The 48,049-nt window shown below is 61.0% G+C and carries 43 protein-coding genes and 2 tRNA genes (1 of these 45 running past the window's edge); 25 read left to right on the forward strand and 20 right to left on the reverse strand.

The window, feature by feature from the left end; all coding sequences use genetic code 11:
* The 4 genes from queG to rpsT all read right to left on the reverse strand — a co-directional run.
* Positions 1–634, reverse strand: the 5' portion of a protein-coding gene (queG, locus tag RIE53_13915) for a tRNA epoxyqueuosine(34) reductase QueG (protein ID MEQ9105781.1). The gene continues 398 nt to the left of window position 1, outside the view; the window shows 634 of its 1,032 coding nt (coding positions 1–634); its start codon is at positions 632–634; its stop codon lies off the left edge, out of view.
* A 43-nt stretch (positions 635–677) separates the two neighbouring features.
* A complete protein-coding gene (locus tag RIE53_13920; protein ID MEQ9105782.1) occupies positions 678–1,817 on the reverse strand; it encodes an OmpA family protein in 1,140 nt (379 codons plus the stop codon).
* Positions 1,818–1,981: 164 nt separating this feature from the next.
* Positions 1,982–2,917 carry a PKD domain-containing protein gene (locus tag RIE53_13925; GenBank protein ID MEQ9105783.1) on the reverse strand — a complete coding sequence of 312 codons (936 nt, stop codon included), beginning with the start codon at positions 2,915–2,917 and terminating at the stop codon, positions 1,982–1,984.
* 120 nt (positions 2,918–3,037) lie between these two features.
* The gene (gene rpsT / locus RIE53_13930) at positions 3,038–3,292 is read right to left on the reverse strand and encodes a 30S ribosomal protein S20 (GenBank protein ID MEQ9105784.1); all 255 of its coding nucleotides are present in this window, start codon (positions 3,290–3,292) and stop codon (positions 3,038–3,040) included.
* Between the two features lie 138 nt (positions 3,293–3,430).
* Between rpsT and RIE53_13935 the strand changes: the two genes are divergently transcribed.
* The 12 genes from RIE53_13935 (at position 3,431) to RIE53_13990 (ending at position 12,234) form a co-directional block, all read left to right on the forward strand.
* Positions 3,431–4,330 carry a M23 family metallopeptidase gene (locus RIE53_13935; GenBank protein MEQ9105785.1) on the forward strand — a complete coding sequence of 300 codons (900 nt, stop codon included), beginning with the start codon at positions 3,431–3,433 and terminating at the stop codon, positions 4,328–4,330.
* Between the two features lie 41 nt (positions 4,331–4,371).
* On the forward strand, positions 4,372–4,809 hold the full coding sequence (locus RIE53_13940; protein ID MEQ9105786.1) for a polymer-forming cytoskeletal protein: 438 nt from the start codon (positions 4,372–4,374) through the stop codon (positions 4,807–4,809).
* A gap of 3 nt (positions 4,810–4,812) precedes the next feature.
* Positions 4,813–5,067: an AtpZ/AtpI family protein gene (locus RIE53_13945; protein MEQ9105787.1), complete on the forward strand. Its 255-nt coding sequence runs from the start codon at positions 4,813–4,815 to the stop codon at positions 5,065–5,067.
* A 262-nt stretch (positions 5,068–5,329) separates the two neighbouring features.
* A complete protein-coding gene (locus RIE53_13950) occupies positions 5,330–5,521 on the forward strand; it encodes a hypothetical protein (GenBank protein ID MEQ9105788.1) in 192 nt (63 codons plus the stop codon).
* Positions 5,518–6,621, forward strand: a complete 1,104-nt coding sequence (gene atpB / locus RIE53_13955; GenBank protein ID MEQ9105789.1) for a F0F1 ATP synthase subunit A — start codon at positions 5,518–5,520, stop codon at positions 6,619–6,621. Before RIE53_13950 ends, atpB begins: the two co-directional genes overlap by 4 nt.
* A gap of 18 nt (positions 6,622–6,639) precedes the next feature.
* Positions 6,640–6,867 (forward strand): ATP synthase F0 subunit C, encoded by a 228-nt coding sequence (gene atpE, locus RIE53_13960; GenBank protein MEQ9105790.1) that lies wholly within the window; start codon positions 6,640–6,642, stop codon positions 6,865–6,867.
* Between the two features lie 10 nt (positions 6,868–6,877).
* Entirely contained in the window at positions 6,878–7,381 is a 504-nt protein-coding gene (gene atpF / locus RIE53_13965; protein ID MEQ9105791.1) for a F0F1 ATP synthase subunit B, read from the forward strand.
* Between the two features lie 3 nt (positions 7,382–7,384).
* Entirely contained in the window at positions 7,385–7,924 is a 540-nt protein-coding gene (gene atpH, locus RIE53_13970) for an ATP synthase F1 subunit delta (GenBank protein ID MEQ9105792.1), read from the forward strand.
* Between the two features lie 20 nt (positions 7,925–7,944).
* On the forward strand, positions 7,945–9,537 hold the full coding sequence (gene atpA, locus RIE53_13975) for a F0F1 ATP synthase subunit alpha (GenBank protein ID MEQ9105793.1): 1,593 nt from the start codon (positions 7,945–7,947) through the stop codon (positions 9,535–9,537).
* Positions 9,538–9,539: 2 nt separating this feature from the next.
* On the forward strand, positions 9,540–10,466 hold the full coding sequence (gene atpG, locus RIE53_13980; protein ID MEQ9105794.1) for an ATP synthase F1 subunit gamma: 927 nt from the start codon (positions 9,540–9,542) through the stop codon (positions 10,464–10,466).
* Positions 10,467–10,543: 77 nt separating this feature from the next.
* Positions 10,544–12,043 (forward strand): sodium-dependent transporter, encoded by a 1,500-nt coding sequence (locus RIE53_13985; protein ID MEQ9105795.1) that lies wholly within the window; start codon positions 10,544–10,546, stop codon positions 12,041–12,043.
* Between the two features lie 102 nt (positions 12,044–12,145).
* Positions 12,146–12,234, forward strand: a tRNA-Ser gene (locus tag RIE53_13990).
* A 201-nt stretch (positions 12,235–12,435) separates the two neighbouring features.
* Here RIE53_13990 and RIE53_13995 read toward each other — a convergent pair.
* A complete protein-coding gene (locus RIE53_13995; protein ID MEQ9105796.1) occupies positions 12,436–13,656 on the reverse strand; it encodes an ATP-binding protein in 1,221 nt (406 codons plus the stop codon).
* A 42-nt stretch (positions 13,657–13,698) separates the two neighbouring features.
* The gene (locus RIE53_14000; protein MEQ9105797.1) at positions 13,699–14,403 is read right to left on the reverse strand and encodes an MBL fold metallo-hydrolase; all 705 of its coding nucleotides are present in this window, start codon (positions 14,401–14,403) and stop codon (positions 13,699–13,701) included.
* A gap of 243 nt (positions 14,404–14,646) precedes the next feature.
* On the opposite strand from RIE53_14000, the gene RIE53_14005 reads away from it, so the two are divergent.
* The 5 genes from RIE53_14005 to RIE53_14025 are packed head-to-tail and all read left to right on the forward strand — an operon-like array spanning position 14,647 to position 20,047.
* A complete protein-coding gene (locus RIE53_14005) occupies positions 14,647–16,932 on the forward strand; it encodes a TonB-dependent receptor (GenBank protein MEQ9105798.1) in 2,286 nt (761 codons plus the stop codon).
* Between the two features lies 1 nt (position 16,933).
* The gene (locus RIE53_14010; protein MEQ9105799.1) at positions 16,934–17,875 is read left to right on the forward strand and encodes a DUF4249 family protein; all 942 of its coding nucleotides are present in this window, start codon (positions 16,934–16,936) and stop codon (positions 17,873–17,875) included.
* 27 nt (positions 17,876–17,902) lie between these two features.
* A complete protein-coding gene (gene hisF / locus RIE53_14015) occupies positions 17,903–18,658 on the forward strand; it encodes an imidazole glycerol phosphate synthase subunit HisF (protein MEQ9105800.1) in 756 nt (251 codons plus the stop codon).
* Complete coding sequence (gene hisIE / locus RIE53_14020; GenBank protein MEQ9105801.1) at positions 18,630–19,283, forward strand: bifunctional phosphoribosyl-AMP cyclohydrolase/phosphoribosyl-ATP diphosphatase HisIE; 654 nt, start codon at positions 18,630–18,632, stop codon at positions 19,281–19,283. The genes hisF and hisIE overlap by 29 nt, the downstream gene beginning before the upstream one ends.
* A gap of 35 nt (positions 19,284–19,318) precedes the next feature.
* Positions 19,319–20,047: a sulfite exporter TauE/SafE family protein gene (locus RIE53_14025; GenBank protein MEQ9105802.1), complete on the forward strand. Its 729-nt coding sequence runs from the start codon at positions 19,319–19,321 to the stop codon at positions 20,045–20,047.
* Between the two features lie 7 nt (positions 20,048–20,054).
* Here the strand turns inward: RIE53_14025 and RIE53_14030 are convergent, their stop codons facing one another.
* A complete protein-coding gene (locus RIE53_14030) occupies positions 20,055–21,170 on the reverse strand; it encodes an amidohydrolase family protein (GenBank protein MEQ9105803.1) in 1,116 nt (371 codons plus the stop codon).
* A 57-nt stretch (positions 21,171–21,227) separates the two neighbouring features.
* Between RIE53_14030 and uvrB the strand changes: the two genes are divergently transcribed.
* The 5 genes from uvrB (at position 21,228) to RIE53_14055 (ending at position 30,712) form a co-directional block, all read left to right on the forward strand.
* Entirely contained in the window at positions 21,228–23,270 is a 2,043-nt protein-coding gene (gene uvrB, locus RIE53_14035; protein MEQ9105804.1) for an excinuclease ABC subunit UvrB, read from the forward strand.
* 83 nt (positions 23,271–23,353) lie between these two features.
* On the forward strand, positions 23,354–24,616 hold the full coding sequence (locus tag RIE53_14040; GenBank protein MEQ9105805.1) for a T9SS type A sorting domain-containing protein: 1,263 nt from the start codon (positions 23,354–23,356) through the stop codon (positions 24,614–24,616).
* Positions 24,613–26,877 carry a T9SS type A sorting domain-containing protein gene (locus tag RIE53_14045; GenBank protein MEQ9105806.1) on the forward strand — a complete coding sequence of 755 codons (2,265 nt, stop codon included), beginning with the start codon at positions 24,613–24,615 and terminating at the stop codon, positions 26,875–26,877. The genes RIE53_14040 and RIE53_14045 overlap by 4 nt, the downstream gene beginning before the upstream one ends.
* A gap of 192 nt (positions 26,878–27,069) precedes the next feature.
* Entirely contained in the window at positions 27,070–29,253 is a 2,184-nt protein-coding gene (locus tag RIE53_14050) for a multicopper oxidase domain-containing protein (GenBank protein MEQ9105807.1), read from the forward strand.
* A 37-nt stretch (positions 29,254–29,290) separates the two neighbouring features.
* Positions 29,291–30,712 carry an amidohydrolase family protein gene (locus tag RIE53_14055; protein MEQ9105808.1) on the forward strand — a complete coding sequence of 474 codons (1,422 nt, stop codon included), beginning with the start codon at positions 29,291–29,293 and terminating at the stop codon, positions 30,710–30,712.
* Positions 30,713–30,743: 31 nt separating this feature from the next.
* On the opposite strand, the gene RIE53_14060 is transcribed toward RIE53_14055, so the two are convergent.
* Positions 30,744–31,340 (reverse strand): MarC family protein, encoded by a 597-nt coding sequence (locus tag RIE53_14060; GenBank protein MEQ9105809.1) that lies wholly within the window; start codon positions 31,338–31,340, stop codon positions 30,744–30,746.
* A gap of 35 nt (positions 31,341–31,375) precedes the next feature.
* Between RIE53_14060 and RIE53_14065 the strand changes: the two genes are divergently transcribed.
* The gene (locus RIE53_14065) at positions 31,376–31,831 is read left to right on the forward strand and encodes a hypothetical protein (protein ID MEQ9105810.1); all 456 of its coding nucleotides are present in this window, start codon (positions 31,376–31,378) and stop codon (positions 31,829–31,831) included.
* A 15-nt stretch (positions 31,832–31,846) separates the two neighbouring features.
* Here RIE53_14065 and RIE53_14070 read toward each other — a convergent pair whose 3' ends face one another.
* From RIE53_14070 to RIE53_14090, 5 genes are all read right to left on the reverse strand, one after another.
* Positions 31,847–33,472 (reverse strand): DUF1501 domain-containing protein, encoded by a 1,626-nt coding sequence (locus tag RIE53_14070; GenBank protein ID MEQ9105811.1) that lies wholly within the window; start codon positions 33,470–33,472, stop codon positions 31,847–31,849.
* A 1-nt stretch (position 33,473) separates the two neighbouring features.
* Positions 33,474–34,979 (reverse strand): DUF1800 family protein, encoded by a 1,506-nt coding sequence (locus tag RIE53_14075; GenBank protein ID MEQ9105812.1) that lies wholly within the window; start codon positions 34,977–34,979, stop codon positions 33,474–33,476.
* A gap of 91 nt (positions 34,980–35,070) precedes the next feature.
* Positions 35,071–35,772: an ABC transporter ATP-binding protein gene (locus RIE53_14080; GenBank protein MEQ9105813.1), complete on the reverse strand. Its 702-nt coding sequence runs from the start codon at positions 35,770–35,772 to the stop codon at positions 35,071–35,073.
* 11 nt (positions 35,773–35,783) lie between these two features.
* Entirely contained in the window at positions 35,784–37,196 is a 1,413-nt protein-coding gene (locus tag RIE53_14085) for an efflux RND transporter periplasmic adaptor subunit (protein ID MEQ9105814.1), read from the reverse strand.
* Between the two features lie 48 nt (positions 37,197–37,244).
* Complete coding sequence (locus RIE53_14090; protein MEQ9105815.1) at positions 37,245–38,609, reverse strand: TolC family protein; 1,365 nt, start codon at positions 38,607–38,609, stop codon at positions 37,245–37,247.
* A 171-nt stretch (positions 38,610–38,780) separates the two neighbouring features.
* Here RIE53_14090 and RIE53_14095 point away from each other — a divergent pair, with 171 nt between their 5' ends.
* Positions 38,781–39,338, forward strand: coding sequence for a phosphoglycerate mutase family protein (locus RIE53_14095; GenBank protein MEQ9105816.1), 558 nt, complete (start codon positions 38,781–38,783; stop codon positions 39,336–39,338).
* On the opposite strand, the gene RIE53_14100 is transcribed toward RIE53_14095, so the two are convergent.
* From RIE53_14100 to hisG, 7 genes are all read right to left on the reverse strand, one after another.
* A complete protein-coding gene (locus tag RIE53_14100) occupies positions 39,299–40,006 on the reverse strand; it encodes a hypothetical protein (GenBank protein ID MEQ9105817.1) in 708 nt (235 codons plus the stop codon). The two genes, RIE53_14095 and RIE53_14100, sit on opposite strands and share 40 nt — an antisense overlap.
* 210 nt (positions 40,007–40,216) lie before the next feature.
* A tRNA-Ser gene (locus tag RIE53_14105) sits at positions 40,217–40,303 on the reverse strand.
* 59 nt (positions 40,304–40,362) lie between these two features.
* Positions 40,363–41,640, reverse strand: a complete 1,278-nt coding sequence (locus RIE53_14110) for a T9SS type A sorting domain-containing protein (GenBank protein MEQ9105818.1) — start codon at positions 41,638–41,640, stop codon at positions 40,363–40,365.
* A 232-nt stretch (positions 41,641–41,872) separates the two neighbouring features.
* Positions 41,873–42,979: a helix-turn-helix transcriptional regulator gene (locus RIE53_14115; GenBank protein MEQ9105819.1), complete on the reverse strand. Its 1,107-nt coding sequence runs from the start codon at positions 42,977–42,979 to the stop codon at positions 41,873–41,875.
* Positions 42,980–43,015: 36 nt separating this feature from the next.
* The gene (gene hisH, locus RIE53_14120; protein MEQ9105820.1) at positions 43,016–43,633 is read right to left on the reverse strand and encodes an imidazole glycerol phosphate synthase subunit HisH; all 618 of its coding nucleotides are present in this window, start codon (positions 43,631–43,633) and stop codon (positions 43,016–43,018) included.
* The gene (gene hisD, locus RIE53_14125; GenBank protein ID MEQ9105821.1) at positions 43,633–45,567 is read right to left on the reverse strand and encodes a histidinol dehydrogenase; all 1,935 of its coding nucleotides are present in this window, start codon (positions 45,565–45,567) and stop codon (positions 43,633–43,635) included. Before hisD ends, hisH begins: the two co-directional genes overlap by 1 nt.
* Position 45,568: 1 nt before the next feature.
* Entirely contained in the window at positions 45,569–46,456 is an 888-nt protein-coding gene (gene hisG / locus RIE53_14130) for an ATP phosphoribosyltransferase (GenBank protein ID MEQ9105822.1), read from the reverse strand.
* Positions 46,457–46,653: 197 nt separating this feature from the next.
* Between hisG and RIE53_14135 the strand changes: the two genes are divergently transcribed.
* A complete protein-coding gene (locus RIE53_14135) occupies positions 46,654–47,835 on the forward strand; it encodes an aspartate aminotransferase family protein (GenBank protein MEQ9105823.1) in 1,182 nt (393 codons plus the stop codon).
* The last annotated feature ends 214 nt before the right edge of the window (positions 47,836–48,049 follow it).

Genomic DNA, 48,049 nt, shown 5'->3' on the forward strand with positions numbered 1-48,049 from the left:
GGTAGATGGCCTGCGTCGGACAGGCATCCAGGCAGCGCGTACAGGATCCGCAATAGTCTGTGGCCGGGTCGTCAGGGGGAAGGTCCAGATCCACGATCAGTTCGCCTATGAAGAACCAGGAGCCGCTCTCCCGGCGCAGCAGATTCGTGTGCTTGCCAATCCATCCCAGTCCCGACCGTTGCGCCCAGGCCTTGTCCATGACCGGTGCCGAGTCGGTGAAGGCCCGGCCTTCTACCGGTCCCGCCTCTTCACGCAGGCACTCGAACAGTTCGTAGAGCCTGTCCTTGACCACGATGTGATAGTCCTCTCCGACGGCATACCGGCTTATCCGTCCCAGGGCCGGGTCAGAGGGAGGTGAGGCCTCTTCCTGGTAATACGTATGCAGGACCGAGATGACGGATCGTGCGCCGTGGACGAGACGCCGGGGGTCAATCCGTTTTTCGTAGTGTCCCGTCATCCAGTTCATGCTGGCATGGCGTCCCTCCAGGAGCCACGCATCGAGCCTGCGTGCCTCGTCGTCCAGACGGACCGCACGCGACACGCCACATGCCTCGAATCCGAGGCGTGCGGCGTGTTGTTTGAGAGCGGATTTTATGGCAGCCGGATTGGCGGGTGGCATTGCAGGGTAGCACACGTTGAGAAGGTGTACGCCCTTAACCCGGGACCGTGGACGGGGTTCAGAACAGGAGTCGCGAACAATCGAAGGGCGAGCTGTCCACGCGTCGGTTGTCCCGGCAACCCTGGCCATCCTTGCCCTTGGGGCAGGTGATGGTGTCCCTGGAGGCGTTAACGGTAAACCGCTCGGCGCTCAGTCCGGCATTCAGGTAGTACGTGTAGACGACCTCGGCGCGTTGGCGGGCAATCCGGAGCGCATATACATCGGCCGCATCGGAGTCGGTGTATCCGGTGATGGTCACACAGCACGTGGGATTCAGCCGGAGTGCCTCGACGTTCTCGTCCAGCAGGCGACGGGCCTCCTCGTCCAGTTCCGTGGACTGGTACGCGAAATAAATGCTGTTCAGGTCCACCAGCGTACACACCTTCACGGTTCTGGGCAGCGGTGGCGTATAGGCCGGGACATCCAGCGGCGGAGGCACGGCGGGCGGCGGCGGGGCCCCTTTCTTGAACGGATTGTTCACGCACACGCGCAGTCCGCCCATGACCAGCGATGTGTTGTGTGGATGATACGTGCTCTCGTTGCGGAAGACGTAGTTCATGTCCCAGCGATAACTCGCCTCGGCGAAGGCCGATACGCAGCCGTTGAAGGCGACGTCTATACCGATGCCGACCGGCATGTGATACACCGAACGTTCCGGGCCGGGGACGCCGATGCCCGGAAGGTCAACAGCGTTCTTTGTCGAACCGAACGTATCGGCCAGCGTGCCGCCGAACCCGGTGAAGATGTACGGAAGGACGCGGCTTTTGGAGCCTTTCCGGAGCGTCATCACGATTTCCGATTCAAACAGCAGAATGTCCTGTGTCAGGAATTCGTTCAGGCCGTCTTCTCCGACCAGCTTCTTGCCATCCCGGGTGTCAAAATTGGTGAACAGGACCATGCCCCGGAAAAAGAACCGGTCCGTGGTAATGGGGAAGGAGCCCAGGAAAACGAGGGCGGGGTCGTGCTCCCGGACGAAATTGCTGCGGCTGCGGGGCCGGCGAAGATCGATGGGACCATGGAACGTGAACAGGCCGGCGGCCACACCGAGGTGGGCCCGCGAATCGCGGAATTGGTTGCTCTGCGCGCGTACGGGTTCCGTGGGCGCGAGTGCCAAGAGGGCGATCAAGCCTGCCAGGCCTATGGTCCAGAGGTGTTTCATGCTTCGGATATCGTCCGCTTTTGCCATTACTCAAGTCGGCTGCGCGGTTTCTGTCCACGGAGGTCGATGACCGCCTCGCTTCTGAGGGCAAAAAAAAGAGGGGGCGGCCGCAGGCCGCCCCCTCCAAAGAATCAAGGGAATCGTTCTGGGTCCCTCGGCACGTCTTACCGAACGATGATCGTGTCCACGCGACGGTACTGCGCGAGGCCTTCCTTCTTGCTCGTCACGCCTTCTGCGCGGCCCTGGCCGATGGTGACCATGCGGTTGGCGGAGACACCGTTTCCGGCGTAGAACTGCTCAACGGCACGGGCACGGTCTTCGGAGAGTTCCTGTGCACGACGCTCACCAGGGGCGGCGACGCCCTCCAGGCGAACGTTCATGTTCGGGCACTCGTTCAGGATTTCCAGGTTGTCGGACAGCGCGGCGCGTGCCTCATCCGTAAGGACGCTCGAGTTGCTGGCGAACAGCGCCGGGCTGAGCTCCGTGACTTCACGGCAGATGGCGGCCTCGTACATGGCGACAGACAGGGACATGGTGCGGGAATCCGTGCCGTAGGCATTCGAAACTTCCAGCGATACCGTGTAGGTGCCCGGGCTGCGGAACGTGTGGCTCGGGGACATGGCCGTGCTGGTCGTGCCATCGCCCATGGACCAGCTGTAGCTGACCGGGGCATCGCCCGTGGTGGTGGCCGAGAACGTTACGCTCGTTTCCGTGTCGGGGCTCATGTTGCTGGCACGCATGCCGGTGATGGCGGCCGGATTCATGTCGGCAACCACGACGCGGGCCGTAGCGACATCACTCGATTTGCCCTTGCGATTCGTGGCCGTGGCAGACACATTGTACGTGCCGGCCGCATTGAACGCATGCTGCGTGCTGGCTCCGGCAGCCGTTGCATTGTCACCGAAGGCCCAGCTGACCGTGACCGGCTGCTTGGCATCTTCGTTCGTGGTTACACTGAACGTACCGGCGGTACCCGTCTTCAGGGTATCGGGTGCAGAGAGTGCCGAGATTTCAACCGGTACGCTCTTGCAGCCGGTCATGAAAACGCCGACGACCAGTGCTGCCAGAAGGAGCGTGGAAGAGGAAAATTTGTTGGCCATGACAGAAATCCGATGAATGGGATCGATGGGAGGTAAACCGATGCCGCGGAAGGCATCAGGCGCGTGCACGCGACAAGATACCGGAAAAAAGGAATTCCGGTTCCTGCGCATGCACTGAATTCAGGCGAGGCTCTTGACGAACTTGTCCAGGCTGCTCTTCTTGTTCGCGGCGGCATTCTTGTGGATGATCCCTTTGCGGGCCATCCGGTCCAGATAGGACTTCACAGAAACCAACAGCGTCGTCGCCTCGGCCGGGCTCTCCGTTTCGCGAAGCTTCTTGATCATGGTACGCATGCGACTGCGGTGGATTCGGTTGCGCTCGCGGCGGACTTCGCTCTGGCGGACGCGCTTGATGGCGGACTTGTGCTGGGGCATGACAGTGACGTGGGACTGTGGGAATCGGGTTGATATTCAATCAGCCCAATAAAATACGACTTCTTGACCTTGGGGTCAATTGTGGCGGAACCGCCCGAAGGTCATTCCGTTCGCCGAAAAACCCTTGTTTCGAGCGGCATGTTCTCCCTTCTACGCGAATTCATACGTCGGATTGGCCGTCCCTTGACGGTCATTGTCATGGACAGCGACGATTTGGAGCCGCCGACGCAGTTCGGCATGAATCCCGCCCACTTGCTCGGAGCCATCGGGGCTTCCGTCCTTGCATGCTCCGTAATCCTCGTGGCCCTCATCACACTGACGCCCGTGCGGGGGCTGCTGCCGGGCTACGCATCCGTGGACATCCACCGGGATGCCGTGCAGAATGACATGCGCCTGCAGGCGATGGCCGATTCCCTGGCCCGTCAGCAGGAATACGTCAACCGGCTCCGGGACATGATCCTGGGCCGGGTCGATACCACCATGGCTCGTCGGGCTACGGTCTACGAGGAAACGCCTCCTCCCAATGATTTCGGTTTCTCCGAGCCGCTCGCCACGGACAATTGGGCCGATCATGAGCAACCTGCGGTCGCGTTCCAGGCCTTGCGGACACGCCGTGTAGCGGACAGCCCGGACCCCGGAAGTCGGCCGTCCATGCTTTCCGCACTCTCCCTGCCGGCACTGCCACCGGTCACGGGAGTCCTGACACGCGGGTACGATGCCCGGACCGGACACTTCGCCATTGACCTGGCCGTGGAGGAGGGCAGTATGGTGCGCAGTATTGGCGAGGGGTATGTCGTGCTGGTGGATTGGACCCACGATGGCGGTCAGGTTATTGCGGTCCAGCACGCGGATGGCTTTCTTTCTGTCTACAAACACAACAGTGCGGTGCTCAAGCGGGTGGGCGACCGGGTAAGCGATCGCGAAGCCATTGCACGGAGCGGCAATTCGGGCGAGATCACGACCGGTCCGCACCTCCACTTTGAACTGTGGCACAACGGGCTGGCCCAGGACCCCAGTTATTATTTACTGGGGGTCTGACTCCCGGTGCACCCTGCACGATTCCCAAACCATTCAAGACCATGGCACGAAACGCTGAACCCGCCAACGCGCCCCAGGTGAACCTGATCACCGCGGGGACGACGTTCGAAGGGACCATCCATACCAAGAGCGACATCCGTATTTCCGGAACCATCAAGGGGGCCCTGCACGCGAGCGGCAAGGCCATCGTGGCGTCGGAAGGCCTGGTGGACGGCAACCTGCATGCGGACGACGCGGACGTAGCCGGATCCGTGAAGGGGGATCTACGCATCAAGGGGCGGTTGGTCCTGAAGTCCTCTGCGAAGGTGGAAGGAACCATCCATGTCTCGCGCTTGATTGTCGAAGAAGGCGCCTCGTTCGATGGCCAGTGCGTCATGGGGCAGCTCGATGAGAAGCGGGCGGCTTCGCTCCAGTCCAAGGCGCCCAACGGTGCAGGTGCCACCTCACCGGAACGCATTGCTGCGTCCCGGCTGGGCTGACCCGTGCCGTCCTGGCAATCCAGCATGAAGGATGCCGGCCCTTATCTGGGTCTGGGCGTCCAATTGGCCGGCACCATGGTAGTATGGGTGCTGGCAGGGTGGCTCTTGGACCGATGGCTGGACACCACGCCCTGGCTGACCATTGCCGGCGGCGGCATCGGCATGGTGGCGTTCTTCTTCCAGATGATGCGCCTCCTGGCGAAGATGAATCAGCTCAACGACGAACCTGATTCGCCGGACGACCACTCAGCCCACTGATGCGTCGCGTGCGTTCACGTTCTTTTCACCCCTTCCCGGGGCCCATTCACGTTCTTTTCACCCCTGCCGGGCGATCCGAGGGGGGTGTTCGCCGTAGATTGCTGGCCTGAAAAAACGTGCGTCCCCCGCCCACCACAGGAATAGTGTCCTCATGACGGGATTCTGGGTCAGTATCATACTCGGAACGGCAATTGCCGGTCTGTACGGAATATCCAGCTGGGCCACACTCCGGTTTGCCTTGGGTCGGCCGTCCCAGCAGTTCATGCTGCTGGTGTTCGGCGGGATGACCGCGCGACTCTTTGTAGCCGCCGCCATCCTGACGTTACTCATGGTGTTCGTGCCGGTGCATATGGCGGCGTTCCTGGGCAGCTTTGCTGTCGGATTCATTATTGGCCTCGCCGCGGAAGTGATCGTGCTTCACAACCGGCAAAAAAATCTTCACCCAGCATCATGATCCTGCGGAGACTCCTGGCCCTCCTCCTGCCGATGATGGTTGCCCTGCCCGCGTTCGCCGCGGGCGAAGGGGAAACCCTCGATCCCGTATCCCACAGTGTGGACGGATACTACCTGGATTTCTCGCCGATCGGAAAAGTCGAACTGCCGCGCATCTTCATAACGAAGACGGCCGACGGAGCATGGGGTCTGGAGCTTTTCGGATCGTCCACCTCGGCGGTCGAGAATGGCGGATACATTCCGCACTGGGAAGACGACGCGCACGCATCGGCCGACTCCACGGAGCATGCGGCCGCCGAACCGCGCTACGACTACTATTACGCGAAGCTGGAAGCCGCGGGTGGCGCGAGCATCTTCCTGGACATGTCCATCACGAAACATCTCGTGTTCGCCTGGCTGGGCATGCTCATCGTGTGGCTCATCTTCTCGCGCATGGCCCGGATGTACAAAGCCGGCATCGGACGGGAAACCGCACCGCGTGGCACGTTCCAGAACCTGTTCGAGACGCTCATCCTGGTGGTCCGGGATGACATCGCGCGTCCCAGCCTCGGGAAGAACACGGACAAGTACCTTCCGTACCTGCTGACCGCCTTCTTTTTCATCCTGACCTGTAATCTCCTGGGCCTCGTGCCCTTCGGTGCCACGGCCACGTCGAACCTCATGGTGACGACCGTACTGGCGACCGTGACCTTCGTGATCACCCAGTTCGGGGCATCGAAGGACTACTGGAAACACATTTTCTGGCCGCCGGGCGTGCCCGCGTTCGTGAAGCCCATTCTCATTCCCGTTGAGATCCTGGGCATGTTCACGAAGCCGTTCGCGCTGGCCATCCGTCTTTTCGCGAACCTGACGGCGGGTCACCTCGTGATCCTGAGCCTCATCGGGCTCATCTTTTCGTTTGCGAACATGTTCGGAGATGGAGCCGGGTACGGCGTTGCTCCCGTGAGCATTGCCTTTTCCCTCTTCATCTACCTGCTCGAACTCCTGGTGTCGTTCATCCAGGCGTACGTCTTCACCATGCTCTCCGCGCTCTTCATCGGCATGGCCGCCGAGGAGCACGATCACGGGCATCATCATGAACCCATCCCGACTACACACTAAACCACGATAGGTAAATCAATGGAACCCACAGCTCTGGCATATCTCGGCGCAGGACTCGGTGCCGGCCTCGTTGCACTCGGTGCAGGTCTCGGCATCGGCCGCCTTGCAGGTCCCGCCATGGAAGGCTCCGCCCGTCAGCCCGAGGCTGCAGGAGACATCCGGACCTCCATGATCATTGCAGCCGCCCTCATTGAAGGTGTCGCGCTCTTCGGTCTGGTTATCTGCATCATCTTGGCAACCAAGTAAGGTGTCCACCATGGTGTTGGCAGCGAACCTGCTTGCTCCGAACGTCGGACTCATCGTCTGGATCGGCATTACGTTTGTCCTCCTGATGATCATCCTGCGCAAGTTTGCGTGGGGTCCTATCACGTCGTCCCTCGCCGAGCGGGAGACACGGATCCAGGATTCGATCGATCAGGCGGAAAAGGCGCTTGCCGAAGCCCGGGCGGTCCAGGCCGACAACACCCGTGCCCGTCGCGAGGCGGAAGCAGAAGGGCAGCGCATCCTCCGGGAAGCGCGCGAGGAGGCGGATCGTCTCCGTTCGGAAGAAGTGGAAAAGACGCGTGCCCAGATCCAGCACTTGCAGGAGCAAGCGCAGGTCGAAATCGAGCGTGAAAAGCAATCTGCGCTCAACGCCCTGCGCCAGGAAGTGGCCGACCTTGCGGTCGGTGCTGCCAGCAAGATCCTGCACGCCAATCTGGACGCGGACCGTCAGAAGAAACTCGTCGACGATTTCCTCGGCGATCTACCCCGTAACTGATTCATGAGCGATCTGACCATTGCCCGGCGATACGCCCAGGCGCTGGCCGAAACGGCGAGCGCGGAAGGGAAGGTGGATGCGGTGGATGCCGATGTCGAGGCCATCCGCGGCCTGATGGCGTCCTCCCGCGACCTCATGTTGTTCCTGGACAGCCCCATCATTTCGCGTGAGCAGAAAGCGGAAGTCATGGAAGGCGTGTTCAAGGACAAGGTGGAGCCGGTAACGCTCCGCTTCATGGGCATGATGGTTTCCAAGCGCCGCGAAGGCCTCATCCCCATGGTCATGGATGCGTTCCATGCCCACCGGAATGAAGTACGTGGCATTGTGGATGTCGAGGCCCGCGTCGCGTTTCCGCTGTCGGATGCCGACCAGCAGGCGCTTTCGGCATCGCTCGATCGCATGACCGGGAAATCGGTCCGCCTGACCACGCGCGTGGATGCCGACCTCATGGGGGGCATTGTCGTGCAGGTGGGGGATACCGTGTATGACGGCAGCGTCAAGAATCAGTTGGCCACTCTGCAGGAGCGGCTCGCAGTCAGCTAATCATCAGTAAACAAGAAGCCATGTCTACGGCAATCCGACCGGATGAAGTCACCGCAGTCCTGAAGAAGGAGCTCGGTGGATTCCAAGCAGAAACCGACATCTACGAAGTCGGCACCGTGCTCCAGGTGGGCGACGGTATTGCACGCATCTACGGCCTTTTGAAGGTCCAGGCGGGTGAGCTCCTCGAATTCCCCCGCTCCGGCGTGTCCGGGATGGTGCTCAACCTGGAAGAAGACAACGTGGGAGCGGTGCTCTTCGGCGAGGTCCACGAAGTGAAGGAGGGCGATGAAGTCCGCCGGACCAACCGGATTGCCTCCGTATCGGTTACGGAAGACATGCTGGGTCGTGTCGTGGACGGACTCGGTATTCCGATCGACGGCCAGGGCCCGCTGACGGGCGAGAAGTTCGAAATGCCCATCGAGCGCAAGGCGCCGTCGGTCATTTACCGCGAGCCGGTCACCGAACCGTTGCAGACGGGTATCAAGGCCATCGACTCCATGATTCCGATCGGTCGGGGTCAGCGTGAGTTGGTCATTGGCGACCGCCAGACCGGCAAGACGGCGGTCTTGATTGACACCATCATCAACCAGAAGTCCACGCACGAGACCGACAAGCCGGTTTACTGTATTTACGTGGCCATCGGCCAGAAGAACTCCACCATTGCCCAGGTCAAGCGCGCGCTCGAGACCCATGGGGCCATGGACTATACGGTCATCGTGAACGCGGGCGCTGCTGCCCCCGCTCCCATGCAGTTCCTGGCCCCGTTCACGGGCGCCTGCATTGGCGAATACTTCCGTGACACCGGCCGTCATGCCCTGGTCATTTACGATGACCTCTCCAAGCAGGCCGTGGCCTACCGCCAGGTGTCGCTGCTGCTCCGCCGTCCTCCGGGACGCGAAGCGTACCCCGGCGATGTGTTCTACCTCCACTCACGCCTCCTGGAGCGCGCGGCCAAGATCAACGCCAACGATTCCGTTGCGACGCTCATGAACGACGCGCCGGACAGCCTGAAGGGCAAGATCAAGGGCGGCGGGTCGCTGACGGCCCTCCCGGTCATCGAGACCCAGGCCGGTGACGTTTCGGCTTACATTCCGACGAACGTGATTTCCATCACGGACGGTCAGATCTACCTTGAGTCGGGTCTGTTCAACGCCGGTGTGCGTCCCGCCATCAACGTGGGTATCTCGGTATCCCGTGTGGGTGGAAACGCCCAGATCAAATCCATGAAGAAGGTATCCGGAACGCTGCGTCTGGACCTGGCCCAGTTCCGTGAGCTGGAAGCCTTCTCGAAGTTCGGATCGGACCTGGATGCGAGCACGCAGCGCCAGCTCACCCGTGGTGCCAAGCTGGTCGAGGTCCTCAAGCAGGGCCAGTACGCTCCGGTTGCCGTGGAGAACCAGGTCGCCATCATTTTCGTGGCGGGTCAGGGTATGCTCGACAAATTGCCCACCGAGCGCATCAAACAATTCGAGAAAGAGTTCATTGAGCGTGTCTCGCTTCGCCACGGGGATCTGCTGAAGTCGATTTCCAAGGGAGCCATGTCGGACGAGGCCGCAGCCATGCTGCGCAAGGAAGCCGAAGAACTCGTTGACGTCTACACCTCAGCCAACTGACGATGGCCAGTCTCCGCGACATACGAAACCGGATAGGCTCCGTACAGAATACGCAGCAGGTCACCCGCGCCATGAAGATGGTGGCGGCGGCCAAGTTGCGCAAAGCCCAGGAGCGCATTTTCCGCACGCGTCCGTACGCCTACAAGATCGGGGAACTGATTACCCGGCTGAAGGGGCATGTGGATCCGGGTGCACATCCGCTTTTCGTGCAGCGTGAGGAGACGAAGGCCGTGTTGCTCGTCATCGTGACAGCCGATCGTGGACTGGCCGGCGGGTTCAACTCGAACATCATCAAGTTGGCCGAGCAGACCATCCGGGAACGGTTCGCGGAGTACCATGCCTCGGGCAATCTGTACCTGATGTGCGTCGGCCGGAAAGGACACGACCACTTCCGGAATCGTGGATACACACTCGTCGGCGATTTCCGGGGCGCATTCGACAACCTGGGCTTCCCGACGGCTACGGCCGTGGTGGACGCGGCGGTCGCGGGATTCGAATCCGGCAAGTGGGATGAGGCCTGGTTGGCCTACAACGAGTTCAAGAACACCATTTCCCAGAACCGGATCGTGGAGCCGCTGCTTCCGGTTCCGGCCGAACAATTCCTGACCCCGGTCATGGAAGATGCCATGGGCAACGACGTGGCCATCACGTCGGGTGGTCCTTCGGCGGTCGACTTCCTCTTCGAACCCAATGCGTCGCGGATCCTGGAAGCGTTGGTGCCCCGCTACCTCAAGTATGAGGTCTGGCGTGCGCTCCTGGAGTCGAATGCGTCGGAACAGGGCGCCCGTATGGTGGCCATGGACAGTGCCACGAACAACGCCGGCGACCTGTTGAAGGAGCTGAAGCTGAAGTACAATCGCGCCCGTCAGGACGCGATTACGAAGGAGCTCATTGAGATCACATCCGGCGCCGACGCACTCGGCGGGTAAAAAGGCGTTTCATGGGACTCGGCTGAGTTGTATTCTTGGGCTGCTTTGGCAGGCCCTTGAACCTCACCCAGGAATCCATGTCGTCCCTTTCCTCCGAATCCTCGTCCCCCCGCTTCTCGTCCAGGTGGGGGTTCTTCCTGAGCGTTCTCGGCATTGCCGTCGGAACCGGGAATATCTGGCGCTTTCCCCGCATTGCTGCGCAGAACGGAGGCGATGACGGCGCAGGCGCCTTCCTGGTAGCCTGGCTGGTGTTCCTGTTCGCATGGAGCATTCCGCTCATCATGATCGAATATGTGTGGGGCCGGAAGCATCGGTCGGGCGTGGTGGCCACCTTCGTGAAGGAAGGCGGAGAGCGGTTCGCCTGGATGGGCGCCTTCGTGGCCTTCGTGGCCACCGCCATTACCTTCTTCTACTCGGTCGTCGTGGGATGGTGCATTTATTATCTCATCCAGTCCATCACGTCACCCCTGCCACAGACCACCGACGCGGCCATGCAGGTCTGGAATGATTATCAGAGCGGCGGATGGCCCCTGGTCTTCCACGCGATCGCCATGGGGTTGGGCGCACTCGCCATCTGGAAAGGGGTGTCGTCCATCGAGCGGGTGAATAAAGTGCTCGTGCCAACGCTCCTGGTCATCGTGGTCATCTGTGTGGTGCGGGCATTGACGCTCCCTGGCGCCTGGGATGGTGTGGCCTACCTGTTCACCCCGGAATGGAGTCAGCTGACCCGCCCACGGATCTGGATTGAGGCCCTCACGCAGAATGCCTGGGATACGGGCGCCGGTTGGGGGCTCTTCCTGACGTATGCGGCCTACATGAGCACCAAACAGGGCATCGTCAAGAATGCCGTCGCGACCGCCGTGGGCAACAACACCGTGTCCCTGCTCGCGGCCCTCATGGTGTTCGGTACCGTGTTCGCCATCCTCCAGACCGAAATGGGCATGAACCGCGCCGAAATCCTTGAGGTCATGAAGACCAGCGGACCGGCCTCCACGGGGCTCACATTCATCTGGATGCCGCAGCTCTTCGAACGCATGTTCCTGGGAGCGCCACTGGCCATCCTGTTCTTCCTGGGTCTCACGTTTGCCGGGTTCTCATCGTTGATCGCCCAGTTGGAGTTGCCCACGCGGGTGTTCATCGATGCCGGCTTGTCCCGCCCGATGGCCATCGGCGCGGTCGTCGGTGTCAGCTACCTGCTTGGCATTCCCTCTGCCGTCAACCTGGACATTCTGAGCAACCAGGACTTTGTGTGGGGCGTCGCACTCATGGTATCGGGTGCATTCGTGGCGTTCATCGTCATCCGGAACGGGGTGTCTGCCATGCGGGATACCAATCTGACCGGGCAACCGGGCGACTGGAACGTGAGCAAGGGATGGGTCTTCGTGGTGAACTATTTCATTCCGGTCGCGGCCATCGCCCTGCTCGTCTGGTGGCTCTCGCAGTCGGTGACCCGGAACTGGTACGATCCCATTGCCACCGATACACTCATGACGGTGCTTCTGCAGTGGGCGGTCATGATGGGCCTGTTTTTCGTCGGAAATCGCTGGATTGCCGGAAAAATGGGTGGAAAGAACTGAATTGACGATCTCTTCGTTGACGAAGGGTCCTTCCCTCAGTAATTTTATAGTCTTGCCCTGTTTCAGACAGGTCGCAATTTGCCTCAGGCAGGCACCCTATCCGGAGAGGTGGGTGAGTGGCTGAAACCACAGGTTTGCTAAACCTGCGTACCTTTCAACGGGTACCGAGGGTTCGAATCCCTCCCTCTCCGCACAGCGCCCCGGCTGCCGAAAGGCAGTCGGGGTTTGTTGCTTGCGCCCGCCGTGCTTGCACGAGCGGGGGCAAGCAACAAACCCCGAAGCGCGCGTAGCGCGCCGGGGCGCTGTGCAGGAGCCCCATCTGGGCTGAACGCCCCCGGCGGCGACCAAAGGAAGCCAAGGCGGGGGCGTTAACCCCTCCTGAAATTGGTCACTCAAAGCATCCGCCACCATGGCACCGCAAGCACATCATCTGTCAACCATTCCGTCCGGTCTCCGTCATGTAACAGGAGCCCGGGCAATGCAACACCAGTGTGCTCTTGCCGAAACGAACGCAAATGCTTGGTATCGCTCAGCTTGACCTTTGCTCCGGACTTGATCTCGATGGGCATTACGCCGGCAGCGGTTTCTATCAAGAAGTCAATTTCTTCACCCGCCGTAGTCCTCCAATAGAAGACGTTCGTATGTACTGGCTCAGCAGATGCCCACGTCAGGATGTCCAGCAATATCACGTTCTCAAGATGTGCACCGGTCGGTTCGGTAACTCCGGCCAAGTGCATACCCAATCCGGTATCGCCCCAGTAGACCTTCGGCGATTTGATGAGTCGTTTCGTTCTGTTCACAGACCATGCCGGAAGGCGGACCAGCAAATGGGACAGTTCCAAAACGTTCAACCATCGATGTACCGTTGGTTGCGGGATGGCTACATCACGCCCCAATTCCGTTTGGTTGAGAATTTGCCCCGTTCGCAGACAGACCGCTCGCATAAGGCGCCGGAAATCCGGGATGGACGAAATATTGCTCACGAATTGAAGATCCCGTTCGAGGTATGTACGGGTGTATCCATCGAACCAGATAGCACGTTCCTTGTCGGTTTCCAGTTCTACTGCAGGGGTAGGGAAGCCACCCCGCCTGGCCAGTTGCCGCCAGTTGTCGTTGCTGAAGGCAGCCGATTCAATACTCGCAATCCATCGTTCGGGAGGCGTCTCGAACAATCGCCCCCACAGTCCGCACCGACCGGCGCCTGACTGTTCTCCGCGGGTCATTGGGCTCAGCGTGAGATAGACGGCTCGCCCTGCCAGAGTTTCAGATACTCCACCCATGAGCAGCAAATTGGCAGATCCCGTCAGAACGAATCGGCCAGGTGCTCTGTTCATGTCAATCGCGTGCTTTATCCCAGGCAACAGCTCCGGAGCACGCTGAATTTCGTCGATTGCTACGGGACGCATCCCGTCAAACACAAGCGACGGGTCCGATTCTATGGCTTGGAGCACATCCATGTCGTCAAGCGTCAACCACGCGCGGTTGTCGTCCAGGAGATCACGAACCAAGGTGGATTTCCCGGTTTGCCGTGCCCCCGTGACTACGACCGCGGGCATGACGGCCAAACGCTCCTGAAGCGCCGTGAGGAGGTATCTTGGAAGAGGATTATTCATGACATGAATGATAATCATTCACGACGTGAATAGAAATACCAATCAGGGCCGGATTTCCAGCGGCGTTTGCGGTACCCAGCCCTCGAAGCCGAGCGCATCCATCCGGGCCTGCACCCGGGCCCGATCCGCCGGAGGCGCATGGATGGCAATCAGGAAGGGCGAGCCCGCCTGGCGATACAGGGCCAGGAAATCATCATCACCCAGGTTCCAATACGGCGCGGCCAGAACATCAATGGGCGCGGCCACCAGGTCTTCCGACAGCGACGAATCCCCCAGGTGCACCACGCGGCGTCCGGCGTGCTCCAACACATAGGCCCGGTTGTCGACACCCGAGTGCGGGATGGCAATCGGGATGATGGTCAAGGAGTCAATGACCATCGGCTCGAACCCCGAATACATTCGTTCGCCGAGTCCCTCACACGAGGCCGCCTCCAGCACATCATCACGCGCATCTCCCGGCACGAAAGCGAACGCATGAGGTGCGTGGCACAGGTAAGAGGCCATCGCTTCCGGAACCATGTGGTCCAGATGGCGGTGCGTCGCCAGGATGACATCCAGGTCATCGAAGGGTGTACGTGCCTGCTCGAAGGCGGTGCGAAGCGGAAGGTCCAACGGGGGATAATCGTCGAACGCGTCCCGGAACAGCCCGTCTATCGCAAGCCGGACACCACCGATCTCATGGATGAGTCCATTGTTGGCGGTGAACGTCTGCGCAGCCGCTGTCTGCGTCATACCTCCGATGAACACGGGCAGAACGATCCATGCACACAATGGGGCAGACCGAACACCGTTACGGAAACGCCTGAAGAAGGAGCGAACAAAAAAGCAGGTCATGAGCAACGTCCAGGTTTACGTCACGATCGGGATTCTCATGACGTGGGTGGGCCCACGGAAGTTGCTGTTCGCGGACTCGCTGTGACCATTCAGGCGCGGTCCGTGCTTATCCCGACACGCATGGCATAGATTGGGCCGGTCAATCCCGGAGTGCCCATGCGCCTGTCGCTACTGATTGTTTGTCTGTTGATGCTGGTGGACCCCGTCACGGCGCGGCAGGCCTCGGTACGTGGATTCGTGACCGATGCGTTGACCGAGCAGCCTTTGCAGGGAGCCTCGGTAGTCCTTCTTGCGCCCCACAATCAGCAGCCGATGGGGGTCGCGACCGACGGTGACGGTTTCTTCCACGTGCGCCGAGTCCCGGCGGGCACGTATACCCTGCGGATTTCGTTCATCGGATTCGATGCGTACGAAGAACGGATAACGCTGGCGGCCACCGGCACGCTGGACCGGTCCGTGGTCCTCTCGCCGTCCTCCGGCGAAATTGATGAACTGGTGGTGGAAGCCGATGCCATGGGCGGTGTCGCAACCGTTGCAGCCGGGCTTGAAACCATCGTGCCGGCCTCCATCGATCGCGTCCCCGTTCCTGGCGTCTCCGGGGACCTGGCCGCCTATCTGCAGACCGTACCCGGCGTGGTGGTGTCCGGTGACCGGGGCGGTCAGTTCTTTGTCCGCGGAGGAGCCGTGGATCAGAACCTGGCTCTTCTGGACGGCCTTCCCGTGTACATGCCCTTCCACGTGCTCAGTTTCTATTCGGCGTTTCCGGAAGAACTGGTGGACCGGGCCGCATTCCATACCGGTGGATTCGGCGCCGCGTACGGCGGACGGACCTCGTCCATCCTGGACGTCCAGGCGCGCAACGGCAACAAGCAACACCTGGCCGGGGGCATCAGTCTGGCCCCGTTCCTGTCGACCGTCCGGCTGGAAGGGCCCATTGTGCCCGGTCGGGTTTCGGCTGTGGTATCGGCCCGACAGTCCCTCATTGAGGAATTCGTGCCCGAAATGTTCGGACAGTCCATGCCGTACCGGTTCGGTGACCGATTCGGCAAGATCCATGCGCTCCTGGGAACGTCCCATACCCTCTCGTTCACCGCCCTGGATACCGATGACAGGGGAGACATCGCCGGCACCCGGAAGGTGTTCACGGGGGATGCCTTGGCCGGCGAGGTGACCGACAGTACACAGATCCACTGGTCCAACCGCGTCTACGGCGGCCAATGGATTTTCCGACCCAACGGGGCGCCCATCGTGGCCCAGGTCACCGCGGGCCGGTCGGAGATGACGAACAGCTTCGGGCCGGAGGAAGCCCGTTCGCGCACCGGCTCCATCGCCAGCACGGACCTGGCACTGAAACTCGACTGGCTGCTCCGCTCCGGACGGCTCACCGTCGGCTCGTCGCTCCGACAAGCCGATCTCACCTACGTGCTGGACGACCAGTTCCAGGACCTCACGACCGGGTCCGACGTGCTCCGCGAACTCGGGTCGTTCGTGGAGTGGGAATACCGGTTGGCCGGGGATCGCATCGTGGCGACGAGCGGGCTCCACCTGTATTCCGGATCGGGCGACCAGCCTGGTGCCACATGGGAATCGTTCCTGGAGCCCCGGTTCCGGCTCACCTATCATCCGACGGGACCGGAAGGACGGCATACCGTGCACGCGTCGGCCGGAACGTATCATCAGAAACTGACCGGGCTCTCCGACAAGCGCGACCTGGGCAACCTGTTCACCGCATGGGTGGTTGCCGAAAATGCCGCCTCGGCGGTCCACGTCATCCTGGGCTACAATGTCCGGCTGACGCCGTTCGCATCGGCGGCCGTCGAAGCCTGGTACAAGGACTACACCGGATTGAGCGTACCCATCTTCAGCGCGTTTCCGCGGTTCACGACGATCCTCCAATCCGCGGACGGCCGCGCGTACGGAACGGATGTCCGCTTGGATTTCAACGGTCGACCGTTCATCAGCGACGCCACGCTGGACGGCTACCTGAGCTATTCCTTCTCGAGTGTGGAGTATGAAACGGCTACGCACACCTACAACCCGGGGCACGACCGGCCGCACCAATTGAATGCGCTGTTGCATGCGGAAAAAGGCGAGGTCGGGCTGACCCTGCAATGGCAGTACGGATCGGGCCTGCCGTTCACGCCGTCCGGCGGCTTTGACAAATGGTATGTCCTGACTCCGGGCGTGGACCTGACCCGGCAACAAGGCGAGGACCGGGTTCTGTACGCCGAACCCTACTCCGATCGGCTCCCGAGCTACTCGCGCGTGGACCTGTGGATTGAGCGCCGGGTGGAACGGGGGCGACACGTGGCCACCGTGCGGGCCGGCGCCCTGAACATCCTGAACCGCGCCAACCTGTTCTATTTCGACCTGTTCACGTTCCAACGCGTGGACCAGCTGCCGCTCATTCCCTCGGTGGGCCTGAAAGTGGAGTTACGCTGATATGAAACCTGCCCCCGCAAACACCCCTCGCCTTGCGGCCTCCGCGATCCTGTTATGCGCGGTTCTGGGATTGACCCTGACGGCATGTGACCAGACCGACATCGACCCGTTTCACAATGACGGACAGTATTTCACCGTCTGGGGCTACCTGGATGTCCTGGAACGGGAGCAGACCATCCGTGTGGTGCCAGTCACCCGATTCCCGGAGCGGATAGAAAGCCCGACCGAACCGCAGGCCTACATCGACGCCGACGTGTACACCACGGACCTGTCTACGGAAGAGCGCATCAAATGGACCCATTCCCTCATGCAATTGGATGACGGAACATACGGGCACATGTACACGGCCCGGTTCATCGTCCGTCCGGGGCGCACCTATCGACTGGAAGTGGTGCGCAGCGACGGGAAAATGGCCGTGGCCGAAACGACGGTGCCCCGGACCGTGGACCAGGGGCACATGCAACGCTCCGAAGTCATGTACAACGCCGATTCTACGGAAATCTGGCAGGACATTGAGGTGCGCGGCATTCCTTCCCCGTGGGACATGCGGGCGCTGTACACGGCGGGCGCATCCACCAACTTCCACGTCCAGGTGCCGTACGGCCGGACGGGAGAGCGCACGACCGATGGCGGATGGCGCACCAGGCTCCACATCTCCCGTGATCAACCCGCCGTCCAGGAGTACCTGCGCAGCTTTCCGGACGAGTCGGGAGCGACACTCGTTGCGGTCGGGCTCCAACTGCGCATATTGGACGAGAACTGGGATCCGCCGGAGGGCGTCTTCGACCCGGAGGTCCTGGCCCAACCCGGCGTCCTCACGAATGTGTCCGGCGGGCACGGGTTTTTCGGAAGCATGGGCTATCACGCGGAAGAATGGGAGATCGACGTTCCGCAGCGACTGCTGGGCTATCCACTGGTGGTGGAGCGTCCCCCGGCGAACTGACCCACGGGTACCGGAGTATGACGCTCCATGCTGACCAAACGCATCATACCCTGCCTGGACATCAAGGACGGCCGCACCGTGAAAGGGGTCAATTTCGTGGACCTGCGCGATGCCGGCGATCCGGTGGAATTGGCCCGGGCCTACGTGGAGCAGGGCGCGGACGAGTTGGTGTTCCTGGACATTTCGGCATCGCTGGAGAACCGCGGAACGCTGCTTGAACTCGTCACGCACATTGCCGAAGTCGTCAACATTCCGTTCACCGTGGGCGGCGGCGTGCGTTCGGTGGATGATGCGCGCGCCTTGCTCAACGCGGGCGCCGACAAGGTCGCCGTGAACAGCGCCGCCATTGCCAGGCCGGAGCTGGTCGCCGAGCTGGCCGATGCGTTCGGCAGCCAGTGTGTCGTGGTGGCGGTCGATATCCGCCTGACCGACGGCGAATGGCGCGTCCATTCCCATGGTGGCACCCGGCCGACATCGCTCGAAGCCGTATCCTGGATTCGCAGGATGGAATTGCTGGGGGCCGGGGAAATACTGCTGACCTCCATGGACCACGACGGCACGAAAGCCGGATTTGCCGTGGAGATTACGCGCAGGATCTCGGAAACCGTGTCCATTCCGGTCATTGCATCGGGCGGGGCGGGAACGGAATCCCATTTTGTGGATGTACTGGGAGCCGGATGTGCCGATGCAGCGCTTGCTGCCAGCGTATTCCACTTCGGCGAGATCCCCATACCCACCCTGAAGCGCGTTCTCCATGACCATGCCATCCCCGTCCGACGCTGAACAGCCCCTCGTGCCCCTGCTGCCCAAAGGCCGGGTGCCGGTTTTCGACGAACGCGGTCTCATTCCGGCCGTGGTCCAGGATTTCAAGACCAACCGCGTCCTCATGCTCGCCTGGATGAGCGAGGAGTCCCTGCAGGTCACGCGAACGAGCGGACATGTCACGTTCTTCAGCCGCTCGCGTCAGCAACTCTGGGAAAAGGGCGAGACCTCGGGCAACACCCTCTGCGTGGAGGAACTCCGTTTGGATTGTGATGGCGATACGCTCCTCGTGAAGGTGCACCCCATGGGCCCCACGTGTCACACCGGGGCCGATACGTGCTGGGAGGAAGACAACCACTCCATTGAGCACTTCATTCCGACGCTGGAACGGATCATCGACCTTCGCGCGGAAGTCGCGGATACCGAATCGTCCTACACGTCCCGCCTCCTGAAGGCCGGACCCAAGAAAATCGCCCAGAAAGTGGGCGAGGAAGGCGTGGAAGTCGCCCTCGAGGGCGCTACCGGAAACGAAGAGCGGCTCCTGGAGGAGTCGGCCGACCTCATGTACCACCTGCTCGTCCTGCTCAAGGCCAGCGGACTGTCGTTCAAGGACGTGGAGCAGGTGCTGGCGAGTCGTCACGGGTAATTCGTGACCCACCCTTCGGACAAACCGGGTTTGTTTTGACCGTTACCATCGGTGTCCTGCTGCTGGTCTGGTTCATCGTGGCGATCGGTGCCATGTTGCAGGGCGCCATCGGCTTCGGGCTCGGCACCTTCGCGGTGCCCCTCCTGCTTCTGGTGGAACCGGCGTTCGTTCCCGGTCCCGTGCTGTTGTCTGCGTTCTTGCTGACCCTCTTCCTGCTCCGGCGGGAACGGGCTTCGGTGGCCTTCCGGGAAGTCCGGTGGGGCATTGTCGGCCGGGGGCTGGGCAGCATCGCGGCTGCCGTGCTGCTGGTTCAGCTGCCCAAACACCTGGTGGCACCGCTCGTGGCGGCCATGGTACTCGTAGCCATCCTTTTCCTCGTCGCAGGTTGGCGGCTGCCCATCTCGCGAGGGAGCCTGCTGTTCGTAGGGACGATGTCCGGCCTGCTCGGGACGGCGGCATCCATCGGGGGACCCCCACTGGCCATGCTCTACGTGGACCAGAATGGCGGTCGCATTCGCGGTACACTGTCGGGCATCTTTGTGGCAGGAACACTCATGTCGGTGGCGGCGCTGGCCGTGGCCGGACGGTTCGGTCTGCAGGAAATCAAATTGACCGGCATGATGTTGCCGGGAATTGCGGTCGGATTCATGATGTCGCGCCGTGCGGCATCGCTCGCGGACAGCGGCTTCATCCGCCCGGCCATCATCGCGGTGTCGACGCTGGCGGCCATCCTTTCTATTGTCCGCTATACCCTCCTGGCGTGAACCGGCTTCATTCCGATGGGAAGAGGCTCGCGTCGAGTCCCGGTATGATGCGCAGCGCGTTCTTGTAGTAGATGTGCTGCAGGACGTCGTCCGGCAAGTCCAGGCCGTACAGTTTCCACTGGGCGTGGTACTTGCGGTAGTAATCGAAATACTCGTCCGACGTTTCGAACGTGCGGAAGTAGGCGTGGTACTCCTCCACGTTGTAGGCATCCTTCCCGAACAGGATGCGGTCCTTGTAGTCGGTCAGGAATTGCCTGGCGGTGACCGGTTGGCGTCCGAGTTCATACAGCACCGCACCGACTTCGGAATACACGTTCGGGTAGCGATCCAACAACGCTCCCAGCCCGCCCAGATCATGTCCCATCCACCCCAAATGGGCGTTGATGAACACCGTACCCGGGTGCCGGCCAAACACCCTGTGCTGCTCCGCAATGATCTCCTCGAACGTCGGGCCTTCTCCTGGCGGATGCCAGCGCTCCGGCCGCAACTTTAATTCCAGCCACTTCTCGTTGAATCGGTCCTTGGGCTGCCAGAAATTCGCCGGGTCGGCCGAATGGATGAGCACCGGAATGCCGAGTTCGCCTGCCAGTGCCCAGACCGGATCGATGGCCGGATGGTCCACCGGCACGCGGTTGCCGTCGGGATCTTCCACACGCATGCCCAGGCTCTTGTAGATCTTCAGCCCGCGCGCGCCGTGCACCTCCACGTCCTCACGAAGCTGGGCGACGGCGCGCGCGGTCCAGCCCGGCGTGCCGAATCCTTCGAAATCGATGTTGGCGAACGTCACGAAACGGGACGGGTGGCGCCCCTCCATGTTGTCGATGCCCTGGGCAAGCCGGTCATCCGACCAGCCTGAAAGGTTCACCATGACCGCCATGTTCATGCCGTCCATGTCGGCCACGAGCGAGTCAATCTGCCCCGGGCGCATGGTGGCGGCGGCGAACCAGTGGCTGTGGACATCCACAAACGGATACTTGGCCGACGTTACCTCATGGGCCGGTACGACCAGGGTCGTCCGGGGCTCGTAGTCCTCCACCGTGACATGATCCTGGGCAAAAAGCGGAAGCCCCGTCCCGAAAAGCAGGACCAGAACAGGAATGAAGCGGGCGGAAGAACGTATCATGGATCGAATCCGGTGGGTGCTGGGTTAACGACGCACCCGAATCTACGTATCCCGTCCATGTCCGACCTCATCCGCCCCGACGTTCCGTTCCGCATCCAATCCGAGTTCGAGCCGACGGGCGATCAGCCGCGCGCCATCGCCGAGCTGCTGCAAGGCATTGACCGGGGCGACCAGTTCCAGACGCTGCTCGGCGCCACCGGCACCGGCAAGACCTTCACCATGTCGCACGTGGCCGCCTCCGTCGGGAAGCCCACGCTCGTCATGAGCCACAACAAGACGCTCGCGGCCCAGCTCTACGCCGAGTTCAAGCACTTCTTCCCCGACAACGCCGTCGAGTTCTTCATTTCCTACTACGACTACTACCAGCCGGAGGCCTACATCGTCCACTCCGATACGTACATCGAGAAGGACATGTCCATCAACGAACGCATCGATCGGTTGCGGCTGAAAGCCACCAGTTCGCTGATTTCCGGGCGCAGCGATGTGATCGTCGTAGCGAGCGTATCGTGCATCTACGGACTCGGCTCGCCGGACACCTACCGCGAACAGGTCGTGCAGCTGAAGGTGGGGCAAACCGTGGTGCGCAAGGCGCTGCTCCACGAACTCATCTCCATCCACTACACGCGCAACGACGTGGACTTCAAGCCCGGTACGTTCCGGGTGCGGGGGGATGTCGTCGAAATCTTCCCCGCCTACGCCGAAGAAGAGGCCTTCCGGATTGAGTTCTGGGGCGATGACATCGAGAAATTGAGCGTGTTCGATCCGCTTACCGGCCAGGAGCGGACGCAGGACACGTACCTGACCATCTACCCGGCCAAGATCTTCGTGACGCCCAAGGAGCAGGTGGAGAAAGCCGTGGTGTCCATCGAAGAAGAACTGCGCTGGCGATTGGCCGTGCTGCGCGAAAACGGGGGCGTGCTGGAAGCCGCACGGCTGGAGCAGCGCACCATGTTCGACATCGAGATGCTCAAGGAAGTCGGCTATTGCAGCGGCGTGGAGAATTACTCGCGGCATCTCACGAGCAGGGCTCCCGGCGAGCGTCCCTACTGTCTGCTGGATTACTTCCCGGATGACTTCCTCATGGTGATCGACGAGAGCCACGCCACCATCCCGCAGATCCGGGCCATGTACAACGGCGACCGCGCGCGGAAACTGAACCTGGTGGAGCACGGATTCCGGCTGCCTTCGGCGCTCGACAACCGGCCCATGACGTTCGAGGAGTTCGAGGACAAGATGAACAACGTGGTCTTCGTATCGGCCACGCCCGGAGACTACGAGTTGGAGCAGTGTGGCGGCGTGTTCGTGGAGCAGATCATCCGGCCGACCGGCATTGCCGATCCCACGGTGCATATCCGCCCCACGACGAACCAGATTGACGATTTGCTTGAGGAAATCCGCCAGGTCCTGGAGCGGAAGGAACGCGTGCTCGTGACCACGCTCACCAAGCGGATGGCAGAGGATCTGTCCGATTATTTCGATGGATACGGGCTGCGCGTGCGCTACCTGCATTCGGACATCGATGCGCTCGAGCGGGTCGAAATCCTGCGCGGTTTGCGGCTCGGGGAGTTTGATGTGCTCATTGGCGTGAACCTGTTGCGCGAAGGGCTGGATTTGCCGGAAGTATCGCTCGTGGCCATCATGGATGCCGACAAGGAGGGCTTCCTGCGCTCGGACCGCTCGCTCATCCAGACGGCCGGCCGCGCCGCCCGGAACGTGAACAGCAAGATCCTGCTGTACGCCGACACCGTCACCGGCTCCATGCAACGGATGATGGACGAAACCACGCGTCGCCGCGAAATCCAGCTCGCCTACAACGAGGAGCACGGCATTACCCCGCGGACCGTGCTGAAGTCCCGCGAGCAGATCATGGAAGGCACGGTCATCGCCGAAGAAAAGAACATCGAGGGTGGGCCCCAGTCGCGGTATTACGACGGCCCCGACCAGCTCAAGAAAGTGGCCGATCCGGTGCTCCAGTACCTGACCGACGATCAGAAGCGCGACCTGAAGAAGCAGCTCAAGAAAGAGATGATGGAGGCGGCCTCCAACCTCGAATTCGAACGCGCCGCCGAACTCCGCGATACGATCGAGCAGTTGGAATGAGGGTGCATCGACAATTGCCCTTGCGCAACGTCATTTTCACAACTATAATGATTCCAGGTACTTGAATCAGAAATCGAACTATAGTGACCCAATATCGATTCTTTTTATACTTATCTGCAATAGCGTTACTCTGCTTAACGATTTCAGGTTTTGTCCGCCCTTGCAATGCTCAGTTCGAATTACTGGTTGAGCATGAGCGCAACACGGGAAATGTTCTTCTTAGGGAGGTAAATGGCATCACCATTTACACGTACGTGGGTGCTTCCCAGATTTCTCTGATTGACGCCTCTGGAACTGTGCGCTCCTATCAGATCATCGATCCGTCAGTCAGAGTCATAGGGTTCTCGGAGTCTTTTGAAGGATTCTTCCTGGAGATGGACGATTTGTCCGTGCAAGTGCTGAACGTGGGACAATCGGTCGATCAGTATTCAATAGATCCGTTTCCAATATCCTTGTGGTCAGCGCACGATCAAATCATATCAACATCCCTGGGCACCTTTATTCGTTCCGGAGGAGATATTTCTATTTACAACCTTGCGTCAGAATCATTCGACGTTGAATATTCGCTCCCACCGTCAGGCGTCGTTCGATCCGGATCTGACTTTCTGGACGCCGACTCTCTCCTGGTCTACGTCCAGAGCACTTACGGACCAGATAGCTGTTGTGCCCATGTGGCATTCCGAACTGGTGAAGGGGACTGGAGCATTGTGGATGGAGTTGAAAAGTCGCTCGCCCACGAGCTTGGTAAGGGTATTCTTTACCTCGGCCACGATACCGGTTTTCAAGTATTTGATTTGACCAAACGTGACCGGGGTGGTTCGTACATCGCGTACGATCGTCCAGCCGAACCTTCCGCAATTCGGGAGGGGCCATCTGGAAGCGTCTATTTCAGCACACTAGTAGGGGAAATCTGGAAGTATGATGAAGCGGTGGGGTGGAGTACCCCTGTGACAACAGACGAATCGATCCTCTCCCTTGTTCTAGAAGGCTCAGACGTACGTGCATACGCCTCCAACACCGGGCTTTGGTACAACACATCGATTCCCGTAAACACCGTTCATGAACCGAGAGACAGGAGCCAGGGCGTGGACGTATATCCCAACCCGGCCAATTCAGGGTCTCCCATCTTCGTACAACTGCCCCCAAACGGAACCCATCACGTGAGCAATACCGTCAACGTGTTTGACGTCTTGGGACGGGAAGTCTGGACGACACGATATATGGGAGACTCCATTCAGATAGGTACAAATGTGACAAGCAGACTCAGCCCAGGAGTGTATCTGATCATCTTGTCAACGGGCGATTTCTATCACCGCCAAACATCCACTATCCTCGTTATTGAATGAAATTCGCCACGCTACTTACGCTGTTCATGCTCTTTGGAGTTGTATTTATTAATCCTATGGGCGCATCTGCGCAGGAACTGCGTCCCTCCCTGCAAAGGCTCCTGCAATCGTCCTCCGCGGAAGCACCCGGAACGGAGGCACGAGTTCGCTGGGAGTCGCGGTCCAGCGCTCCCTCATATGTAGCACGCGTTCGGATATGTGAAGGCGATTCTGGTGTCGACAGTAAAACAAGAGCCGATGCCTTTATTCGACGCAACGCAGACGTATTTGGGACGAATTTCCATTCCGATTTCGAAGTTGAGCGCACCGTAACTCTTGGTGACTACCGTATTGTCAAGTTTCAGCAGATGTATAAGGGATATAAGATTCTTGAAGCAACATACCGTGTGAACCTAGATAAAGAAGGGTGTATTCTAGGGTTTGGAGGTACATATGCTACGATCGAACGTGACATGACAGTACCATCCACGGATGTGGCGAGCGTCGTATCTGCAATCAACGAAGTCATACCCATAACATTTGCATCTACCGAGACTCTTGCCGTCGAGTTATTCGTTTCAATCGCCGATCCTGCGGATCCAGTCTGGATTTACAGATTAAAGTCCCATGAAGGCGACATTTTCTATAGTGTCGCATCACGAAAGGTGCTCGAACATGACGGAAGCTCTGGAAGTACATTCGATAATGGCCCAGCAAGTCCGTTTTTAGATGGCGATATAGCAACGGAGATGCACATGTCAGATCGGGAGCAGGCGACAATTCGACCGTTCCGGATCGAACTGGATGACATACCCAGTAATCGTGCAAGTAAGGCCGGACATGCTTATAGTACGAATCCGAGCGACGGCACTTATGTAATAAAACAACTTGGTGCGCTTGATGGCACCGGCCAATATTTAGAATCAGGTTATTATGGACTAAAGATTTACAACGCGGCATTCAATCCCTTAAATCATTCGACTGGTGCCGGAACCACTACTGCCGAATTAGGAGGAGGGAATGAGTATAAATTTGAGCTCAACGAAATCACGGGGACTACTTGTAATGGCGTGAGTTTTCATGTGAATGTGGATTGCAGTCATTTAGACGACTCCAATGCATATTATCATATGGCTAATTATATGGGCTGGCACGATTTGCTATACTATCTGGGGACAACACCACATGTGGAAGTTGAATCTCTCCGCGAACAGGACAACGTTGGGAAAGTCAAAGAATATACCAGCGTTGCGGATCAGTGGTACATTAGATTAGGAGTTAAGTCTAGTAACTTATCGCCGGTATATGAAAGCGGTGGCAAAGACCGGTCGGTAATATTTCATGAATACAACCACGTTGTTTCTCGGGAAGCCCTGGGTTATGAACCAACTTTTGGAACGAACGAAGCGGGCGCGATAGATGAAGGGCTCGCTGACCTTCTATCAGCGCTTTATATCCAAAGTCCTCATATAATGGAAGGCGCTGTTTGGTGTCCTCCCAAGCACCTGGCTGAAGATGAGATTCTGTGCGACGGACCGGACGAGACCTACCTGAGAACTCTTGATACGGATTATTCCACCTGGGCATATGATTCTACAAAATCGATCAGTAACCAAGATCTTGAATTCAATACGTGTAGTTATCAACAATTCAAGAATGGCGTATATTCATGTGCCTCTATTATTTACACTGATAATACTGAACACGCGCTTGGGACCGTATTGGCTGGTGCTGTGTGGGACTATTACTTAGATGCCTCGCCGTATGTGATGGATTTGTTTTATTTAACGCACTTAACTTTGAGCAATCTTGACAATGATGCCGATCTTAAGGACTTTGCTGACGTGATTCGGGATCAGGCTGATCTTATCTCGGGTATTGATGGTCCTCTACTCAGTGGGCACCTTCGGAATCGGAATATCTACGAACACGGAACTCCGCGCACCTATACAGTTCCATCCAAGCAGGGTTTGATTCAACAGCCTATTGCCGAAATTGATAGTACAATAGCCCTCGGTGCCACAGATGTAGATGGTCTCGTCCGTGTATATCCAAATCCTGTTGGATCGATATTGACGATTTCCTTGAGCCCCGATTTGTCGTCGAGTCTCCTTCTCAACATTTGGGATTCCCTAGGGCGCAGGGTGCTGTCTATTTCAAGTGAAAGCAACTCAGTCGGTTCTACTCAGACACTCGATGTATCGAACTTATCTTCTGGTACGTATGTCGTCGACGTTCAAACGAGTGTTGGCAATTATCGAACAACATTTGTAAAGATATAGAATGACGTCTTCCAGTTATTCGAGGACGACTACGACCCGCTCAGATGACAATGACCTGTCTGTTTCAATGAAAATGACTGGTATCAACGTCAATCGGAATTGAGCAGACACGTGCCCCAAGTACTTGTGCGACGATGGATTCTTCTCCTCGCACTGTGCTGTGTGAGTGGTGTCACACAGGTTCAAGTCAGTATGGCCACAGACAATGACTGCAAACCCCTCTCCCTGTACTGCATTGAGCTCGTGCCGACCGTGGCCTTTGAAGGGGTGCGCTCGGCGGTCGAGCTTGCTCGACCGCCGAGCGCATTCGGTGTTGCCGTCTCGAGGGATGGCCATCAGCGCTACCGGCTGATCGTTCATACGGAAGGGTTACCAAGTCCTCCCGCGGGGCATGCCTATGTACTCTGGTCGATGCCGCTGGTGCTCGACCCCGTGGTGCGGCAGGCCACGATCGTGAACGGCGAAGTAGATGCGGGCGAAATCGCGCTCAACCGGTTCATGCTGCTCGTCACCCTGGAGCCGGAGGATGCGGCAGCGGACGCCGGCCGGACGGGACCTATCGTCATGCGCGGGCGCTCCCCGTCCAGTCGGATGGAGCCGCACGATCTGTTCCAGCTTTCGGCTTTCGCGGATCCAATACGGTCGGAAGAAGGGGAAGATGGGAGTGAAGAGGCTGGTGAAGGGGAACACCAAATTGCTGGAAACGGTCACCAGGAGCACGGGCATGGACAGCCAGTTGGCTCGGTCGTCGTCGGCGTCTGGCCCGTCCCGCCCATGCATGCGGGTGTGCGCATGCCGGCGGCCATGCACACCCTGAAACCAACGGTCTCGCCATGGAAGCCGGATGATAAACTTCTGGAATGGGCGGGCGTCGACCGAATGGAAGACCTGCCACGTGCACTACCCAGGGAGGTCTACCACCTGAAGGATGGCGACGAGCTGACCCTGCATGCGGAAGTCGTCCGGAAAACCCTGAACGGCCGGGAAATGGCCTTCCTGGGCTACAATCGGCAAATACCGGGGCCTCTGTTGTGGGTCGATCAAAATGTAACCTTGCAGGTTACATTTAAGAATGACACCCCGTTTCCGTCGTCCATCCACTGGCACGGCCTGCGGCACGACTACCGGTTCGACGGCGTACCCGGCCTGACCCAGGAGGCCGTTCCACCCGGTGGATCCTTCGAATACACGGTTCACTTTCCGGATGCGGGGCTGTTCTGGTACCATCCGCATCATCGGGAGGACATCCAGCAGGAACTTGGCCTGTACGGCAACATGCTGGTGAACGTGCCGGAATCCGACGCCGAGCCCATGCGCACGGAAGTCATCGTGCTCGATGATCTTGCGCTGGCAGATGGCGGCACAGACAACACGGTCGTGCCCTTTGGCACAGAGTCGACGAACTACGCCTTCATGGGGCGGTTCGGCACCGTGCCGCTCATAAACGGCGAGCCGGAAATCACCCTCACGGCCCGCACCGATGAGCGCGTTCGGCTGCTGGTCACCAATGTCTCGAATACTCGCACGTGGAATGTAAGCGTGGAGGGCCACGCTCTGGCTGTCGTCGGCTCCGACTTGGGACTGTATGCAGCGCCAGTCTGGGAGGAAAGCATGGCCATTGCGCCCGCTGAGCGGTATACCGCGGACCTGGAGGCGGCGGCCCCCGGCCGATATGCCATCACGAATCGCATCCAGTCCATTGATCATACGGAGGGCCGCTTCTTTCCCGAAGTCGACACGCTGGGGTGGCTCGTAGTGGAGGGTGCCGCGGCCGCCAAACGGGATCAGTCCGGCCTGACACCGGCCATGACCGCACAGCGCACCGCTCGCGACCGCGCCAGCGTCGACAGCGCCGCTATGGATTCCGTCGCCGCAATGGTCCCGGCCGAGCCCTCCCACGAAATCGAGCTGTTCATCCGGACGCGCAATCTGCCGCCGCTCGTGGACTGGCTGCTCAAGGCCGATCAGTCCTATTTCCACCCGGTGGAATGGTCGGGCACCATGCCCATGATGAATTGGAGCGCATCGGCCGGTGAAGTGGAATGGGTCATGCGCGAAGCGTCGACCGGCCGCGAGAACATGGCCATCCAGTGGCGTTTCGAACGGGGCACCGTGCATCGCATCCGCATCCACAACCTGCGGGATACCCCTCACGCCATGCAGCATCCCATCCATCTGCACGGCCAGCGCTTCCTCGTCCTGTCCTACAACGGCCGCGCGGTGGAGCACAGGGTCTGGAAGGATACGGTCCTCATTCCGGCGGGCATGACGGCCGACATCGCGGTGGAATTCACCAACCCCGGGCGATGGATGATGCACTGCCACATCGCCGAACATCTGGAGACGGGCATGATGGCGGGATTTATTGTAGAATAGGGTCGATGCCCACCCGAACCCAACGACGATGATTTTGATGATGCGCTCTCCGGTCACCCTTCGCATTCCGCTCCTGGCATTCCTCCTGTCGATGCTCCTGGCCAGCTCGGCGGTGGCCCAGCGACCGCAGGCCGTCCAACAGTATGTGGCATCCGATGCGCCGCTCATGGCCATTGAAAACGTGACGGTCCTGGATGGGACCGGTGCGCAAGCGCAATCCGGGGTGACCGTGGTCATCCGGGACGGCAAGATTGCCGCCATCGGGTCGAATGTCGACGTGCCGGCAGGCGCCGAGCGGGTTGACGGCTCCGGCAAGACGCTCATGCCGGGCATGATCGGCATGCACAACCACACGTTCTATACCACGTCGCAGCGGCGCATCCAGCTGGATTTCACGGCGCCGTTGCTGTATCTGGCATCGGGTGTCACCACCATCCGGACGACGGGCAGTTATGCGCCGTACTCCGAACTCGAACTGAAGCATTCCATCGAGCGGGGGCGTCAGGTGGGGCCGCGGATGTTCGTGACGGGTCCGTATCTGACCGGCGGCGAGGGCTATACGTACATGACGCGCGTCGGCAACGCCGAGGATGCGCGCCGCGTGGTCCGCTACTGGGCGGAGGAAGGCGTGGACTGGTTCAAGGCCTACACGCTGATTTCCCGGGAGGAACTCGCAGCAGCCATCGATGAAGCCCACAAGCATGGCGTGAAAGTGACGGGCCACCTGTGTTCGGTGTCTTTCCGCGAGGCCGTGGCGCTGGGCATCGACAACCTGGAGCATGGCTTCTTCACGAACACGGATTACGACGCGGATCGGGCGCCGGACTCCTGCCCGAATGACTTCCGGGAGAGCCTGGTGGCCATGGACCTGGACAGCGACGACATCCAGGCGACCTTCCGTGAAATGAACGAGGCGGGTGTCGGCATGACCTCCACGCTGGCCGTCTACGAGATGTACGTGCCGAATCGTCCGCCGCTTGAGCAGCGCGTGCTGAACGCCATGTCCACGGAGACGCAGCAGGAATACCTGCAGACCCGCGCCAACATCGCCGATCAGAATTCGGCGTTGTGGCGGGAGCTGTTCGCCAAGAGCCTGGCCTACGAAAAGGCGTTCGTGGAGGCCGGTGGACTGTTGGCTTCGGGCGTGGATCCGACGGGATACGGTGGTGCCCTGCCCGGCTACGGCGACCAGCGCAATTTCGAACTCCTGCATGAGGCCGGATTCACCACGCCCGAAGTGGTACAGATCATGACGCTGAATGGCGCGCGGATCCTGGGCATTGCCGACGAGACCGGCTCAGTGGAAGTGGGCAAGACGGCCGACCTCGTGCTCATTGACGGCGACTTGACGACCGACCCGGCGTCCATCCGGAACGTCGAATGGGTATTCCGCGACGGGGTGGCCTTCGACTCGGCCCTCATGATCGAGGCCGTGGAGGGTCAGGTGGGGATTCGGTAGGTCGCGCGGGCCTGGCTTGGTCCGGATTTTTCTAGAGCATCCCCAGGATTCCGGCGCGGATCATGGCTACGGCGATGGCAGCCAGGAACAGGCTGGCCACCTTGGCCACGGCCTTTGCAGCGCCGTTTCCAAGCTTTTTCAGCAGAGCCGGACCGAACCAGTAACCGAATGCGACGAGAGTCAGGTTGGCCAGGAGGGAGGCCAGCGTCGGCATGTAGCCGAATGACGACTGGCTGACCAGGATGGTCGTGATGGCGGCCGGGCCGATGGTCAGCGGGATGCCGATGGGCACGATGCCCTGGGTCGAGTCCTGGATTTCTTCGTCCTCGGCGTCGGGCGCACGGCGGCGCATGTCACCGAAGATGAGGTCCGTGATGCTGAGCACCAACAGGATGATGCCTCCACCGACCCGCAGGTCATTGACGGTAATGCCAAGGGTGCGGAAAATCACATCGCCTGCAAAAAGAATGACCGTCGCGACAACAAAAGCCGTGGAAAGGGCTTGAAGTATGAGTTTGTGGCGGGCCGACTCCGAGAGCCCGTCCGTCATGCCAATGAACAGGGGGAGGACTCCCGGCAGGTTCATGGCCACGAACAGAGGCAGGAATGATTCGATATAGGGCGTCAAAGCAACAACGGATTCAGGGTGAGGCCAAACAGGTCTTGACCCTTCTGGTGGCCGGTCTGTTCCTTGCGGGGTGTGCCCCGCCCGCCGAAGATACCGTGGAGACCGCGGAAGTGCTGGTTTTCGAGCGCCTGGGCATGGGGCATTCCGGTACCGTGCGGGATACCGTGGAGGCGATAGCCCGGTCTGCGGCCGAATGGGAGACGCTGCAGCAGGCCGTGCGTCCCATGGAGCCCTTCCGGGAGGTGGATTTCACCCAGTACATGGTGGCACTTGTGGCCGTCCCGACCGAATCGGGCGGATACATCGTGGAAGTCGAGTCGGTCGAGGATCTGGATGGTGAAATCCAGGTTTCCTACGTCCTGAACACGCCGCAGTCCGATTGCGTCACATTGGCGGCCGAGGCCATGCCATTCCAGGCGGTCGTGGTCCGGCGCGCCGAGGGCGAGGTCCGGTTCACACGCCGGATAGCGCGGTACTCCTGCGAATTGTAGGGCGATAGGCCTCGATCAACGGACCGTAATGGGCACCGCCGTCGAGCGCCCGGCATATTCCACGCGCAGGATATAGGCACCCTGCGCCACGTTCCCCGGCCGTTGCACCGGAATCCGGTGGGAGCCGGTCTGGAGTACCATCGGGCCGGCGAGTGCCGCCACAGTCCGGCCGAGCATGTCCACCAGCGAAATCCGGACGGGTCCGGCCGCATCCAACTCCAGCGCTACGCGGGCATGGGATTGCATGGGGTTCGGATACACCGACGTCACCCGGAACGACCCCGGCAACGCATCCCGTCCGCCGGTCCCATGGCCTGCGACATTCGTGGCCACACTGCTGTCGAACATGCTCATGGCCGGGTATGCCCCATCGAACAACGCATCCACCTCACCCTGCTGCATGCCAAGCCAGTCACGCAAGACGCCTCCGTACACCGACCTGAAGTCCGTCTCCGCCACCATGTTGCCCGTATCGTCCACCGTGCCGAGGTCGGGCGCAGAGCCCAGGATTTCCCCGGTCATGTGGCCACCGAAAACGAACATGGGGGCCGACGTGCCATGGTCGGTGCCGCTGGAGCCGTTCTGGGCAATCCGGCGACCGAATTCCGAGAAGGTCACGCCACACACGCGGTCCAGCAGACCGTCCGACCCCAGGTCCGCGACAAAGGCGTTGACCGCATCGCCGAGCCACCGCAGCAGCGTGGAATGGGTGCCCAACTGATTCGCGTGGGTATCGAATCCGCCCATCGTGACGTGGTAAATCTTCGATCCCAGGTTGCCGCGGATGAGTCGCGCCACGGTGGCCAGGTCGCGACCCAGCCCGGAACCCGGGTAGGACACCATGTTGCTGCCCTCGACGTGTGCATCCTTGATGGATGCCGCGTATACGAATGAATCGTTGGAGACCCGGCGCACGAAAGAGGCCTCCGCCCCGAACGGCGTGTCGGGCACGTCGTCTTCATCATACAACGTCCCGGTGGAGGTCAGCCTATCGAGCAGACTCAGATTCGGGAAGGTGACGCCCAGGTTGGAATGCGTACCCTGGAACAGGAGGGGCGTGGATCCCCCTATCTGGAGTCCGACCGGGCCATCCGCACCCACCTCGTGGTAATCCGGATAGACGCCTTCCAGGAAACGCCCGGACCAGCCCGTGTTTTCCAGCGCGTTCGCATCCTTGCCTGACAGCCAGACATCGGTGGACATGAAATGCGACAGCTCGGGCGACGCGTATCCCACATTCTGGATGATGTTCATCTTTCCGTCACCCAGTAGCGCCTCGAACGGCGCCAGCGACGGATGCAGGCCCAGATCGGCCGTAACAGGTACCACCTGTGACTCCGTTATACGGAGCTGTGGCCGTGCCTGGTGGTAGAGGTCGTTCGAGAAAGGAATGACCGTGTTCAGGCCGTCATTGCCGCCGGACAGCTGGATGAGCACCAGGATCCGGTCGCTTTCGTTGCCGGCCAACGCCCGGAGAAGGGCGTTCGGGGCCGAAGCATACACAGAGGTGCCGCCGACGCCCACGGCCACTCCGGCACCTGCGAGGGCGAGTCCTTTCACGAACTGGCGACGCGACCACGCCGCATGGGCCATGCCGTGCAGGGCCCCATCTTCCAGTCGACTTCCGGAATGATTGCACATATCAGCTCAACTGGTATTCTGGAAACTGCGAGAGGGCGACGAAATAATTCCGGACGAACGCCCAGGCGAACGGTCCCTCCGGCGACCATTCATACCACGGGGTCGGTCCCAGGAAGAGTTTCACCAGATTCATTCGCCAGGCCGGACCGTTCAACAGGTCGTCGGGCAGCGGGCTGTTCACGAGGTCGCCGGCAAAGGGGGTGTCGATTTCCGGGATGGATACGTGCTCGAGCGGCACGGCAAACATCGACTCCGCCAGGTTCAGGGCGAAGGAGACGGCCGGATGCGTGGAGCCGGGCTCCAGGTAGGCCGGAATGAGGTCGGCCCAGTTCATGTCGACCGTATCCATATCGGCGAGGCGCGCGTCGGCGTTCCATCGCGACGGCAGGGATTCGGTGGACAGCCACTGATGATGCCCCGGCCAACCCGCGACGTTGGGCGGGGAGAGCAGGGTCTGTCCCAGGCTGTCCACTGCCGAGACCAGGGATTCCAGTTTTTCATCCGCCACCGTTCCGGCCCTCCAGGAAATCCCCATCGTCAGGAATTCCAGAGGGCTCTTGATCCTGGCCCCGACGAACCGCTCGTCGAAGAAGGCCGTGGACGTCAACAGGGCGCGCAGCACAGGTTTGATCTGGAAGTCCGCGGCAAGCCACTCGGCGGCCAGGGACTGGGCGGTGTCCGTCTCCGGTTCGTCGTAAATGAACTCCCGGATGAAGGTTTGGGCCAGGAACCAGGCTACGGCCTCGGGCCGATGTTCGAATATCAGATCGGCAATGTTGTCCTGGTCGAAATTGCCCGTCTGTCCCAGGAACGTCTTCTGCCCGGCATCGAACCGGTTGGTTTGCTTCCGGGATGTCCAGGTTGTTCGTACATCCATGACCCAGCCGGTAAAGGCCCGGGCGGCGTCCACGATATCCGCCTGGGTATAGTTCGGGGACCCGTCGGCACCCAACGGACCCATGGTGAACAATTCGAGCAGTTCCCGCGCGTAGTTCTCGTTCGGAGCTCCGGACCGGTTGAAGCGGCCGTCCAGGTAGTACAACATGGAGCCGTCCTTGGCCATGCTGCGGACGAGGGCCTTGAAGTTGCCCAGACTGGACAGGGTCAGGAGCAAGAGGTATTGATGCGCAAGTGCGCCGTACCGGTACTTGCGGATGTCCGTCACGAAATGGTTGTGCCACAGCACGGTCATGCGCGACCGGAGCGTGCCCGAGAGCAGATCACGTACCCACTTCTGCCGGATTTCCTCGGCGTAGTACTCATTGTCGCGCAGGAACGCCCGGACGTCGTCGTCCGGCGCGCCGACAGGCGGATACTGGCGCTGAAGCCAATATGGATTGGGGATCAGGGCCGTCATGACCGGCTCGGCCAGCCATTCGTCAACAACGTCCGCCGCCGTTCGTCCCGTCATGGCCCGGATACGGGCTTCATCCGAGGAAAAACAGGCGCGTCGCAGCAGATGAGCCGCTTGGGTCCGTGTCAGCGGGGATTCGAGTGGTGTCAGCATGGACCGTGCTTGTGCTTGCAAGGACGGTCATATAAGTGCCACTTCCCGGAAAGGTCCCCGGGGCAGGCGGTTTCACCCCGGGTCTGCAGACTCAGGCCAGCGTCGGCTTCAAGACCGGTTCATCCGACTCGACCACGCCGTCGCGCAGGCGGACAATCCTGCGTGCGTGCTGGGCGATGTCCTCCTCATGGGTCACCACCAGCAGGGTGTTGCCGCGCTGGTGGAGCTCCTCGAACAGGTTCATGATTTCGACGCCGGTCTTGGAGTCGAGGTTGCCGGTCGGCTCGTCCGCCAGCAGGATGGCCGGGTTGTTCACCAGTGCGCGGGCCACGGCCACGCGTTGACGCTGCCCGCCCGACAGCTCGTTGGGCTTGTGGTCCATGCGGTCGCCCAGGCCCACACTTTCGAGTGCGGCCCGCGCCATGTCCCGCCGTTCGGACCGGCCAATGCCGGAATAGATGAGCGGCAATTCCACGTTCTGGAGGCAATTCACGCGAGGAAGCAGGTTGAACGTCTGGAAGACGAATCCGATTTCCCGGTTTCGCACGGCGGCGAGCTCATCGTCATCCAGGTCGCCGACACTCGTTCCGTTCAGCACGTAGGAACCGCTGGTCGGGGTGTCCAGGCATCCGATGATGTTCATCATGGTCGACTTGCCGGAGCCCGACGGTCCCATGATGGCCACGTACTCGTTCGGCTGGATTTCCAGCGTGGCGCCGTCCAGGGCGCGCACGATCTGGCTGCCCATCTTGTACACCTTGTGGACGTCGGTCAGCGAAATGATGGAACGCATATCAGGCCCGCTCAATTGGCCGCCATGTTCGGGCCACGGCGTGTGTTCGGTGAGGACTCCTCCACGAGGTCATCCGGACCCAGCGTCCGCGAAACGGCGCTGTAGGGACCGGTAATGACTTTGTCACCGCTGGAAAGACCCGAAATGATCACGATGTGGGTATCGTCGGCAATGCCGGTTTCGACCTCGACCATCCGGGCACGCGTCCCGTCCATGACGAACACCACGCGGCGGATGTCTTCTTCCTGCATCCCGGCACGCCCAGGCATCTGGTCGCCCGACGCGTCATTCTCGGCGTTCGCCGTGCTGTCGGCCGAAGCTCCCCGTGCCTTCTCGCGCGCAATGGCCGCGAAGTCACGTACCGTCACCGCCTGGATGGGTACGGCAATCGCACCATCCACGGTGTGCGTGAAGATGTCGACCGTGCCGCTCATCCCCGGCCGGAAATTCGGCGTTTCGGCGTTCACGTTCGTTTCGTCGTCGGCAATCGCGCCGTCCCGGGCGGACTGGTCAAACGCCGTGTTGTGGGCGGCCAGGATGCGGATCTTGACCGGGAAGTTGGTGATCTGCTCCTGCGTACCTGCACCCATCGTACGGGCGGAGTTGGCGATTTCCGTAACCACGCCCTTGAACGAGCGGTTCGGATACGCATCGATTTCAATGGAAGCGGTGTCACCGAGGGCCACGTTCACGACGTCGTTCTCGTTCACGTCCACATCCAGTTCCATCTGGTCGAGTCGCGCCACGCGCATCATTTCCGTGCCCGTCATCTGGGTCGTTCCCACGACGCGCTCGCCGAACTCGACCAGGAGCGTGGAAATCGTCCCGTCCATGGGGGCATGGATGGATGTCTTGGACAGGTTCTCCTTCATTTCCCGAAGCCGGGCCTCGGTAATCTGGACATTGAACTGGGCCGCTTCATGGTTGGCTTTGGCCGTTTCATACCGATTGACCGCTGCTTCCAGGTCGGCATCGGAGATGGCACCGGTCTTGTGGAGCTCCCGCTGGCGATTCAGGGCGCTTTCAGCCGTCAGCAGGTCGGCACGACGGGCCGATTCCGATGCCTTCGCCTGCAGCACGGACGCTTCGGACTGCTCCACCTGGGCCTGGTAGAAATCAGGTTTGATGCGGGCCAGCAGCTGGCCACGGGAAACCTGGTCGCCTTCCTTGACGGGAAGTGCAATGATCTCACCGCTCACGTCCGGGCTGATGATGACCTCGATTTCCGGCTGGGCCTTGCCCGATGCGGTCACCGTCTGCGTGACCCGACGGATTTCGGCCTCAGCCGTTTCAACCTTGATGGTCACCTCCTTCGATCCGAACAGTCCGGTCGATTTTCCGATGACGATGACGCCCACCAGGACGACGGCAATGATGCCGACCGTAATGAGGAGCTTGCGGGTTGCGTTTTTCTGCTTGGCCATTGGGGGGTGTGTCGGGTGCTTGGCTTGGGACCGGTCCGGACGCCAGACTCAGTCGAAGAGGGACTGGCTCGGATCGAGGTTGCCTTGGTAGTAATTCAGGAGGCGTTCCTGGAAGTGGAACTGGAACACCGCCTGCACGCGCTGGCTGGCGGCGTTCGTGTAGGCCGACTGGGCCTGGGTGAGTTCAACCAACGTGGCATCGGACAGGTTGTAGCGCTCCTGGACCACGCGGAGGGCCTGTCCCGCGGACGTCATCTGCTTTTCGGTGACATCCAGGCGTTTGGCGGCGGTCAGGTAGTCCTGATAGGCCTGACGGACTTCGAGGGCCACGTTCTGCTGGGCATTCTCAAGATCCAGCTGGGCATTCGCGAACTGGACCTTGCTGCGCTCAATGTTTGTCCTGGTATTGAAGCGGTTGAAGATGGGAATATTCAGCGACAGACCAATCCGTTCGCTCCGGTTGTTCTCGAACTGTTCGCTGAAGGTGAACAATTCCCGACGGGCGGATGACCAGCTCGTGCCAATGCTTCCACTCAGGTTCAGGCTGGGCAGGTAACCTGCGCGGGCAATCCGGATGCCCTGGGCGGCCGATTCGATGTTCATTTCCTGCGAACGCAGGTCGGGACGGAGTTCGAAGGCCGTCCGCAGCATGGTTTCAGCGTTCAATGGGCGCACGACGGTGTCAATTTCGTCGACCGACGGCGTTTCAAACGCATATTCGCCGAGCGGATCCAGTTGCATGACCTGGATGAGCCGCGTCTGGGCCAGCTGATAGTTGCTCTCGGCCGTCAGCAGCTGGGCTTCGCTGTTCGCGAGGGTGGCCTGCTGCTGGTACAGGTCCGAGATCGGCCGCGTGCCAACGTTCACGAACTCCTGGATCTGGTCCAGCGAGCGCTGCTGCGCGGCCACGTCCTCCTCCCGGACCCGGATGTTCTCGCGGGCGACAATGACGTTCAGATACGACTGGATGACGTTGAAGACCACCGTCTGCTTCGTGCGCTCGAACGCGAATTCCTGGCCTTCCAACTGGGCCTCGGCGGAGCGCACACCGGCGACGTCGGCGAACCCGTTGAACAGGTTGATACCGGAACTGGCGTTGAAGCTCATTCCGTCGGTGATGGTGTTCCGCTGCTGGAAGGTGGTGTTGTCAATGAACAGACCGTAGTTCCGGCTGCCGGATGTGCTCAAATTCAGGTTCGGCAGGAAGTCGGCCTTTTCCGACGTCACGGTCAGTGCCTGTACATCCAGGTTGTTCTGGGCGCGCAGGATGCTGACGTTGTTCTCCAGGGCAATGGCCACGGCCTCATCGAAACTGATGGTCCGGGCTTGTTGCGCCTGGGCCGAGGAGGGGAGCAGGATTGCCAGTGCAATCAGGAAGGCGGACGGGAAACGGGTGACGGAACGTCGGGTCATGATGGTGGACATGGAGGTTGAACCTGTCATCGGATGGAATTGTCGCAGATTGGACGCGCCCGGGGGTCTGTACATTCCGCTCGATCCTTACGGGGGCACAGGGGTCGGGTTGCGTGGCGGATGCTACATTGGGTGTCTTCCCGGGCTTGTTCGTCAAACATTGATATCAAGATGCGTGTACTTCTGTATTTGTTGCTGTTTTTGATGGTGGGGTGTTTTCCGGCTTCGCCCGATGGGCCGGAGGGCTCGGCGACGAATGGCGCCGATGCGCGGACGATTGTGCTCGTCCGCCACGCCGAAAAGTGTGAAATGCAGGGAGATGATCCTGAATTGAGCCCGGACGGACAGGCGAGGGCCGCCGACCTGGCGCGTGTCGTTGGGCGGCTGGGCGTGGACCGCATTTATTCGACGCCGTTCAAGCGGACCCTGGACACGGTGCGGCCGTTGGCCGACTCGCTCGGGCTGTCGATTGTGGATGCGCCGGTCGGCGCCGGCAACGTGGAGGCGCTTCGGGACATGCTCCGGGCCGATGCGTCGCAGGTCATTCTGGTATCCGGACACAGCAATACCATTCCGCACGTGGTCAACTGGTTGACGGGTTCCTCGTTCAGTGACCTGGATGAGTATGATTACGACCGGATGTACGTGGTCCGGTTGCCGCAGGAGGGACCTGGTGAACTGCTTGAATTTCAGTACGGGGCGCCGTCGTCCCGGACGCCGGGGTGCTGATCCTGGCGGGATGAACCGTAGCTGACGCCGTCAATCAAGGCATATACCAGTTCGCCTGTCCACGTGGTTCGCTTGGCGGACAGGTCCAGGATGGCAGGCGTCCGCCGGCTTTCGTAGCGATACAGACCCAGGCCCGGCGCAAAAAGGCTGGTGACATTCCCGCTCTCCCCGTTCTGGTTGGACCAGTAGTTTTCGTACACGCCGATGTACGGTGCCGGGAATACGGAGTCGGAAATGACGACCGAGGTCGTGCCGGTTTCCTGTTCAACGTCGGCGGCCAGGAATGGAGACTGGAACGCGCAATCCACGCGGTTCAGGGGGTTGGTACCGACGAAAAAGGGGTCGTTGCCGTCGGTGCGGAGCCGGCATGTGGTCCGGCGGAGGGCCACTCCGTCATCGTAGATGTCCACATGGACCCGATAGTCGGTGAAGCCGTCCGGTGCCGGCAGGCGGTCGGAAACCGAGAACCGGAGCGCCGTCGGGGACAGTCGCTTGCCGTCTGCCTGATGATCGACGGTGTATTCCCACACGTTTCCTTCCTGAAGGGCGAGGTAGTCGGCTGGTCGGGGCGCCGACTGCGCGCACAGGGTGCCCGCCGTGCACAGCAGCAGGACGTGCAGGATGAGCGGGCGGTGTACATGCTGGAGCATGTGAGGCAGGGGTTGCATGCGGAGGATGGGCCTGTACGGGATGGAGGGGGGAGGGGTTACGCGTCGCTTCGCTCCGCGTTAGCCCAGGGGGGCTCCGCACCCACGAAAGCCCGTGCGGCTCACGTTGTTCGCCGCTGTGGGCTTTTTCGTTCGCTACTCTTTCGAGCAAGCTCGATTCGTGCGAACGAAAAAGCCCAGCACGCTTCGCGTGCCGGGCTTTCGTGGGTGCGGAGGGGGAGGGATTCGAACCCTCGATACCCGCAAAGGTATGCCGGTTTTCAAGACCGGTGCATTCAACCGCTCTGCCACCCCTCCGATTGTGCGGCGATTGGACGGCAGAGCCGGGATCCTGTTCCGGCAGCGGGCCAAAGGATCTACTTCATGAGCACCATGCTCCGCGTCACGGCATGCCCTGCCGTCTCCAGTCGGTACAGGTACATGCCGCTCGGCATGGCGGAGGCATCCCAGGTGATGGCGTGGTCTCCTGCGGACCGGAATCCGCTGTCAAGCACATCAACCTGCCGACCGAGCAGGTCATGGACGGTGAGGCGAATTTCCTGGGACTCCTGGAGTGTGTAGCCAATCCGGGTGGACGGGTTGAACGGGTTGGGGACGTTCTGCGAAAGCACAAAGGTGACCGGCGCTTCGGGGTTCTCGACGTCGACCGAGCCTGCGTCTGACCACTCGATCCGAACGCGCGAAACCTCGTTCATGCCGCTGCCAAGATCCATGGAAAGCGTGGATTGGGCGATTTTTCGCGCATCGGTTTGCAGGATGTATTGCTCGCTCCCGAATTCAACCCAGCCCGTGCCGTCCCAGATCTGAAGACTCATCCGGCTCGGCAATCCGTTGAGTTCGTGGCTCGTTACGTATTCGGTAAACGTACGGCCTGTCGGGACCCAGGCGGAGCCGTCCCACTCTTCCGTGATGGTCGTTTCATCAATGATGTAGAACGTATTGACCTGATAGGATGCATTCCTGTCAATCCGGAGCTCGTTGACCCAATCCGTGCCGTCCCAGTTCTGCGAGATCAATTCGGGAAGCCGGATGGCATAGAGCATGCCCTCCAGTTCCGAGGACTCGTCCAGCAAGCGCTCGAACTCCCGGTGCAGGTAGAACAGCGAGAGGCCCGGATAGATGGTGCGTTCGGCGTTCATCCACGCGGTTCCATTCGGTCGCTCCGTCGTCTCGATCACGGAGTTGTCGACTTCCACATACGCGAATCGCTCCCGTGGTGTCCATTGGCCGAGCCACTGGTCCGTCTGCCCGGCCACGACCAGGTCGTTCTCGACAACGTAGGTAGTCTGCTCGACATCGACCCATCCGCCGGCACCATCCGGTGCCTGCACGAGGATCCGGGTGAACACACTGCCGGAGCCTTCATAGAGGGTCCGCTCGAAGGGACGCCAATCCGTGGCATTCCATTCGAATACGGTCTCGCTGGCCAGCGAACCGTCCAAACCGTAGGTGAAGTCGTAGCGCATGAACGGCTGCCATTCTCCGATGACGTCCCCGACCCAGACGTCTTCGTACCGAACCGCCAGCTGGCCGGCTTGGTACTCGTTCCGGGTACGGGTCTCGTTGATCCAGTTCAGGTTGTCTTCGAAGAGGGTGATTTTTTCGGCCGATCGGAAGACGGCGGTCGTCTGCATGGCTTTCATGAGCGGAGAAGCAGTGACAGGTGGGGTTGCCTGCCTGGCTGCGGCTGATCCTGCGCCTGCGATGAGCAGGACCAGAAGGATCACAGCCGCTGCCGTGAGTCCGTAGTTTTTCATTTTTGAAGTTGGATGGTTTGATTCCGAAATCGGGATGCGATCAACGCACTCCGAATCTTACCACGACTGTCCCGCACCACGCATGGCCATTAATAGCCATTTTTGTTGTTCACTTCAGGAACAGGAGGGCCAGTCCTTTCCGCGTGTTGACACCCAGTTTTTCGTAGATGTTTGCGGTGTGCCGGCGGGCCGTGTGGGGACTCATGAACAGGCGTTCGGCTATACCAGCGTTTGACAATCCTTCTGCCAGCAACAACGCAACTTCTGCTTCGCGACGGGAGAGACCGAATTTGTCGCGAAGGGTGTCGGCGTCCGGCAGGGTGACCCCGACCCTTGAGACCAGGATCATGACCGAGGCATCGCCTCCGAAGGCACCTGGAGGCAGCAGCGTGCCTTTCAATTCATAGGTGGCCGACGCCGTCGTCAGTTTCCGCATGCCGGGGACATGCCCGGGCCGTCGCCCCGGAAAAACCAGGGGGTGCAGGGAGTTCGCAATGCTGCGCGCTGCGCCGATGACGGATTCATGGTCGGGATCCAACCCGCAAAGCTGAACAAAGGACGCGTTCCGGTGGATTTCCCGCCGGTCCGCACCATATACGACGACGGCATCGGACAATTCATCCAGGGACGCGCGCTGGGCATCGAATCGTATGAGGGACTCCAACCCGGCTTTCAATTGTGGCAGCAAGGTCTGCAGCAGCATCTGCGTGTGTTCGCCGAACCGGGCCTGATCCTTGCGCTTGAACAGGATCCAGACCAGGACATCACCGAACGCGACGTCGGGTGACAATCCAACGAAATCGCGAATACCCCGCGCAGCCAACACGTCGCTGATCATGGGAGAATCATGCATCCGGTAGCCGACCCCACCGATCATTTTTGCATTGGAAGCCCAGGAAAACGACTCCATGGTCGACTTGCGACGCATCCGCTGCCACAGGTCCACGACCGGATCACTCACGAGAATCCCGTTCGGCGTGTACTCGGTGATGAAGTTCTCCACGCCCTGCGCCAGGTCCGGGTCTTCCTCGCTCAGGAAGAGTCGGTTGCCGGTCGGCAGCAAGGAGATGCTTTCATCCCCACCCACCAGGTCGCGTACCGCTTCATTGACCTGTTTGCGCCACGTGTCGGCCGTCTCTGCCTCCAGAGGAGCGAGCATGGCCCGCGTGGCCCGCTCGTATCGCCGAATATCATCCGCCGACAGCCAGAGACTCATCGATGTGGACAGGCGGGGCGCCTGTGTCGGAGTTCGCTACGCGTCCAGGAACGCCCGGAGGAGCGCGGCGCCGGGGTCGGCGCTCTTCTCCGGATGGAATTGGACCGCGTGGAAATTGTCCCGTCGCATGCCCGACGAAAACGGAATCCCGTATTCGGTTTCGGCCACGGTCAGGGGACCGGTTTCAGCATAATAGGAATGTACGAAATACATGTACGGTTCGGCCTCTTCACCCGTGAATACACCTTTTCCGTCGTGCCGGACACGATTCCACCCGATCTGGGGGACCTTCAGTGCGGCGTGGGTGCCATCGGGTCGCGGCGCGCCGGGAAGATTATTGAACTTGCGTACCCGGTGCGGAAAAACCCCCAGGCAGGTCGTGTCGTTCTCTTCCGAATGCTCGCACAGGAGTTGGAGCCCGAGGCAGATGCCCAGAACCGGCTGCGTCAACGACCGGATGACCTCATCCAGGCCCCGTTCCCGGAGATAGGACATGGACGAGCGGGCTTCCCCGACGCCCGGGAAGATGACGCGGTCCGCGGCGCGCAGCTCGTCCGCGTCGTCCGTCAGCAACGGCTCCACCCCGAGGCGGCGGAGGGCAAACTCGACGCTGCGGACGTTTCCGGCATTGTATCGGACAATGGCGATGGACATCAGAGGGCCCCCTTCGTGCTGGGCAGGGCGTTCGAACCCGTGCGGCGGACGGCATCCCCGAGGGCGCGGGCAAACGCCTTGAACACCGATTCAATGACGTGGTGCTCGTTGTCGCCCGACGCCTGGATGTTCAGGTTCATGGCCGCCGCGTCGCTCAGGGACTTGAAGAAATGCTCGAACATTTCGGTCGGCACGTCGCCAATCCGTTCGCGCTCGAACGGCACATTCCAGACCAGCCAGGCACGCCCTGAGAGGTCCAGGGCGACCGACGCGAGCGCATCGTCCATCGGGGCCGTGAATCCGTAGCGGCCAATGCCGCGCTTGTCGCCGAGCGCTCGGTGGAGGGCCTGGCCGAGCACGATCGCCGTATCCTCCATGGTGTGATGCTCGTCGATGTGCAGGTCGCCGTCGCAGCGGATGGTCAAATCGATGCCGCTGTGCCGGGCAATCTGGTCCAGCATGTGATCCAGGAAGGCGAGTCCGCTCTCCGTGTGTGCCCGACCGGCGCCGTCGAGATCCACATGGACCAGGATGTCGGTCTCGGCGGTCGTGCGGCGCACGAAGCCCGTGCGATTCGGTGTTTCGATGGATTCTCCGGCGTTCCGGCGATCGGCATCCAACTGGATGGCATCCGTGCGCACACTCACGGCGCGGCCGTGTCCGGAGAGATGTTCGGCTTCCGCCATGGTGACGACGTGTGGCCCGAGGCGTCCGAGGCCCGCCTGGCTGGCCTGCTGGAAGGTGATCTTGCGAACGAAGGAATCGAGCGATACGCCGGACCACGCGCGGGCGGCGCCGCCGGTCGGCAGGGTGTGGTTCGTTCCCGATGCGTAATCGCCGAGTGATTCCGGCGTCCAGGGACCCACGAATACGCTGCCGGCGTGGCGGATGCGTGCTGCCACGAACTCGGGGCTCCGCGTGAGGACGATGAGATGCTCCGGTGCGTAGGCGTCCGAAAGGGCGAGGGCCTCGTCCAGGGTGTCCACCACCACGAGCGTGCTGCCCTTCAGCGCAGCACGGGCCGTGTCGGCGCGGGGCAAGTCGGCCAATTGCCGCTCGATTTCGGTCTGGAGTTCGGCCACGATGGCGTCGCCGACCGATACCACGAACACGTGACTGTCTGCGCCGTGCTCGGCCTGGGCCAGCATGTCGGCGGCCACGAATACCGGATTGGACGTTTCGTCCACCAGGATGGCCACTTCCGTGGGGCCCGCCGGCAGGTCCGTCGCAATGCCTTCGGCGGCAACGAGTTGCTTGGCCGCCGTCACGTACCGATTACCCGGGCCGAAAATCTTGTCCACGCGCGGCACGGTATCGGTGCCGTAGGCGAGGGCCGCGATCGCCTGGGCACCCCCGACGGCGCAGACGTGGGTGACCCCCGCCACGTTGGCGGCGTGCAGGATGGCGGGATGGATGGTGCCATCCTCACGGGGCGGGGTGCACAGGACGATTTCTTCGCAGCCCGCAATCCGGGCCGGGATGGCCAGCATGAGGACCGTGGAGAAGAGCGGTGCGGTGCCGCCCGGCACGTAAATGCCCACGCGTTCAATGGGTACCGAGCGCCGCCACACGCGCACGCCTTTGGTGGTTTCCAGTTCGATGGTGCCCTCGGCCTGTGCGGCGTGGAAGGCGTGGATGTTGCGTTCGGCCACCGCGATGGCGGCCACCAGATCGTCGTTCAGCTCGGCGGTCGCGCGGGCAGCCAGGAAGGGGTCCACGCGGACGTCCGCAACGTCCACGCCGTCAAACCGGTTCGTGTACTCGCGCACGGCGGCATCGCCCCGGCGGCGGACGTCGTCCAGGATGGGCCGGACCGCCTGGAGTGCATCGGCCAGATCGCCGCCCGGACGACGGACGAGTTCGGGCCACGTGTTGCGTGCCGGATTGATGACCACGTTCAGGGGCATCGTATCAAACGTATTGTCTTCAGCCATGTCACTGCACCATTTTTTCGATCGGCGTGACGAGCATCCCTTCGGCGCCCGCCGCCTTGAGTTGTTCAATCACGTCCCAGAACTGGTGGTCCGTGATGACCGAATGCACGCTGCTCCATCCGGGCTCGGCGAGGGGCATGACGGTGGGGGACTTCATGCCCGGGAGGATGGCCGTGACGTCCGCAATCCGGTCGTTCGGCACGTTCATGAGGATGTAGCGGAACTTGCGCGCCGTCTGGACAGATTTTATCCGGAAGCGGAGCTGCGCAATCAGGGCGAGCTGCTCGGGGGTCAGGTTGCGGTGCCCGAACAGCACGGCTTCCGACTGCATGATGACCTCGACTTCCTTCAGGCCGTTGCTGATGAGCGTGCTTCCCGAGGAGACCAGATCGCAGATCCCGTCGGCCAGGCCGATTCCCGGTGCGATTTCCACGCTGCCGCTGATTTCGTGGATGGAGGCGTCGACGCCCTCTTTTGCCAACCACCGGCCGAGCAGGCCCGGGTAGGAGGTGGCCAAATGCCGTCCGGCCAGGTCCGCCGGCCCGGTGTAGGGCTCGGCCTTCGGGATGGCAATGGACAGCCGGCATTTGCCGAAGCCGAGGTTTTCGAGCACGTCCACGTCCCGCGTGCCCTCGAACAACACGTTCTCGCCCACAATCCCGATGTCGGCCACGCCGTCGGCCACGTATCCCGGAATGTCGTCGTCGCGCAGGAACAGCAGTTCCATGTCGAAATGCTCGGCGACGGCGCGCAGTTTGCGGTCGGGACGGCTGACTTTAATGCCGCAGGCGGCCAGCAAATCCATGGACGCATCGGACAGGCGGCCGGACTTCTGGATGGCCAGGCGTAGGGTGGAGGGTCGCTCAGCAGCGGGGCGTTTCGGGGTCATGGTCTTGGCTTTGGAAAATAAAAAAAGGCATCCCGGTACGAACGACCGGAATGCCTTCACACTGGACCGTGTGGGCGCTACAGGTCGCTTGGGGTCGGACGGCTATGATGATGGAAGTGCAGCATGGGCGTATGAACGTCGCAAGGGGGCCGGAAGGATCCGCGCATCATGAACTCTTCAACTGTACTTTTGCTTCCATGTCGACCGATTTCCATCAACATGTGGCGTGGACTTCCCACGCGCCGCTCGGCCTGCACGTGGACCGGGCCGAGGGGCCGTACATCTGGCTCAAGGACGGTCGCCGGATCCTGGATTTCATCAGTGGTATTGCGGTTTCATCGCTCGGCCACCGGCATCCCCGCGTGGTGGAGGCCATCAAGCGGCAGGTGGACCGGCACCTGCACGTCATGGTCTATGGCGAGTTCATCCAGGATGCGCAGGCGGATTTTGCCGGCTTGCTGGCGAGCGTCCTGCCGGGCGATTTGTCCGTGGCCTATTTCACGATGTCGGGCACGGAGGCCAATGAGGGCGCGCTGAAACTGGCCAAGAAGGCCACCGGCCGGCGGCGGCTCGTTGCGTTTACCGATTCCTACCATGGCGATACGCACGGTTCGTTGTCCGTCACGGGTCGCGCGGTATACCGGGACCCGTTCCTGCCGTTGCTGCCGGACGTGACGTTCCTGCCGTTCGGGGACCTGGACGCGTTGGATGCGATTGATGCGTCCGTCGCCGCGGTCATCACCGAGCCCATCCAGGGGGAGGGGGGTATCAATGTCCCGTCCACTGCATGGCACCAGCGCCTTCGGATGCGCTGCACAGAGGTCGGCGCGCTGCTGATCTTCGACGAAATCCAGACGGGGTTCGGGCGCACGGGTACGCTCTTCGCGTGCGAACAATTCGGCGTCGTGCCGGACATCATGACGCTGGCAAAGGCCATGGCCGGGGGCATGCCGCTCGGCGCTTTCGTGAGCCGTCCGGACATCATGTCGGTACTGCGTGACAATCCGCCGCTGAGCCATGTCACCACATTCGGCGGCCACCCGGTGTCCTGCGCCGCCGCCCATGCCGCACTGAAGGTGCTGTTGGAGGAGCGGCTGCACGAGCGGGCGGCCGGGATCGAGGCGCGTGTCCGCGCGGCGCTCGATGTACCCCCGGTGGTGGAAATCCGGGGGATGGGCGCCATGCTCGGGATGGTGCTGCCCGACGCGGCCTTCACCGAACGCGTCGTGGGGCGCTGCCTGGAGCAGGGTGTCCTGCTGGGCTGGACCCTGCATTCCAACGCGCTGGTCCGGTTGGCTCCCCCGCTCACCATTCCGTGGGAGGTCCTGGATGAGGGCTTGGCGGTCATCCGGGCGGCGGTTGTGGAATCCGGTGCGTGAGACCGGCCTGAAAACACGTCGGGGGGGCCCCCCCAGGGGGCAGCCCCCCCCCCCCCGAGTAACACGACCCAAGAACACACACCCTCTTCAAGACCACGAACAACGCCATGAAAAACTTCTTCGCTCTCGCCTTCGCCCTGACCTTCGCCTTCGCCGCCACGACCGCTTCCGCGCAGTCCAACACGGCCACGCAGAATGTGTCCATCAACGTCGC

The sequence above is a fragment of the Rhodothermales bacterium genome (assembly GCA_040221055.1).
Taxonomy (GTDB): Bacteria; Bacteroidota; Rhodothermia; order Rhodothermales; family UBA10348; genus 1-14-0-65-60-17.

What these genes read in the sequence shown, in the direction of transcription:
- RIE53_13920 (MEQ9105782.1), bottom strand. Translation starts at nt 1,817, where the DNA reads ATGAAACACCTCTGGACCATAGGCCTGGCAGGCTTGATCGCCCTCTTG.
- RIE53_13925 (MEQ9105783.1), bottom strand. Translation starts at nt 2,917, where the DNA reads ATGGCCAACAAATTTTCCTCTTCCACGCTCCTTCTGGCAGCACTGGTC.
- rpsT (MEQ9105784.1), bottom strand. Translation starts at nt 3,292, where the DNA reads ATGCCCCAGCACAAGTCCGCCATCAAGCGCGTCCGCCAGAGCGAAGTC.
- RIE53_13935 (MEQ9105785.1), top strand. Translation starts at nt 3,431, where the DNA reads ATGTTCTCCCTTCTACGCGAATTCATACGTCGGATTGGCCGTCCCTTG.
- RIE53_13940 (MEQ9105786.1), top strand. Translation starts at nt 4,372, where the DNA reads ATGGCACGAAACGCTGAACCCGCCAACGCGCCCCAGGTGAACCTGATC.
- RIE53_13950 (MEQ9105788.1), top strand. Translation starts at nt 5,330, where the DNA reads ATGCTGCTGGTGTTCGGCGGGATGACCGCGCGACTCTTTGTAGCCGCC.
- atpB (MEQ9105789.1), top strand. Translation starts at nt 5,518, where the DNA reads ATGATCCTGCGGAGACTCCTGGCCCTCCTCCTGCCGATGATGGTTGCC.
- atpE (MEQ9105790.1), top strand. Translation starts at nt 6,640, where the DNA reads ATGGAACCCACAGCTCTGGCATATCTCGGCGCAGGACTCGGTGCCGGC.
- atpF (MEQ9105791.1), top strand. Translation starts at nt 6,878, where the DNA reads ATGGTGTTGGCAGCGAACCTGCTTGCTCCGAACGTCGGACTCATCGTC.
- atpH (MEQ9105792.1), top strand. Translation starts at nt 7,385, where the DNA reads ATGAGCGATCTGACCATTGCCCGGCGATACGCCCAGGCGCTGGCCGAA.
- atpA (MEQ9105793.1), top strand. Translation starts at nt 7,945, where the DNA reads ATGTCTACGGCAATCCGACCGGATGAAGTCACCGCAGTCCTGAAGAAG.
- atpG (MEQ9105794.1), top strand. Translation starts at nt 9,540, where the DNA reads ATGGCCAGTCTCCGCGACATACGAAACCGGATAGGCTCCGTACAGAAT.
- RIE53_13985 (MEQ9105795.1), top strand. Translation starts at nt 10,544, where the DNA reads ATGTCGTCCCTTTCCTCCGAATCCTCGTCCCCCCGCTTCTCGTCCAGG.
- RIE53_13995 (MEQ9105796.1), bottom strand. Translation starts at nt 13,656, where the DNA reads ATGAATAATCCTCTTCCAAGATACCTCCTCACGGCGCTTCAGGAGCGT.
- RIE53_14005 (MEQ9105798.1), top strand. Translation starts at nt 14,647, where the DNA reads ATGCGCCTGTCGCTACTGATTGTTTGTCTGTTGATGCTGGTGGACCCC.
- RIE53_14010 (MEQ9105799.1), top strand. Translation starts at nt 16,934, where the DNA reads ATGAAACCTGCCCCCGCAAACACCCCTCGCCTTGCGGCCTCCGCGATC.
- hisF (MEQ9105800.1), top strand. Translation starts at nt 17,903, where the DNA reads ATGCTGACCAAACGCATCATACCCTGCCTGGACATCAAGGACGGCCGC.
- hisIE (MEQ9105801.1), top strand. Translation starts at nt 18,630, where the DNA reads ATGACCATGCCATCCCCGTCCGACGCTGAACAGCCCCTCGTGCCCCTG.
- RIE53_14030 (MEQ9105803.1), bottom strand. Translation starts at nt 21,170, where the DNA reads ATGATACGTTCTTCCGCCCGCTTCATTCCTGTTCTGGTCCTGCTTTTC.
- uvrB (MEQ9105804.1), top strand. Translation starts at nt 21,228, where the DNA reads ATGTCCGACCTCATCCGCCCCGACGTTCCGTTCCGCATCCAATCCGAG.
- RIE53_14045 (MEQ9105806.1), top strand. Translation starts at nt 24,613, where the DNA reads ATGAAATTCGCCACGCTACTTACGCTGTTCATGCTCTTTGGAGTTGTA.
- RIE53_14050 (MEQ9105807.1), top strand. Translation starts at nt 27,070, where the DNA reads ATGGCCACAGACAATGACTGCAAACCCCTCTCCCTGTACTGCATTGAG.
- RIE53_14055 (MEQ9105808.1), top strand. Translation starts at nt 29,291, where the DNA reads ATGATGCGCTCTCCGGTCACCCTTCGCATTCCGCTCCTGGCATTCCTC.
- RIE53_14070 (MEQ9105811.1), bottom strand. Translation starts at nt 33,472, where the DNA reads ATGTGCAATCATTCCGGAAGTCGACTGGAAGATGGGGCCCTGCACGGC.
- RIE53_14075 (MEQ9105812.1), bottom strand. Translation starts at nt 34,979, where the DNA reads ATGCTGACACCACTCGAATCCCCGCTGACACGGACCCAAGCGGCTCAT.
- RIE53_14080 (MEQ9105813.1), bottom strand. Translation starts at nt 35,772, where the DNA reads ATGCGTTCCATCATTTCGCTGACCGACGTCCACAAGGTGTACAAGATG.
- RIE53_14085 (MEQ9105814.1), bottom strand. Translation starts at nt 37,196, where the DNA reads ATGGCCAAGCAGAAAAACGCAACCCGCAAGCTCCTCATTACGGTCGGC.
- RIE53_14090 (MEQ9105815.1), bottom strand. Translation starts at nt 38,609, where the DNA reads ATGACCCGACGTTCCGTCACCCGTTTCCCGTCCGCCTTCCTGATTGCA.
- RIE53_14095 (MEQ9105816.1), top strand. Translation starts at nt 38,781, where the DNA reads ATGCGTGTACTTCTGTATTTGTTGCTGTTTTTGATGGTGGGGTGTTTT.
- RIE53_14100 (MEQ9105817.1), bottom strand. Translation starts at nt 40,006, where the DNA reads ATGCAACCCCTGCCTCACATGCTCCAGCATGTACACCGCCCGCTCATC.
- RIE53_14110 (MEQ9105818.1), bottom strand. Translation starts at nt 41,640, where the DNA reads ATGCAGACGACCGCCGTCTTCCGATCGGCCGAAAAAATCACCCTCTTC.
- RIE53_14115 (MEQ9105819.1), bottom strand. Translation starts at nt 42,979, where the DNA reads ATGAGTCTCTGGCTGTCGGCGGATGATATTCGGCGATACGAGCGGGCC.
- hisH (MEQ9105820.1), bottom strand. Translation starts at nt 43,633, where the DNA reads ATGTCCATCGCCATTGTCCGATACAATGCCGGAAACGTCCGCAGCGTC.
- hisD (MEQ9105821.1), bottom strand. Translation starts at nt 45,567, where the DNA reads ATGGCTGAAGACAATACGTTTGATACGATGCCCCTGAACGTGGTCATC.
- hisG (MEQ9105822.1), bottom strand. Translation starts at nt 46,456, where the DNA reads ATGACCCCGAAACGCCCCGCTGCTGAGCGACCCTCCACCCTACGCCTG.
- RIE53_14135 (MEQ9105823.1), top strand. Translation starts at nt 46,654, where the DNA reads ATGTCGACCGATTTCCATCAACATGTGGCGTGGACTTCCCACGCGCCG.